The organism is Klebsiella sp. RC2 (assembly GCF_014192815.1).
GTDB lineage: Bacteria > Pseudomonadota > Gammaproteobacteria > Enterobacterales > Enterobacteriaceae > Klebsiella > Klebsiella variicola.
Genome location: NZ_JACHYL010000002.1, coordinates 918,361 through 973,632 on the forward strand (window position 1 = coordinate 918,361; position 55,272 = coordinate 973,632).

Sequence of the window (55,272 nt, forward strand, 5' to 3'; positions counted from 1 at the left end):
TTCATTATTGTTTTCCTCGGTCTGGATAAAAGAGTACCGACACCCGGTAAAAGGTTTCCCGTTTCGCCGGTATGGCTAACCACTTATCGCGACTATATCGACATTGTTTCGGTGATGGGTAAGAGGGAAACGCTGTTGCGAGATAGGTGATTTATATGACGGCGCCGGCGCCGGGAGATAAGCAAAAGTTATCCTCACAGAACAAAATTATCTTATCTGCCTGCCCCGAGCGCCCTCTACTGTTACGCCATGCGCGACACCCACGCCGCGTCCCTCCGCGACCGTTAACCAAAGGTAGTCACATGAATGCCCGACTTGGGATTTATCTAAAAATACTCTCCGCGCTATGCGCTACATTAATGCTGGCCTGCGTCAAAGGATTGCAGGGGGCGATTCCCACCGGCGAGGTGATCTTCTTTCGCTCTTTTATTGCTATGTTTCCCCTGCTTATCTGGTTAAAAATTCAGGGCAACGTGCTGGCCAGTATCAAGACCAAAAATATTTTCGGCCATCTGATTCGCGGCTTTTCCGGTACCGGTGGGATGTACTTCAACTATCTGGCGCTGGTATCGATTTCTCTCGCCGACGCCACCGCACTGAGCTACGCTGCTCCGCTCTTCACCGTCATCATGGCGGCCCTGCTGCTGAAAGAGCGGGTACGTTTTTCCCGTTGGCTGGGGGTTATCGTCGGTTTTTCCGGCATTCTGTTTATGCTCTCCGCCAGTTTAACCGCCAGCGGTTCTCTGTTCGCTGGCGGCCATCTGCAGTCCGGGATGGCTCTCGGCGTCGCGTTCGCCCTGCTTGCCGCTCTTTGCACCGCCACCTCCAACATTCAGATCCGTTTTCTCAACGGCATTGAAAAACCTGGCGCCATCGTCTTTTACTTCTCGCTGATGACCACCCTGATTGGTCTGGCAACCAGCCTGTTCGGCTGGGTACGTCCTACGCCGAGTCAGTTGCTGTTGCTGGTGGGCTGCGGCTTCTTCGGCGGCATGGCACAGATTCTGGTCACGCTGAGCCTGCGGTTTACCGACGCTTCGCTACTGGCGCCGTTTGACTACACCACGCTGGTCTGGTCGATGGTCATCGGTTATCTGTTCTTAAACAGCCTGCCCGGTTCTTCAACGCTGATCGGCGCAGGGATCGTAGCGCTGGCGGGGATATTCACCCTGTGGTGTGACCAGCGGCAACGGCGGGCGCATATCGCGCGCGCCTCTTCCTGACGCTTTCTGACTCTACCTATGGCCCCGCGCCGACAACGCAGGGCTTTTCATCGCCACGCCTCAGGAATACAGCCCGCGGTCTTTACTTGCCTGTAGGATCCGTTCGCAGGCTAGGGCCCAGGCGGCGGTACGCAGGGGGATTGCCAGCGCCTGCGCTTTTTGCCAGACGCTTTCGATAGCGTGGCGCATAATGGTATCCAGCCGAGCGTCGATCTCCTCTTCGCTCCAGAAAAGGCTGGAGAGATCCTGCACCCACTCGAAATAGCTGACCGTTACCCCGCCGGCGTTGGCAATAACGTCTGGAACCAGCACGATCCCCCGCTCAGCCAGCACGTCGTCAGCCTCCGGCAGCGTAGGACCATTGGCACCCTCCAGAATGAGGCGGCAGCGCAGCCCAGCCGCGAGTTCCGCGCTAATTTGCCCCTCCAGGGCTGCCGGAATCAGTATCTCGTACTCGAGACGCCAGAAAGCCTCTTCCGTCACGTTATCGGCACCGGGGAAACCAGCTATTGTGCCGTGCTCCTGTTGCCACGCCTGCAGTGCCGGGATATCGAGCCCGTTATGCTGATACAACGTCGCACGATGATCCTGTACAGCCACCACCCGCGCGCCAGCAGCATGAAACAGCCCGGCGCTAACGCTACCCACATTGCCAAAACCCTGCACCGCAACCCGGCTTTGCGCCACGGGGAGTCCCATTTTTTCCGCAATGTGACAGCCGGTGATAAACACGCCGCGCCCGGTCGCCTGTACCCGCCCCAGCGATCCGCCGAGGTGGACCGGTTTCCCCGTCACCACGCCGGTCGCGGCTGTTCCGGCGTTGCGTGACCAGGTATCCATCATCCAGGCCATGACCTGGGCGTTAGTGCCGACGTCCGGCGCCGGAATATCCTGCCGAGGGCCGATTACTCTGCTGATTTCACAAGTGTAGCGCCGGGTCAAACGCTCCAGCTCTCTGTCGGATAGCGTCGACGGGTCGACGCGCACACCGCCTTTCGCCCCGCCGAACGGCAGATTGAGCGCCGCGCATTTCACGGTCATCCACGCCGCCAGCGCCATCACCTCCTGCAGGCTGACGTCGGGGTGATAGCGCACGCCCCCTTTGCCGGGTCCGCGAGAGAGATTATGCTGAACCCGAAAGCCTTCAAAATGGCGAATCGTCCCGTCATCCATTTCCAGAGGAACATCGACAATCAGCGCCCTTTCCGGGTGGCGCAGAGTATTGGCCCAGCGATTGAGATCGCCGGGCAGCGGCAGAACGCGTTCCACCTGGGAGAGATATATAGCCCAGGCACAATGGCTCTCACCCGTCACATAAGAGAGTGCAGACACAACTTACCTCCGGTTTTCCTGTAGTGATATTGATAGCGATAAATGAAGAAAGCCGCCCGGAGGCGGCTTTGGGGCTAAGTTCAGCGATTGAGCTCAAGTTTCTTTTCCAGATAATGGATGTTGCAGCCGCCAGCGCGAAAATGGTCATCCGCCATGATCCGCCGCTGTAGTTCAGCGTTGGTTTTGATGCCATCGATCACCAGTTCGCTCAGGGCATGTTCCATTCTCGCAATGGCCTCATTCCGGCTGTCGCCGATGACGATCAATTTGCCAATCATTGAGTCGTAGTACGGTGGGACGCAGTAACCTGCGTAGATATGAGATTCCCAGCGTACGCCGAAGCCACCTGGCGCATGAAAACGGGTAATTTTGCCGGGGCTGGGCATGAAGGTATGTGGGTCTTCGGCGTTAATACGGCATTCAATTGCATGACCGCGTAGGCTCACCTGCTGCTGGCTGATGGAGAGAGGCAATCCGGAGGCAATCCTCAACTGCTCTTTAATCAGGTCAATGCCGGTGATCATTTCCGTCACCGGATGCTCCACCTGAATGCGGGTATTCATTTCGATAAAATAAAACTCACCCTGCTGATAGAGAAATTCAAAGGTACCGGCACCGCGATAGCCGATGTCCAGACAGGCTTTGGCACAGCGCTCGCCGATAGCCTGGCGGATTTCCGCGGTGATCCCCGGCGCAGGGGCCTCCTCCACCACCTTCTGGTGGCGACGCTGCATTGAGCAATCGCGTTCGGCAAGATATATCGCCTGCCCTTGCCCATCGGCCAGAATCTGGATTTCGATATGGCGTGGATTCTCCAGATACTTTTCCATGTAGACCATATCATTGTTGAACGCTGCCTTTGCCTCGGCGCGCGTCATGTCAATGGCCTGCGCCAGCTCTTTCTCTTCGCGAACAACCCGCATCCCGCGCCCACCGCCGCCTCCGGAGGCTTTGACGATAATCGGGTAACCGATCCCGGCTGCCAGCCGGCGATTCTTCTCATGGTTATCGTCCAGCGGGCCATCGGAACCCGGTACGCACGGTACTCCAGCTTGCTTCATTGCCTGAATAGCCGAGACCTTATCCCCCATCAGGCGAATGGTTTCCGCTTTCGGGCCGATAAACACAAATCCTGAGCGTTCCACCTGTTCGGCAAAATCCGCATTTTCTGCGAGAAAACCGTAACCGGGATGAATGGCCGCCGCGCCCGTCACTTCAGCTGCCGAAATTACCGCCGGAATATTGAGATAGCTTTTGGCGGATGACGGAGGACCAATACAGACGCTTTCATCGGCCAGCAGCACGTGTTTTAACTCGCGGTCGGCAGTAGAGTGAACGGCTACCGAGCGGATGTTAAGCTCCCGGCAGGCGCGCAGAATACGCAGCGCGATTTCGCCACGATTGGCAATCACGATTTTGTCCAGCATGAGATCCCCTATTCAATCACTATCAGCGGCTGGTCGAATTCAACCGGTTGACCATCAGTAGCCAGAATCGCTTTAACGATCCCGCTGTTCTCTGCCGAGATTTGATTCATCATCTTCATCGCTTCGACGATGCACAGGGTATCGCCAATATTAACCTGCTGACCCACAGCCACAAATGGCGCCGCACCGGGTCCCGGAGAGAGATAAAAGGTTCCTACCATCGGGGATGACGTGATGTGCTCCGTCGCAGGGTCAGATGCGATAGCCCTGGCCTGTGCGGCCTGAATCGGAATATCCAACTGCGGCTGGACGACGGCCGCGGATACGGCGGACGACCCAACCGCCGTGGGGCTGGAGATGGCGCGGCTGATACGCACGGAGCTTGCCCCTTCGGCAATTTCCAGTTCGCCAATGCCGGAGGCTTCAACCAGAGCGATCAATTTTTCAATGCTGGCAATATCCATAATTTTCGGGTTCCGCAGAAATAGGAAATGATGTACCCGATTGCGCAATCAGCGGTGATGCAGTTATAGCAGAGCTGGTGGGCGATATTTCATAGGAAGTTCAGGTGGTGGGATAAGAAAATATGAGGGTCAAACTGGTAATGAACGAATCCCTTGCTATCTAGGTTATCGCCTGAAGTAAAGGAATCAACTGTAAAACTGAAAATCTCATACGGTAAGGCTGTTTTGAGGGAGCAGTGAACGTCGTTATCACGAAATATGTTTTGAAGATCATAGGCTCAAAAACGCCGGGATTATCCGTGGCTCATAGCCCCGTTAAGAAAGTGGCTCGTCTTAATAATATTTTATATCCAGCCCTCCCTCTTCAAACCGTTAATCCAGTAATTTCATCTCCAGCGCCCGGCTCATCGCTTGAGTGCGGCTATTCACTTTAAGCTTCGCGTAGATGTTTTTGATGTGCCATTTGACCGTCTCGGCAGAAATAGCGAGGGAGCGAGCAATTTCTTTATTCATCTGACCTTCAGCGATCAGTTGTAATATCTGCAACTCTCGCTCGCTGAGTTCCCCATGAATATCGGGGCTTCCACTATTAAACGGTGTGCCGTCTGCAGGCGCGCGCTTGCCGGCCCAGGGTTCATGGACTATCCCTTCCTCTGTACAAGCCGAAGAGGTTTCATTCATACCGGCAAGCAAAGGTTGCAAGGTATCGCCAGCTTCAAGAAAGAGGCCTTTGAGATGCTGTTGTTCAGCCAGCTGCACGACTGGCTGAAATGTCGTGCGCGCAGCGGCAGTTTTGCCACTGTTCCACAAGGCCAATGACCAGAGCGTACGCAGACGCGCTGCGGTTAACCTGTCCCCCCGGTTTTCCTGATCAGGGACCATATCAGCCAGGAGAATACAGGCTTGCGGCGCCTGGCCTCTGGCGAGAAGAAGGCGACAGTGGCTAAGGGATGCAGACAGAGCGATAGCGCGTTGGCAGGGATGTTCGGCATCCATTCTGAAGCTGGCGGCCATTTGTTCAAGTTGTCGCTGCAGTTGCTCTGCGCCTGTGACATTGCCGCGCTGCAGCCGCACCCTCACCTGCTCGGCTAACATCATGGCCTGGAGCCGTTGCCAGCCGCGAGACACGGCAAGACGCTGCGCATGCTCCAGCAATCGCTCGGCCTCATACGGCATATCGCCATCCAGGGCCTGACGCGCGAGATAGGTATAGCAACGACTCAGCGCATCGGGTGGACTGAATCGGTCGATGAATTCGAGCCGGTCGGCTAACAGATGATCGGGCGAGTCGCCACTCTGACATTCATAGGCTATCTCCGCCAGCAGCGGCGCCAGCGTCGCGCCACTGGTCGACTGGGTACCGGTATAACATTCAGCCTGGCGCAACGTTTTCTCTGCGTACCACCCGGCTTTCCCCAGATCGCCCTGACAAAGATGGCACTGGGCAATGATAAAAGCGCGATAAACCGAGACAAACAGATTATCTAAAGGACTTTCCGGAGAGGGCATATGCTGTTGAACCTCCAGCGCATCGTGATAGCGCTGGTTAACAACATGGCAATAGCTGAGAATATTGCATATCAGACCATCAACCCAGGTGTCGCCGCAGGGCACTTCGGCCAGCAACGGCTGAACAATAGCCAGACTCTCCGGGATGTTTTCCGCAAAGGCTTCGCAAATTGCCCGCACAACCCGCAATTTACACCAGGTGCTGCGAGTTAAATCCTCACGATGATGAAGTACCATCTGATCGAGGTTATCAAGCAGCTGCCTCGACTCATCAAAGTGGAAATAATGCGCCAGTGCCCAGGCCAGATTAATTTGCAGGTCAATGCGCGAAGGATCGGTACTGGGCGGTAAATGATGCATCCATGAAATCAGGGTATCGATATCCCCTTCTTCCGCCAGTGACTGAGCGCTTGCGCCGTCCTGTACGGGGCTATGCACCGGCTTGCCTGCGCTGAGCGCATGGCGTACCGCTTCAGACCACAGCTTCTGTTCGACGAACCAATGACTGGCTAATTCATGTAGCTGTTTGCGATCAATATCGTTGTTCTGCTGCAGCATGGTCCGAAGATTTTCCTGCAACAGAGGATGGTAGCGGAACCAGTAGCCTTGTTCGTCAAGGGCTGACAAAAAAAGGTTGTGTCGCTCAATCCATGCCAGCATCGCTTTACTATCATCACGTCCAGTCACTGCATTGCATAATTCGGCATTTAACCGACTGAGGAAGGACGTTTTCACCAGAAAATCAAGAACCTCTTCCGGCAGCGGATCCAGTACCACCTCTTTCAGATAGCGGGCAATAGACCGTGTTCCTCCATGCATATTGCGCAACAGATGCTCGGGATCATGCTGTAATTCTGCGGACAATGAAGCGATCTTCATCCCTGCAATCCAGCCCTCAGTCACGGACTGTAGCCGCTGTGCATGGTGGTTGCTGAGGGGTAGCGCAACCGTGCGGCTAAAATAGTGTTTTGTTTCTTCGAGCGTGAATTGCAGGTCTCGATCATAGATTTCCACCAGTTGGTCCTGGGCCTGCAGCTGGCTCAGCGCAAGATTCGGGTGGAAACGGCTGCCAATGATCAGATGCAAGGCGGCAGGCGCATGCTTGATTAAATACCCCACGGCTTCATAGACCCCACGATCGTTAATCACGTGGAAGTCGTCGATGATCAGGTATACGTCATGCGGGCAATAGTGTAGCTGGTTAATGAGCCCGGCCAGCAGTTGCTCGGAGCTGGAGAGCTTCTGTTCTTCCATGTCACGCCAGAAATCGGCGTCCCAGTCAGCATAGAGTGGACGCAATGCTTGCAGCAGATAAGGAATAAACTGCCATACGTCATCATCATCCTCATCGAGGCTCAGCCAGGCGATACGTTCACCCTGGGCGACCATCTGCTGATGCCATTGCGCCAACAGCGTGGTTTTGCCAAATCCAGCGCCGGCGCAGACGACGCCCAGCCGGCACTGCTGAACGGGACTGAGAAGCTGAAGAAGCCGGGGGCGCTCCAGCAATTGTATTGAGGAGCGAGGCGGGACGAATTTGGTCAGGATTAACGGCAAGCCTCGCGTCAGCCGCAATGGCCCGGAGACCAGTGAGGGTGATTGGCGACCTTCTAAATCCAATGGCTTCATCCGTGGTGTCTACTCGTTTTGTTTTTTTTCAATTGTACGCCAGCCACCGGGATGACATGGGGCAGGCAAACTTTATGGCCACACAAAATTTAGAAAGTTTGACCTCAAGCATGAAAACCCCCACCTACCCCCCCATGAAGGTGGCTTCGCACTCTCTCTAACCGCTCGTAGATTCATTGCATGGGTGTGGCCAGGGTTATTCGCCCTGTCTGTTGGCCCCGCCTGGGTGACCTTTATTGAGGAGAATTAAACGATGCTCAGCAAACAGGCGTTATTGCAGGCTTACCGCAAGATGCGGGAGATCAGGACCTTTGAAGAGCGGTTGCATCAGGAAAATACCAGCGGTGATATTCCGGGCTTCATTCACCTTTATACCGGTGAGGAGGCCATCGCGGTGGGGGTCTGCGAAAATTTAACGAGCGCAGATTTCATTGGTTCAACACACCGTGGACATGGCCACTGTATTGCTAAAGGTTGTGACATTCACGGCATGATGGCCGAAATATTCGGTAAGGACAGCGGGTTATGTCGCGGTAAGGGTGGCTCGATGCACATTGCCGATCTGTCGAAAGGAATGCTGGGGGCGAACGCTATCGTTGGGGGGGCCCCTCCACTGGCCATCGGCGCCGCGCTAACGGCAAAAACGCTAAAAACCGGCAACGTCGGGGTCTCTTTTACGGGCGATGGGGGTTCTAATCAGGGCCTGGTCTTTGAAGCCATCAATATGGCCGTCGTGCTCCAGCTTCCAGCCGTCTTTATTTTCGAGAACAACGGTTACGGCGAAGGGACCGGCCATGACTACGCCGTGGGTGGGCGTGATATCGCCCGGCGCGCCGCTGGCTTCGGCCTGCCGGCAGTGACCGTCGATGGCACCGATTTCTTTGCCGTTTATGAGGCAACCTCAGAGGCGGTCAAGCGTGCGCGAGAAGGCGGTGGCCCAAGCGTCATTGAGGCCAAAGCCTTCCGCTGGCATGGTCATTTTGAGGGCGATCCCGCGCTATACCGCGCGGAAGGTGAAGTGCAACGCCTGCGTGAACAACATGATCCGCTGAAGATTTTCACCGCTAAGGTCAAGCAACATATCACCCAGGAAGAACTGGCGGCGATTGACGAGGAAGTAGAAGCCCTGGTCAACGATGCCGTATTGAAGGCCCGCGCCGCTGCCTACCCGGCTCCGGAAGACCTGCTGACAGACGTGTACGTCTCATACTGAGGGTGATAACCATGACAATAAAAACCTATCGTGAAGCGGTCAAGGAAGCCCTGGCTCAGGAAATGGAACGCGATGAACGCGTAGTGCTCATCGGTGAAGACTTGCGTGGCGGTCATGGCGGAAATGCGCCCGAAGAGGCGAAGATTGAAGCCTTTGGCGGTGTACTGGGTGTCACTAAAGGGCTGTGGACGCAGTTCGGCTCCGATCGGGTGATCGACACGCCCATTACCGAGTCGGCCATTATCGGTATGGCGGCCGGCGCCGCAGCAACGGGGCTGCGGCCAGTCGCGGAATTGATGTTCATGGATTTTTTTGGTGTGAGTCACGATGCACTGTATAACCAGGCGGCTAAGTTCCGCTACATGTTTGGTGGCAAAGCCAGAGCTCCGCTGGTAATGCGAGGGATGATCGGCGCAGGGTTTTCCGCCGCGGCCCAGCATTCACAGTCACCCTATAATATCTTTGCCACCACGCCTGGACTGAAAGTGGTGGTGCCCTCGACGCCTTATGACGTCAAGGGTCTGTTAATCCAGTCCATTCGCGACGACGACCCGGTGGTATTCTGCGAGCATAAAATGCTGTACGACCTCAAGGGCGAGGTACCGGACGAGATCTATACCATCCCGCTAGGTGTAGCCAACTACACGCGCGAAGGAGAGGATGTCACCATCATTGCGTTGTCGGCAATGGTACATAAAGCAAACCAGGTGGCGGACAAACTGGCCAGAGAGGGGATCTCGGTCGAGGTGGTCGACCCGCGAACCATTTCGCCGCTGGATGAGGAAGGTATTCTGGAATCGGTGGCTTCCACGGGGCGGGTAGTGATTGTCGACGAATCCGCTGCACGCTTCGGTTTTGCTCATGATGTCGCGGCGCTGATTGCGTCCCAGGCATTCCATTTCCTCAAAGCGCCCGTACTGCTGGTAACGCCGCCACACACGCCGGTCCCGTTCTCCCCTGCTCTCGAAAAACTCTGGATCCCTGGCGTTGAACGTATCGAAGCCGCCGTCCGTCAAGTGCTGGAGGATTAACCTATGAGCGAAATCAAGACGCTTGAAATGCCAAAGTGGGGGCTTTCCATGGAGGAAGGCTTGCTCGCTCGATGGGCAATCCAGGAGGGTGACGATTTCACCAGAGGGCAGGAAATCTGTGAGATTGAAACCAGTAAAATCGTCAATGTGCTGGAGGCACCTTTTGCCGGTACATTACGCCGGATAATCGCCCGGGAGGGTGAGACGCTTCAGGTTGGCGCCGTGCTGGCTCTGGTGGCTGACGCTTCAGTCAGCGATGCTGAACTGGACGAATTTGCTGCCAGTCTGGCGACGGTGAAACCCGCAGCCCCTGACCCGGAGGCTGCCGCGCCGGACGTAGCGGCACAGGCAGGCGCTAAGCCACCTTCCGTTGTTTCGCCGCCATCCAACAGTCCGGAGCCCCCTATTGGGCAGACCGTCATCCCCGTCAGTCTGCAAGGCGTGACCGATGTGACTCAGGTTAATGCCACGCCCCATGCGTTACGACTGTCTGCCCGCTGGGGTGTCGACCTGAAAAAGGTCCGCGGCAGCGGACGCGGGGATCGTATCTCTGTTTCTGATCTGGAAAGCGCGATCGTTGCCGCCGGCGGTCGCCTGGCCTCTCCGACGCCACCCGTTCATCGCAGCAAAGCGCCCCGCTCGCATGCCGATGATAGCCAGGTATCGGCCACCCCGCTGGCGCGCCGCCTGGCCGGCAAGCTGGGTATCAACTTGCATGACTGCCGAAGCAGCGGTTCACGCGGTCGGGTGAGTCGCGATGATGTGCTGGCTGCGGCGTTGTTGCTCGACGGGCACCCGCCGGTCAGCCCTGTGCAGGAGAGTGCCCCGACACCCTTTGAGAGCATCCCCATGTCCGGTATGCGGCGGGCTATCGCTTCTCGCTTGCAAACCTCTAAGCAACAGTCTCCCCATTTCCGTTTGAGTGTCGATCTCGATCTGGAACGACTGTTAGCGTTTCGTCAGGAAATTAACCGCGAAGTACCCGGCGTCAAGATTTCGGTTAACGACCTGCTGGTGAAAGCCTGTGCCCTGGCGCTGGTGGCCGTGCCAGACGTCAACATCCAGTTTGATGAAGCGACACAAAGTATCCGCCGCTTTGCGGATGCCGATATTTCAGTGGCTGTTGCGCTGCCTGACGGGCTAATTACCCCCATTGTTCGCTCGGCGAACCGGAAATCGATCAGCGACATATCGGCCGAAATTCACGCCCTGGTGACCAGGGCCAAAGCGGGCACGCTGAAGCCGGAAGAGTTCCAGGGGGGGACCTTTAGCGTGTCAAATCTGGGGATGCTCGGCGTACGGCAGTTTGACGCCATCATCAATCCACCGCAAAGCGCAATCCTCGCCATTGGCACCGGCGAGATGCGGGCGGTAGTACGCGACGGGCAAATCGTCGCGCGCCACCAACTGACGGTATCGCTATCCTGCGATCACCGGGTCATCGATGGGGCGGCAGGTGCAGCTTTTCTCCAGGAACTCAAGCGACTGACTGAAACCCCTACCCTGATGTTTATCCAGGAGACGAGCTATGCACGATAATTACGATGTGCTGATCATCGGCGGGGGTCCTGGGGGGTATGTGGCCGCCATCCGTGCCGGTCAGCTAGGTCTTCGTACCGCCTTAGTGGAAAAACAACATCTGGGCGGCATCTGCCTGAACTGGGGATGCATTCCAACCAAGGCGCTGTTGCATGGCGCTGAGGTCGCGCACAGTATCACCCATGCCAGTCAGCTGGGCATCAGCGTGGGTGAGGTGAATGTCGATCTGCAGAAACTGGTGCAGTTTAGCCGTGCCGTTTCGCAACAGCTCACCGGCGGGGTTGAGTATCTGTTGAAGAAAAATGGCGTGAGGGTGATTGATGGCACCGCGCGGCTGCGCGGTAAGGGACAAATAACGGTAGCGGATGCCCGGGGGGGAGCGCACGATTACCGGGCCGATCACGTGATCCTGGCCACGGGCGCCCGACCACGCGCATTACCAGGCATAGAGCCAGATGGCGAATATATCTGGACCTATTACGAGGCACTACAGCCTAAGCGATTGCCCAGGTCGCTATTAATCATCGGTTCAGGCGCGATTGGCGTCGAGTTCGCCAGCCTTTATAACGATCTGGGCTGTAAAGTGACGCTGGTCGAGCTAGCGTCGCAGATTTTGCCCGTGGAAGATGCCGAAGTGTCAGCGGCGGTGCGTAAGTCATTCGAAAAGCGCGGGATTCAGGTCCATACCCAGACCCAGGTAACGCAAGTACAGCTCACCGATACCGGGGTACGCTGTACAATGAAAAATACGAGCGCCGAATCTTTCCTGGTAGTCGAACGCGTGCTGCTGGCGGTTGGCGTACAGCCGAATATTGAAGATCTGGGGCTGGAAGCACTGGGCGTCGAGTTAGACCGCGGTTTTATCAAGACGGACACGGCTTGTCGCACTAACGTATTTGGGCTTTATGCCATCGGCGATGTAGCCGGCCCGCCTTGTCTGGCGCACAAGGCCAGCCACGAAGGCGTGATCTGCATTGAGACACTGGCTGGTGTCGAAGGCACCCATCCGCTTGATCGCGACTATGTGCCCGGTTGCACTTATTCCCGGCCTCAGGTTGCCAGTCTGGGCCTGACGGAATCGACGGCCCTGGCCAGGGGACGGCCCGTCAGGATCGGTAAGTTCTCTTATCAGAGCAATGGTAAGGCGCTGGCCAGCGGTGAGACGGAGGGTTTTGTGAAGACCATTTTCGATGCTGAAACGGGTGAATTGCTGGGCGCGCATATGGTTGGCGCACAGGTCACGGAACAGATCCAGGGGTTTGGCATCGCCCGTCACCTGGAGGCCACAGATGAAAGTCTCCTGTCGATGATCTTTGCGCATCCGACACTTTCCGAAGCGATGCATGAGTCAATCCTCGCGGCCTGCGACCAACCGTTGCATCAATAAAAAATAAGGGAGGCGATAGCGTCGTGATACGGAGTAAGTTGCCCGTTATCCCTCCTGTATTTTCCTTGAACGTTCGATAAGGTAACAGCCCGTCGTTAGGTAAGTATCCCGCATCATTGATCTCCAGCCACTGGCAGTCATCTCACTTTATTGAAAATGAGCAGGACTAACGCAAGGCAAATGGCGCTACCGACAAATGCGGTGATGAAGGAATTCACCAATGAGCTGCTGTAACGAAATAAAAGCGTCATTGCGGATTCATTCCGTCAAGACTTGCTTATTTGTTCGTTACGAACATTTTAATACCTGGGGAATTGCACATAGCCGCTAACCTGTCCTTATTATTGCCACGCAACCTCATCTCTGTTGCCCTTACTGACGTTGCACTCGTTGCACATGATTTGCAGATTGGCAATATCGAGGGCTAAATGCGGGTAAAGAGAACGCGGTTTTATATGATCAACGTGCATCACCATCCCGTCACTGGCGCCGCGCCCGCATACGCAACATTTATTGCCGTAGCGCTGGAACGCCTGGTAACGTAAACGCCGCCACTCCCTTGAGCGGTAGAACGTATCAGCCTCTTTAGCTGCTTGCTGCCGCAGCGCCTGCTCACGCCGGTACTGCTCGAATAAAACGACATGCCCTTCAGCTTTAGGGTAATTTCCCCAGGCATCCGTCGCTGGCGTTGTGTCGGGCTTCTCCTGTACCTTCACCGAGTCTGGAGGATAGAGTTTGCTCGTAACCTTTTGTACCAGTTTGAAAAGTACCCATACGACTACGGCCAGAATAACTAACGTTTCCACTCCCTCGCCTTATTCTCATTCAAAGATAATTGCTGCATTATTTTATACAAGCGCCATATTGATGGTCATTATACCTTTGTAGGGATGAAATTGCGTTATCGCAAGGCTAGCCAGCCCCCACAGCTCATCCACCCCCAGGCGACTCATCGCTATTGTGCCCCTACTCTCCTGGCCGTACGTTGTGATACCCCAGAACACGTCATGGTCAGCTACGACGAACTGAAGGTCTGAAGGTGGTCGGTAGCGCCTCCTGACGCTACCGACATACCGGTTAACGCGCCATCAGGACAAACACGCCCCAGCCGAGATATTCCCGGGTCCAGGTGACGTGGTGTAGCGGCGCAGTGGTCAACTGCTGGCGAACCTCCGGTGCGAAGTCATCGTGCGGATTGGCCTCCAGCCAGCGGCGCATTGTCAGCCATTTCGCCGCTTCATAACGATCCCAGCCCTCCTGGTCGGCCAGCACCATCTCCACCACGTCATAGCCCAGTTCACCAAAGTGGGCGACCAGCGCCGGCAGCGTCAGGAAGTCATCGGGAGTCTGCGCGCCGCAGGCAACCGCCTCTTCCGCCGTGGCCGGACGTTTACGCCACCATGGCTCGCCGATCAGCAGCATGCCGCCGGGCCGCAGGCTCTGCTTCAGCAGCGCAATCGTGCCGGCCACCCCGCCGCCGATCCACGTGGCCCCCACGCAGGCGGCAATATCGCACGGCTGGCTGGCGACGTATCCGCTGGCATCCTGATGCACAAAGGTTACCCGGTCGCTTACCCCGAGCGCTTCTGCACGGGCGGTCGCCTGCTGGCTGAACAGCAGGCTCATGTCCACGCCGGTGCCGACGATCTGATGATCGCGCGCCCAGCTACAGAGCATCTCGCCGGAGCCGCTGCCAAGGTCAAGAATAGCGGTGCCCGGCGCCATCCGCAGCGCCCGTCCCAGGGTGGCGTACTTTTCCGGGGTAAAAGGGTTATGAATACGGTGTTCGCTTTCACTGATAGTAAAAATGCGAGGGATATCGATCATGGATGTTTCTCCTTGAGAGCCATACGCCCGGGCAGCGACACTGCCCGGGTCGCTGTATCAGCGGTTGTCCGCCTGCGCGCGAACGTTATTCAAACCAGTGGTGTTGATCCGGTACGGCTGGCCGTTCACCGACTTAATCAGCTTTTTGGTTTTGAGCTTTTTGAAGACCGCGAGGGTGCAGTCGTTCAGCAACAGCCCTTCCCGGGTGTAGCATTCGACGGCGGTAATGCGGCCGGAGGTATCGCGGACGTGCGCAATACGGCCACCTTTGGCGAGAACGTGTAAGGTCCGTTGTTCCTGACGGGATAAATTCATACTGAAACCTGTTCATTATCATGTGCGAAAACATGCCTACACCCGCAGGTGTGTGCGTAAGGTTTAAGCGCAGCGATAATCAGTCCGGCCTGGGCAGGTCGGGGAACTGATTATCTGATAATGACATTCTCCAGCATCGAAGCCTCGGTAAGCATTGAAAGGTATTAACGCGCTGAATACTAACACCCTCAGTTCATAAGGGTATGGCGCAGATTAAAAACTGTGACCGGTATTACGATTTCCCCTCAGCCTTCCCCGCATTTTGCGCTTTCCGCCACCCGCTCTGTTCCTCAAGATTAACCACCACCTTATCTCCCTCCCGCATTGTTAAATAATTGTTGTCAGATCACAAAATAGAAACAAAAAGGCCATTTCGTACGCATTTTATAAAAATGTAGATATTTTTAATTTATGGCTACGAAATGAACATCACCCTGACCTTACAGCGAGGAACGATCCTGATGAACGCCCTGACCGCAGTAAAACCGACACCCGCGCCGTTAGCCCAGCCATATCCGGGCTTTTCCATTGCCCCTTCCGCACAGTCGCCGCGCCTGCTGGAGCTCACCTTTTCCGCCGAAACAACCACGCAGTTCCTGCAGCAGGTCGCGCAGTGGCCGGTGCAGGCGCTGGAATACAAATCTTTCTTACGCTTCCAGGTCGGCAAGATCCTCGACGATCTGTGCGGCAATCAGCTGCAGCCGTTGCTGATCAAAACATTGCTCGATCGTGCGGAAGGCGCGCTGCTGATCAACGGCGAAGGGATCGATAACGTCAGCCAGGCCGAGGAAATGGTCAAGCTGGCCACCGCCGTCGCCCATCTGATTGGCCGTTCCAACTTCGACGCCATGAGCGGTCAGTATTACGCTCGCTTTGTGGTGAAAAATGTCGATAACTCCGACAGCTACCTGCGCCAGCCGCACCGGGTGATGGAGCTGCACAACGACGGCACCTACGTCGAAGAGCAAACCGACTACGTGTTAATGATGAAGATCGACGAGCAGAACATGCAGGGCGGTAATTCCCTGCTGCTGCATCTCGACGACTGGGAGCATCTCGACGAATTTTTCCGCGACCCGCTGGCTCGCCGCCCAATGCGCTGGGCCGCGCCGCCGAGCAAAAACGTCAGCAAGGATGTTTTCCACCCGGTGTTCGACGTCGATTCGCTGGGCCGTCCGGTAATGCGCTATATCGACCAGTTCGTCCAGCCGAAAGATTTTGAAGAAGGCACCTGGCTGAGCCGCCTTTCCGACGCGCTGGAAACCAGCAAAAACATCCTTTCCATACCGGTGCCGGTGGGCAAATTCCTGCTGATTAACAACCTGTTCTGGCTGCACGGCCGTGACCGGTTTACGCCGCACCCGGACCTGCGCCGCGAACTGATGCGCCAGCGCGGCTACTTTGCGTATTCCACGAATCATTACCAGACTCATCAATAAGGGTTCTCAGGCGAAGGAATTGAGCGGATGTATGATTTCGTGATTATCGGCGGCGGCATCATCGGCATGTCGACCGCCATGCAGTTAATTGAGATTTACCCGGACGCCCGCATTGCGCTGCTGGAAAAAGAGACCGGTCCGGCCTGCCATCAGACTGGCCACAACAGCGGCGTGATCCACGCCGGGGTGTATTACACCCCCGGCAGCCTCAAGGCGCAGTTTTGCCTCGCCGGCAACCGCGCCACCAAGGCCTTTTGCGAGCAGAACGGCATCCGCTATGACGTCTGCGGCAAAATGCTGGTCGCCACCTCGCCGCTGGAGATGGAGCGGATGCGCGCCCTGTGGGATCGCACCGCCGCCAACGGCCTGCAGCGCGAGTGGCTAAGCGCCGGGGAGCTACGCGAGCGCGAACCGAACATTACCGGGCTCGGCGGGATCTTCGTCCCTTCCAGCGGCATCGTCAGCTACCGCGACGTGGCGGCGGCAATGGCGAAGATCTTCGAATCAAAAGGCGGAACGATCGTCTACGACGCCGAAGTCAGCGCCCTGAAAGAACATGCCAGCGGCGTGGTGATCCGCACCCGCCAGGGCGCCGAATATGAGGCCTCCACGCTGATCGCCTGTTCGGGCTTGATGGCCGATCGGCTGGTAAAAATGCTCGGCGTCGATCCCGGGTTTATCATCTGTCCGTTCCGCGGCGAGTATTTCCAGCTGGCGCCGCAGCACAACCAGATCGTCAACCATCTGATCTATCCGATCCCCGATCCGGCGATGCCGTTCCTCGGCGTCCACCTGACCCGCATGATCGACGGCAGCGTCACCGTCGGCCCCAACGCCGTGCTGGCTCTGAAGCGCGAAGGCTACCGCAAGCGCGATATCTCGCTGGCCGATACCCTGGAGATCCTCACCTCGCCCGGCATCCGCCGGGTACTGCAAAACAACCTGCGCTCCGGACTGGGCGAAATGAAGAATTCGCTGTGCAGAAGCGGCTATCTGCGGCTGGTGCAGAAATACTGCCCGAGCCTGACGCTGAGCGATTTACGCCCGTGGCCCGCCGGCGTGCGGGCGCAGGCGGTATCGCAGCAGGGCAAACTGATCGACGATTTTCTCTTCGTCACCACCGCGCGTTCGATACATACCTGCAATGCGCCATCGCCGGCGGCCACCTCCGCTATCCCGATCGGCGCGCACATCGTCAGCAAGGTGCAGACCCTGCTGGAAAGCCAGAGCAATCCCGGACGCACGCTGCGTGCGGCACGTAGCGTGGAGACACTACACGCCGCTTTTATCCGTTAACCCCCTTAAGACAGGAAGCGATTATGCAACTCAACGATATGACACTGTTTCGCCAGCAGGCGCTGATCGATGGTCAGTGGCGCGATGCGCCCAACGGCGATGTGATTGCGGTGACCAACCCGGCCAACGGCGAGCAGCTCGGCAGTGTGCCGAAAATGGGCGCCGACGAAACCCGCGAAGCAATTGAAGCCGCCAATCGCGCCCTTCCCGCCTGGCGTGCCCTGACCGCCAAAGAGCGGGCGAATATTCTGCGCCGCTGGTTCGATCTTATGATGGAGAATCAGGACGATCTCGCCCGCCTGATGACCCTCGAACAGGGAAAACCGCTGGCGGAAGCCAAAGGCGAAATCAGCTACGCCGCCTCCTTTATTGAGTGGTTCGCCGAAGAAGGTAAGCGCATTTACGGCGATACCATTCCCGGCCATCAGGCCGACAAGCGCCTGCTGGTGATTAAGCAGCCCATCGGCGTTACCGCCGCCATCACCCCGTGGAACTTCCCGGCGGCGATGATCACCCGCAAAGCGGGCCCGGCGCTGGCCGCCGGCTGCACAATGGTCCTGAAACCGGCCAGCCAGACGCCGTTTTCAGCGCTGGCGCTGGCCGAACTGGCCAATCGCGCCGGGATCCCCGCCGGGGTGTTCAACGTGGTCACCGGTTCCGCCGGGGCCGTCGGCGGCGAACTGACCAGCAACCCGCTGGTGCGCAAGCTCTCCTTTACCGGCTCGACCGAGATTGGCCGCCAGCTGATGGAGCAGTGCGCGAAAGACATCAAAAAAGTCTCCCTGGAGCTGGGCGGCAACGCGCCGTTTATCGTCTTTGATGATGCCGACCTTGATAAAGCCGTCGAAGGGGCGCTGGCGTCGAAGTTCCGCAACGCCGGGCAGACCTGCGTCTGCGCCAACCGACTGTACGTCCAGGACGGGGTGTATGACCGTTTCGCTGAAAAACTGCAGCAGGCGGTGGAAAAACTGCGCATCGGCGACGGCCTGCAGGATGGCGTCACCACCGGCCCGCTGATCGACGAGAAAGCCGTCACCAAAGTTGAAGAACATATTGCCGACGCCATCGCCAAAGGCGCGAAAGTCGTCACCGGCGGCAAACCGCACGCCCTGGGCGGCAACTTCTTCCAGCCGACCATCCTGGTCAACGTTCCCGACAGCGCCAAAGTGGCGAAAGAGGAGACCTTCGGCCCGCTGGCGCCGCTGTTCCGCTTTAAGGATGAAGCCGACGTCATTGCCCAGGCCAACGATACCGAGTTCGGCCTCGCCGCCTATTTCTACGCCCGCGATCTGAGCCGCGTCTTCCGCGTCGGCGAAGCGCTGGAGTACGGCATCATCGGCATCAACACCGGCATTATCTCCACCGAAGTCGCCCCGTTCGGCGGCGTCAAGGCCTCAGGCCTCGGCCGCGAAGGGTCGAAGTACGGTATCGAAGACTACTTAGAAATCAAATACATGTGTATTGGCCTTTAACAGGAGCGATGGATGAACAGCAATAAAGCAATGATGGCGCGTCGCAGCGATGCGGTCCCGCGCGGCGTCGGCCAGATCCACCCTATCTTCGCCGAACGCGCGGAGAACTGCCGGGTGTGGGACGTCGAAGGCCGGGAATATCTCGATTTTGCCGGCGGTATCGCGGTGCTCAATACCGGCCATCTGCATCCGCAGGTTGTCGCCGCCGTCGAAGACCAGCTGAAAAAGCTATCTCATACCTGCTTCCAGGTACTGGCCTACGAGCCCTATCTGGCGCTGTGCGAAAAGATGAACCAGAAGGTGCCCGGTGATTTCGCCAAGAAAACCCTGCTGGTCACCACCGGGTCGGAAGCGGTGGAGAACGCGGTGAAAATCGCCCGCGCGGCAACCGGGCGCAGCGGCGCCATCGCCTTCACCGGCGCCTATCACGGCCGTACCCATTACACCCTGTCGCTAACCGGGAAAGTGAACCCGTACTCCGCCGGTATGGGGTTAATGCCGGGCCACGTCTATCGCGCCCTCTACCCGTGCGCGCTGCACGGCGTCAGTGATGACGAGGCGATCGCCAGCATCCATCGCATCTTCAAAAATGACGCCGCACCGGAAGATATCGCCGCCATCATTATCGAGCCGGTGCAGGGTGAAGGCGGATTCTATGCCGCCTCCCCGGCCTTTATGCAGCGCCTGCGCGCCCTGTGCGACGAGCACGGCATTATGCTCATCGCCGATGAGGTCCAAAGCGGCGCGGGCCGTACCGGCACGCTGTTCGCCATGGAGCAGATGGGCGTGGCGGCGGATATCACCACCTTCGCCAAATCCATCGCCGGCGGTTTCCCGCTGGCGGGCGTCACCGGGCGGGCGGAGGTGATGGATGCCATCGCCCCCGGCGGACTCGGCGGCACCTACGCTGGCAACCCCATCGCCTGCGCCGCCGCCCTGGCGGTATTACAGATTTTCGAGCAGGAGAACCTGCTGGAAAAAGCCAACCAGCTTGGCGACACCCTGCGCCAGGGCCTGCTGGCGATTGCAGAAGATCATCCGGAGATCGGTGACGTTCGCGGCCTGGGGGCGATGATCGCCATTGAGCTGTTTGAAGAGGGCGACCGCAGCAAGCCTAACGCCAGGCTGACGGCGGATATCGTCGCCCGCGCCCGCGACAAAGGCCTGATCCTGCTCTCCTGCGGGCCGTACTACAACGTGCTGCGCATCCTGGTGCCGCTGACCATTGAAGAGGCGCAGATCGAGCAGGGTCTCAAGATCATCGCCGACTGCTTTACCGAGGCGAAACAGGCATAGAACAGAACACATGCGGAAGCGAAGTACGTTCGTAAGGGAATGAAGACGAGACCTGCAAAACAACAATAATACGCGTGCCCCGGCGCGGGAATGTCGGGGCGCTCTCCCAGGTGACACACTTCGAGAGGGTAAATGATGGGGCAACTGTCGCAATCACAGGATTTAGGGGCGGGACTGAAGTCGCGCCACGTCACGATGTTATCTATCGCCGGGGTGATCGGCGCGAGTTTATTTGTCGGTTCCAGCGTCGCCATTGCCGAAGCGGGCCCGGCGGTGCTGCTGGCCTATCTGTTTGCCGGGCTGCTGGTGGTGATGATTATGCGTATGCTGGCCGAAATGGCCGTCGCCACGCCGGATACTGGCTCCTTTTCCACCTACGCCGACAAAGCCATCGGCCGCTGGGCGGGGTATACCATCGGCTGGCTGTACTGGTGGTTCTGGGTACTGGTTATTCCGCTGGAAGCCAATATCGCGGCGATTATTCTGCATTCGTGGGTGCCGGGCGTCCCGGTGTGGTTGTTCTCCCTGGTCATCACTCTCGCCCTCACCGGCAGTAACCTGCTGAGCGTCAAGAACTACGGTGAATTCGAGTTCTGGCTGGCGCTGTGCAAAGTGATCGCTATTCTGGCGTTTATCGTACTGGGCGCGGTCGCCATTACCGGTTTTTATCCCTATGCCGAGGTCAGCGGCATTTCGCGGCTGTGGGACCACGGCGGCTTTATGCCGAACGGCTTCGGCGCGGTGCTGAGCGCGATGCTGATCACCATGTTCTCCTTTATGGGCGCGGAGATCGTCACCATTGCCGCCGCCGAATCGGACACGCCGGATAAACACATCGTCCGCGCCACCAACTCGGTGATCTGGCGTATCTCTATTTTTTATCTGTGCTCGATCTTTATCGTCGTCGCCCTCATCCCATGGAATATGCCGGGGCTGAAGAGCATCGGTTCCTACCGCTCGGTGCTCGAGCTGCTGCATATTCCCTACGCGAAGCTGATTATGGACGGCGTGATCCTCCTGTCGGTCACCAGCTGTCTGAACTCGGCGCTGTATACCGCCTCGCGGATGCTCTACTCCCTGAGCCGTCGCGGCGATGCGCCGGCCATCATGGGCCGGACCAACCGCAGCAAAACTCCGTACGTGGCGGTGCTGCTCTCCACCGGCGCGGCGTTCCTCACCGTGGTGGTGAACTACTATGCGCCCGCGAAAGTGTTTAAATTCCTCATCGACAGCTCTGGCGCCATCGCCCTGCTGGTCTATCTGGTGATCGCCGTTTCACAACTGCGGATGCGCAAAATCCTTCAGGCGCAAGGCGGCGAGATCCGTCTGAGAATGTGGCTCTATCCGTACCTGACCTGGCTGGTAATCGCCTTTATCACCTTCGTGCTGGTGGTGATGCTGTTCCGTCCGGCGCAGCAACTGGAGGTGATCTCTACCGGCCTGTTAGCATTGGGAATTATTTGTACAGTACCGATTATGTCGCGCTGGAAAAAGCTGGTATTGTGGCAAAAACTGCCGCTGCAAAATACGCGTTAACCCTGTTCCCGGCGCCCGCCGGGAAGAGTATTCAGGAGTAAGAACATGACCGCCATTCCCCAGGCGACGGCCATTGACGGGTACCGTTGGCTGAAAAACGACATCATCCGCGGGGTCTACCAACCCGATGAGAAGCTGCGGATGAGCCTGCTGACGTCGCGCTATGAGCTCGGTGTCGGGCCGCTGCGGGAGGCGCTCTCGCAGCTGGTGGCGGAAAGGCTGGTGACGGTGGTTAATCAGAAAGGCTATCGGGTGGCGCCCATGTCGGAGCAGGAGCTTCTCGATATCTTCGACGCGCGCGCCAACATGGAAGCCATGCTGGTGCGCCTCGCCATCGAACGCGGCGGCGACGAGTGGGAAGCCGAGCTGCTGGCCCGCGCCCATCTGCTCAACAAGCTGGAGTCCTGTGACGCCAGTGAGCGCTTACTCGATGAATGGGACCAGCGCCATCAGGCGTTTCACACCGCCATCGTCGCCGGCTGCGGCTCCCAGTATCTGCTGCAGATGCGCGAAAGGCTGTTCGATCTGGCGGCGCGCTACCGTTTCATCTGGCTGCGCACCACCGTGCTGTCGGTGGAGATGCTGGAAGACAAACATGTTCAACACCAGACCCTGCTGGACGCCATTCTGGCGCGCGATGCCAAACGAGCCAGCGCGCTGATGCGCGAGCACTTACTGACCCCTATCCCGATTATTCAACAGGCGATGGCTGGCAAGCTGTCGCCGCAGGCAGGGTGAGTCAGATGGTGGGGTTGAAATTACGGGTATGGCGGCACGCTCCTCCACGCCGCACGGGCGTGGAGAAATCGTATCCGTAGATCAATCAGGCCCGCAGGCGAACCGGTTCGCTGAAATCGTCGGCCGGTTCCAGCTTCAGATTAAAGGTGGTCAGCAGTGCTGCCGCGCGCTCGTGGAACTCGCGTAGCGTTTTTTCCAGTCTCTCGCTCACTTCCGGGTCGTCAATGTCGACCGCCTGCCATGAACCTTCTTTATTGAACAGGCCAAACTGGTAGCTATAGGTGAAACGTGACTCTTGTGCTTCCATTTCCATCCACCAGCCCCAGAATTCACGCTTCTCCGGTGCGGGCTTAACATTGACGCAAACTGCCAGGCAATCGAAAAAGAAACGGTTGTCATGGCACTGCTCTTCGCGAATGTAAGGCCCTAGCGCCGTGAATTTCTTGATCAACTTACTTTTCAGGTGTCCACTCGGTAACGTCATTGCGATCTCCTTTAGTGATGCAACTGTTTTACCAAACCAATAGAATTTAGCAATAAATTAACCAAATCTATGATTGATCCAGCGGGCGATCTGTCGCAATGCGTGATCAAAATTGCGATACACCGGGTTAAACGGGATCTCCAGCAGTTTGCCATCGGCAGATGACGAAGTGATTAACCGCGACTCCTCTTCGGGGCTGAACGGATCGTCCTTCCAGAAGCCGGAAAGCATCGGCGTCGGGCAACGGCGCCCCAGCAGTCCCTGGGTTTTTAACGAGTAGCGGTTGAGCTCCACGCGCAGCGCTTCATCGGACGCGTCATGCATACCCAGCCGCGAGGCCAGCACGTCAAGATACATCTCCGGCACGCGCCCCTGATGCAGGGGATCCACCAGCAGACCATGAACGACCGGGCCCAGACACGCCACAGCCTTCAGCCGCTGCGGCTCCAGGTAACCCAGACGGACCGCGATATTGGCGCCAAAGCGGAAGCCAAAGGCCGCGACCCGGGTATGATCGACCCACGGTACATTTTCCAGATGGCGCAGCGCGTGCTGGTGCAGCAGGCTGGTGTCCTGATTCAGCGTCCATTTTGACGAGAAGCCGATGGAAGGCATATCGATCGTCAGCATGGCAATACCGAGCGGTGAAAAGTAGTTCTCATACAGGTTGTAATAATCCGTCTGCAGCGAGTCCAGGCCCCCACACATCAGCACCGTCGGAAACGGCCCATCGCCTTTTGGCATATGCAAAAAGCCGGTTATCGGCGAACCGCCAGGGATGGTGAACTCCAGCTCGCGCAGCGAGCCCGGCAGCCGCTGGGCGGCTTCTTCATACGCCCGGTTGGCTAAAGCCTGCGCCTGTTCGGCCAGCTCATCGCCTTTAATATGCGGATAAGCGGCAATGCTATACAGGTTCGATGCATGCAACCAGTGGCGGCCGCTCAGCAAAGGATCGGCTTCCTGCCCGGCCTTTTGCTGCCACTGCATGGCCTCTTTCGCCCACTCGAAGATCCAGTTGCCGCCGCGATAGCCGATAACGGTATCGAACAGCTCTGGATCCGTTCGTTCGGCCTCGCTCATCACAATGCGCGCTTGCACATCGAGGATCTCCTGCGGGGTCACGCCGCGCCAGATCCACATCAAACGGTTGATCAGACGGTACCAGTGATCGACGTGATTGCCGCTCAGCGCCGACTGCATCGCCTGCGGTTTTCCGGCGGAAAACCGACGTACCAGCGTAGAGGTTTCGGGATGTTTGAAGCGGGGTTTAAACAGCGTTTCGCTGAGGTTAGCCTGTGACATGTGCAGCCTCCGTCGTAGTGCCACTCCTGTTATTGTAACCTGCTAAAGGATAAAAAAAACCACGCCCGGCAAGCCGGGCGTGGTAAATAGCACTGTCCTGAAGAATTAACGACCTGCGATAGGCGGTACAAACACCACGCCCATATCCCACGGCTGTTCAATCCAGGTGTCCTGCGGAATATCCACAACGTAATCGTCCACCAGCGGGCGGCCTGCCGGCTTGGCGAAAATGGTGACAAAGTGTGCTTTTGGATACATTTCGCGGATCGCCACGGCGGTACCGCCGGTATCCACCAGATCGTCGATAACGATAAAGCCTTCGCCATCGCCTTCCGCGCGTTTCAGCACTTTCAGCTCGCGCTGGTTATCATGGTCGTAGCTGGAGATGCATACGGTATCAACATGACGAATGCCCAGTTCACGCGCCAGTAAGGCTCCCGGTACCAGTCCACCGCGGCTGACGGCAATAATGCCTTTCCATTGCTCAACCGGCAGCAGACGGCTGGCCAGTTTGCGGGCGTGAATCTGCAACATGTCCCAGGTGACGACGTATTTTTCGCTCATGTGAAGTGTCCCAGCCTGTGTAATACGGCTTAAATAATGTTCGAGGGGGAAAATGGTTGCGCGAGATTATAGAGATCTGACGCACTAAAAACCAGTGTTAAGCGGTTTGCGCAACGCTTTTTGCGTTGTTTACACTACCTGCGGCGGTGGAAAGTGGTATTCTCAACCCCATCGCGCAAGCCCGGGCTTGTTGTGTATTTTAACGCTAACCCTCGTCCTGCAACCGCTGTATGCAGGAGTCTGTAAGGAGACTTACCGTGTCTGAACTGTCTCAACTATCCCCGCAGCCGCTTTGGGATATTTTTGCCAAGATTTGCTCCATCCCGCACCCGTCTTATCACGAAGAACAGCTCGCCGAGCACATTATGGGTTGGGCAAAAGAAAAAGGCTTACACGCGGAACGTGACCAGGTTGGCAACATTCTGATTCGTAAAGGCGCGACTGCCGGTATGGAAAACCGCAAGCCGGTAGCGCTGCAGGCGCACCTCGATATGGTGCCGCAGAAAAACAACGATACCGTCCACGACTTCGCCAAAGATCCGATCCAGCCGTACATTGACGGCGAATGGGTGAAAGCGCGCGGCACCACGCTGGGCGCGGATAACGGCATCGGGATGGCGTCTGCACTGGCGGTGCTGGCCGACGACAGCGTCGCTCACGGTCCGCTGGAAGTGCTGCTGACCATGACCGAAGAGGCCGGTATGGACGGCGCGTTCGGTCTGCAGGCCAACTGGCTGCAGGCGGATATCCTGATCAATACCGACTCCGAAGAAGAAGGCGAAATCTACATGGGTTGCGCCGGCGGGATCGATTTCACCTCTAACCTGGCGCTGACCCGAGAAGCGATTCCGGCCGGGTTCCAGAGCTTTAAAGTAACCTTAAAAGGGCTGAAAGGCGGCCACTCCGGCGGTGACATTCACCTGGGTCTGGGTAACGCCAACAAGCTGCTGTCTCGCTTCCTCGCCGGCCACGCCGATGAGCTGGATTTGCGTCTGGTCGATTTCAACGGCGGTACGTTGCGCAACGCCATCCCGCGCGAAGCATACGCGACCGTCGCCGTCGCCGCGGATAAAGCCGATGCGCTGAAAGCGCTGGTGAATACTTACCAGGCGCTGCTGAAAAACGAGCTGGAGGCCAAAGAGAAGAACCTGGTAGTGCTCCTGGAAGCGGTTGATAACGACAAAGCAGCCCTGACGCAGGCTTCCCGCGACGGTTTCATCCGCCTGCTGAACGCCACGCCGAACGGGGTTATCCGCAACTCTGACGTGGCGAAAGGCGTAGTGGAAACTTCGCTGAACGTCGGCGTCGTCACCATGACCGATGACAACGTGCAGATCCACTGCCTGATCCGCTCGCTGATCGACAGCGGCAAAGACTACGTGGTCAGCATGCTGGATTCTCTGGGTAAACTGGCGGGGGCGAAAACCGAAGCCAAAGGCGCTTACCCTGGCTGGCAGCCGGACGCCAACTCGCCGGTAATGCACCTGGTGCGCGAGACTTACCAGCGTTTGTTCAACAAGACGCCGAACATCCAGATCATCCACGCCGGTCTGGAATGCGGTCTGTTCAAAAAACCGTATCCAGAGATGGACATGGTCTCCATCGGGCCAACCATTACCGGTCCGCACTCCCCGGATGAGCAGGTACATATCGAGAGCGTCGGCCAGTACTGGACGCTGCTGACCGAGCTGCTGAAAGCCATTCCGGCTAAATAAGCCCCACCACCGGCGGCAGTCTGCCGCCGGTTTTCCCCCGCATCACCTTAGCGCCACGCGTTTTTCCATCCGGTAGTTAATAAACCACTCCCCACGGGCCGCCACCCGCTGCTCCGCCACCACTTTAAATCCATGGGCCGTAAAACAGGGCTTTGCGGTAATGCTGGCGTCCACCGTCAGGATTTGCGCAGGATACTGAGCGCAGAGCGCCTCGATAAGCGCGCCGCCGATACCCTGCCGGGCGAGATCCGGCGAGACAAAGAGCAAATCGATATGCGTCCCAATGGCGGTGATAAAGCCAACCGGTTGATTGTTAACCACGGCTACCCGCCCGACTGAGTCAGCCAGCTTTTGTCGCCAGCGCATCTCATCCACCTGCGCCCAGGCCGCAATCTGCGCCGGGGTATAGTCCCGGCTCGCCGTTTCCTGCACCGCGCGCAGAAAGATCTGGCAGAGCAATGGCAAATCGCTGTCGCGGTAAGCACGAATATGCATGGTTAAATCCCTAATAAAAGCTGCCTTTCCAGCTGCGGATCGAGCAGCGTCACATGGAGCCCAACCAGACGCACGCCACGTCCGCCGCGCCGCTCATCCCAGGCTTTGTGGGCGGTGGCAATCAGATCCTCTTTGTTCAGCCGCGGCCAGACGTGCTCCTGAGTGGTCAGCTGGAAGTCATTAAATTTCAGTTTAATCCCCTGGCGGGCGATCAACAGGTCCGGTTTGACCTTCGCCAGCCGCCGCTCCAGTTCGGGATAGAGATTTTCGATAATCGCTTCGCACGCTGACCATTCGTGGATATCTTCCGCTAACGTCCGCTCCACACCCACCGATTTACGTTGCCGATCGTTATGGATTTCCCGCTCATCAATCCCGTGGCTGCGCTCCCACAGAATACGGCCGAATTTACCGAAGCGCTTGAGCAGCATGGCCAGATCGCTGTTCTGCACATCGCCACAGGTACGCAGGCCCATATTTTCCAGCTTCGCCGCCGACACCTTTCCGACACCGGGTATTTTCGCCAGCGGCAGCGCCCGCACAAACTCTGCCACCTGATGGGGAGCGATAACGAACTGGCCGTTGGGTTTATTCATATCTGAAGCGATTTTAGCGAGAAACTTCACCGGCGCCACGCCCGCCGAGGCGGTGAGGTGCAGCTCCCGTTCGATGGTCTGGCGGATCTCCTGAGCTATCAGAGTGGCCGACCCGTGACAATGCACGCTGTCGCTGACGTCAAGGTAGGCTTCATCCAGCGACAGCGGCTCAATGCGCGAGGTATAGCGGGAGAAAATTTCGCGGATATGATTCGAGGCTTCTTTGTAGGCATCGAAGCGGCCGGGAAGCAGCGTGAGATGCGGGCACAGCTTGAGCGCTGTCGCCGTCGGCATGGCGCTGCGCACACCAAACTTACGCGCAGGATAGTTCGCGGTACTAATCACGCCACGCTGTACCCGACTGCCGCCTATCGCGAGGGGGATATCACGCAACGCCGGGTTGTCGCGCATCTCCACCGCTGCAAAGAAACAGTCCATATCGACATGGATAATTTTACGCATCGTCAGACTCAACACTGTATACCCATACAGCATAGCAAAAACTGCGCGCCAGTTTGATGCTTTTTTTACTGCGGTGGTCAAAAAAACGCTGACAACATAAAAGTGCAATAAATCATGTTTATTTTCATAACGTTAATCAACTAATCTGAAAGATACAATCATGAAGAAACGACTCACCGCCCTTTGCCTGCTGGCCACCAGCAGCGCTTTAGCTAACCCACAGCTGATTGCCCACCGCGGCGGTACCGGCGATGCCCCGGAAAATACCCTGCCGGCCATTAAACTGGCGCTGGAGAACCACGCTGAGGCCATCTGGGTCACGGTGCAGTTAAGCCGCGACGGCGTACCGGTACTCTACCGTTCAAGCGATCTCTCCGCCCTGACCAACGCCGAGGGTAAGATCTCCAGCTTAACCGCCGCCGAGCTGGCGAAAGTCGACGCCGGCTGGAAATGGGGGGATGACAGCCACCCGTGGCGCGGTAAGCAGGCCACGATCCCGACCCTGCAAAGCGTGCTGCAACAGTGGCCGCACACTTTTTTCTATATCGATATCAAATCTCCAGATGCCGAACCGGCGGTGATGGGCGAACGCCTGCTGGCGGTGTTAAAAGCCACCGACAGCCTCGATCGCGTGCGGGTCTATTCCACCGATGACCGCTATATCGCCGCCCTGCCATCGGCTATTCCCCGCTTCGTCACCCGCAGCGAGACTCGCACTAAACTTGCGACTATTTCACTCAGCCACCAGTGTCAACTGAGCAGCCAGCACGAGGGCGAGCAGTGGTATGGGCTGGAGCTGAAGCGCAAGGTCGAGGTGGTGGAGAAGTTTACCCTTGGCGAAGGGATCTCCCCGGCAACGCTCACCTGGGATAAAGAGGCGATGGATTGCTTCCGCTCACAGGGCAAAGCGCACATTATTTTCTTCGGCATCAACAGTGCGGAAGACTACCGCACGGCGAAGGAGCTGGGCGCCGACGGGGTGATGGTGGATTCTCCGGCACAGGCGAAAAGCTGGCAGTAAGGGAGTCAACGGCTAAAAAGGCCACGAAAGCGGCCTCACATTGCTGGCATGTTGTTGCCGGGTGGCGGCTGGCGCCTTACCCGGCCTACAAAACCGAAGCAGCAGACCCGGCAAGCGCAGCGCCACCGGGCACGGAGCCGCTTTATGCCGGGTGGCGGCTGCGCCTGACCCGGCCTACAAAACTGAAGCAGCAGGTCCGGCATGCGCAGCGCCGCCGGGCATTACAAAATACGCCGCTGCTGACGCTGCGCCTCGCGAGCGAGACGTTTCTTACGCGCGTCACACGGTTCCGGACAGTCGCAGACTTTCTCCAGCCCCAGCGACGAGATCCCGCCGCAGCTGCCCTGAATGCTCTTGCGCTTCACCAGGTAGCCCAGCGACATACCGAGGATCACCAGCGCAAAAATCACAAAGGTCGCGACAAATACCGTCAGCATCGTCAGCCTCCAAAGTCGTCGAGCATGATGTTCTCATCTTCGACGCCCAGGTCTTTGAGCATTTTTATCACCGCGGCGTTCATCACCGGCGGCCCGCACATATAGAATTCGCAGTCTTCCGGCGCCGGGTGGTCGCGCAGATAGTTTTCATACAGAACATTATGGATAAAGCCCGTATGCCCGGTCCAGTTATCTTCCGGCAGCGGATCGGAGAGCGCGACGTGGAAGGTAAAGTTAGGGTTGTCGCGCGCCAGCTGCTCGAACTCATCATCGTAGAACATCTCGCGCAGCGAACGGGCGCCGTACCAGAAGCTGATTTTGCGCGTGCTGTGCAGCCGCTTAAGCTGATCAAAGATATGCGAGCGCATCGGCGCCATGCCGGCGCCGCCGCCGATAAACACCATCTCAGCGTCGGTCTCTTTAGCAAAGAACTCGCCGAACGGCCCGGAAATCGTCACCTTATCGCCAGGCTTCAGCGACCAGATATAGGACGACATGATCCCCGGCGGCGCATCCGGTACTTTCGGCGGCGGCGTCGCGATGCGCACGTTGAGCATAATGATGCCCTTCTCTTCCGGATAGTTAGCCATCGAGTAGGCGCGCAAGGTCGGTTCTTTCACCTCAGAGACATAGCGGAACAGATTGAATTTGTCCCAGTCTGAACGATATTCATCAGGAATATCAAAGTCGGCATAGGCCACTTTATGCGACGGGCATTCGATCTGAATATAGCCGCCGGCGCGGAACGGCACCGCTTCACCATCAGGCACCCGTAATTTGAGCTCTTTAATGAAGGTGGCTTTGTTATCGTTAGAGATAACCTCGCACTCCCATTTTTTCACGCCGAAAATCTCTTCCGGCAGCTCAATTTTCATATTCTGCTTCACCGCCACCTGGCAGGCCAGGCGGCACCCTTCTTTGGCTTCGCGTTTGGTGATATGCGAAAGCTCGGTCGGCAGAATATCTCCGCCGCCTTCTTTGATGGTCACCCGACACTGGCCGCAGGAGCCGCCGCCGCCGCAGGCGGAAGAGACGAAGATACCGTTGCTGGACAGTGTGTTCAGCAGTTTGTCACCCGCCGGGGTGCGGATCTGTTTATCCGCTTCGTTATTGATCTCAATAACCACGTCGCCCGCGTTCACCAGCTTTGAGCGCGCAGCCAGGATAAGCCCCGACAGCACCAGCACAATCAGCGTGAACATCACGACGCCAAGAATAATTTCCATACTTATTCGCCCTTATAGCTGCACGCCGGAGAAGGACATAAAGCCCAGCGCCATCAACCCGGTGGTGATAAAGGTGATCCCTAACCCGCGCAAGCCGGCGGGCACATTGGCGTACTTCATTTTTTCGCGGATCCCCGCCATCGCCACGATCGCCAGCATCCAGCCGATGCCGGAGCCGAAGCCGTAGACGATGGATTCCGGGAAGTTGTAATCACGCTGCACCATGAACGACACGCCGCCGAAAATGGCGCAGTTAACGGCGATAAGCGGCAGGAAGATCCCTAACGCGTTATAGAGTGCCGGGAAGTACTTATCGAGGATCATCTCGAGGATCTGCACCAGCGCCGCAATCACCCCGATAAAGGTGATGAAGTTCAGGAAGCTGAGATCTACGCCTTCCACCAGCGCGCCGTCGCGCAGCACCAGGTTATAGACCAGGTTGTTGATTGGCACAGCAAGACCCAGCACCACCGTCACTGCGACGCCGAGGCCGAAGGCGGTGGAGACCTTTTTCGACACCGCGAGGAAGGTACACATCCCGAGGAAGAAGGCCAGCGCCATGTTCTCAACGAACACCGCGCGGACAAACAGGCTAATGTAATGAGCCATCATCGATTACTCCTTTTCCTGCTGCTCAGGCTTCCAGCTACGCAGGGCCCAGATCAGCAAACCGATAATGAAGAAGGCGCTCGGCGCCAGCAGGAACAGGCCGTTCGGCTGATACCAGCCGCCGTTCTGCACCGTCTCCAGCACCGTGATACCGAACAGCTTGCCGCTGCCGATAAGCTCGCGCAGGAAGCCGACGATTATCAGGATCGCGCCATAGCCGAGACCGTTGCCAATACCGTCCATAAAGCTGGCCAGCGGCGGCGATTTCATGGCATAAGCTTCGGCACGCCCCATCACGATACAGTTGGTGATGATAAGCCCGACGAACACCGACAGCTGCTTAGAGGTCTCATAGGCGAAAGCCCGCAGCAGCTGATCCACCACGATAACCAACGAGGCGATGATCGCCATCTGCACGATGATGCGCACGCTATTGGGAATATGGTGGCGAATCATCGAGATAAACATGCTGGAAAACGCCGTCACCAGCGTCACCGCAATGGTCATCACGAAGGCGGTTTCCAGTTTGGTGGTCACCGCCAGCGCGGAGCAGACGCCGAGCACCTGCAGGGCGATGGGGTTATTGGCGATAAGCGGCCCCACCAGCACGCGCTTCACCTCTTTCATATCGCTCTGTTCAGCCATTATTCAGCCCTCCCTCACGCACCTTTTTCAGGAACGGACCAAAGCCCAGTTCGCCCATCCAGAAATCAAAGCTATGCTGCACGCCGTTAGACGTTAGCGTGGCGCCGGATAAACCGTCTACTGCATGCAGGTCACCGGCGCGCGCGCCGCCTTTCACCACCCGGAGTGCCGGCATGCCGTTGTCATCCAGCACCTGCTTGCCAATAAACTGCTGGCGCCAGTTCGGGTTCTCCACTTCGCCGCCCAGCCCCGGGGTTTCCCCCTGATCGTAATAAGTAATGCCTTTCACCGTGCGGCCATCAACGTCCAGCGCCACAAAGGCGTACATCATCGACCACAGGCCATTGCCGTAGATCGGCAGCACCATCTGCTCAATCTGTTGCTGCGCGTCGCGCACCAGATAAATTTCCGCCAGGTTGCTACGCCGCTTAATGCCGGCCGGATCCTGGCTGGCGTCCAGCGCGATGCTCTGCTGCGGATCCTTCAGCGCCTGGGCCTGATTAAATTTTGCCGGGTCTTTCTCCAGCAGCTCGCCGGTCGCCAGATTCACCAGTCGCGGCGAAATGCGCGCCGCGAAGGTTTCCGCTACCGCATCAGCATCCATCCCGGGCTGTATCAGGCCGGCGACGGCCAGGATATTGCGCTGTTTATCCAGCGCCCGCTGCGCCTGCTGGCGGGATTTCAGCCCCACGGCCGAGCCCGCTACCACGATGGAGCAGACCAGACAAAGCACCAGCACCACCAGCAGCGTTTTGCCGATGCTATCGTTACTTTTCTTCTCAGCCACGCGACTTCCTCCGCTTAATATTGGCCTGCACCACCAGGTAATCGAACAGCGGTGCGAAGAGGTTGGCGAAGAGGATCGCCAGCATCATCCCTTCCGGATAGGCCGGGTTCACCACGCGGATCAGCACGCACATCACGCCGATCAGCACGCCGTAACTCCATTTCCCTTTATCGGTAAACGAGGCGGATACCGGGTCCGTCGCCATAAACATCATGCCGAAGGCAAAGCCGCCGAGCACCAGATGCCAGTACCACGGCATCGAGAACATCGGGTTGGTATCGGAGCCGATAACGTTAAACAGGGTGGCGGTGGCGATCATGCCGATCATCACCCCGGCGACGATGCGCCAGGACGCGACGCGGCCAAAGAGAATGATCGCGCCGCCGATCAGGATCATCAGCGTGGAGACTTCGCCAATTGAGCCGGGAATGTTGCCGAGGAAGGCGTCCATCCAGCTCACCGGGATGCCGGTCGCGACGTTAACCAGCGCTTCACCGCCGCCGCTGGCCCACTGGGAGAGCGGCGTGGCGCCGGAGAAACCGTCCGCCGCCGTCCACACGAGATCGCCGGAAATCTGCGCCGGGTAGGCGAAGAACAGGAACGCGCGCCCCGCCAGCGCCGGGTTGAGGAAGTTGCGCCCGGTACCGCCGAAAATCTCTTTGGCGATCACCACCCCAAAGGAGATCCCCAGCGCCGCCTGCCATAGCGGCAGCGTAGGCGGCACAATCAGCGCGAAGAGAATTGAGGTAACGAAAAAGCCTTCGTTGATCTCATGTTTGCGCACAATCGCGAACAGCACTTCCCAGAAGCCGCCGACGATAAAGACGGTGAGGTAAATAGGCAGGAAGAAGACCGCGCCCAGGGTCATCATGCTTAGCCAGCCGGCGTCAGCGCTGAAGCTGACCCCTAACCACTGGGCGACGCTGTAATGCCAGTTGTTGGCGATCACCTGCTGCAGCTGTTCGGCGCCGTACAGTTTGTGCAGCGCCGGAATGGTCTGCAGCCCAACGTTGTACATGCCCCAGAACATCGCCGGGAATACGGCAAACCACACGAGGATCATCATCCGCTTGAGGTCGATGGCGTCGCGCACGTGCGCCGCGCCGCGGGTCACCTGCCCCGGCGTGTAGAAGATGGTCGCCGCCGCTTCATACAGCGGGTAATACTTTTCCAGCTTGCCGCCATGCGTGAAATGCGGCTCAAGTTTCTCAATCAGGTGCTTTAAGCCCATCTCTTATCCTTCCTGCTCAATCTGGGTTAACACGCTGCGCAGCGCCGGACCGTATTCATATTTGCCCGGACAAACGTAGGTGCAGAGCGCCAGATCTTCTTCATCCAGCTCCAGACAGCCCAGCGCCTGGGCGCTATCGCTATCGCCGGCCAGCAGATCGCGCAGCAATATGGTTGGCAGAATATCCAGCGGCATCACCCGCTCATAGTTGCCGATCGGCACCATCGCCCGCTCGCCGCCGTTAGTATCCGTGGAGAAATGAAAGCGCTTGCGCTTGAAGAAATGGCCTAGCGTAGTGCGGGTAATCGAGAACTTCTCTTTGCCCGGCATCACCCAGCCAAACAGCTCTTTTTCCCGACCTTCTCGAACCACGCTCACCTGCAGATGGAAACGCCCGAGGAAAGCGTGGGGGCCGTGGGCGCGGGTACCGCTAAGTACCGAGCCGGAAATGACGCGGTTTTCCCCCTCCTCCAGCTCGCCCGCCAGCAGATCGTCCAGGCTGGCGCCCAGCGTCGTTTTGACCAGCCGCGGCGACTTCACCTGCGGGCCGCCGAGCGCAATTACCCGTTCGCAGTTCAGCTCACCTTCAAGGAAAAGCTGACCGATAGCGATCGCATCCTGATAATTGAGGTGCCAGACCTGTTTATTCAGGCTCACCGGCTCCAGAAAGTGAATATGGGTTCCCGGCAGCCCCGCCGGGTGCGGCCCGGAGAACTGATTAAAACAGACCTGGCCGGCAGGATGGCCGCCCAGCTTGCCGCCGCTGGGCTGGCAGACGTGCACTTTCCCGTCGGTCAGACGCGTGAGCACGGTAAGACCGGCATCAAAGGCGGCACGCTCGGCCAGAATAATCGGCTGCGGCTCCGCCGCCAGCGGATTGGTATCCATGGCGTTGACAAAAATAGCGGCGGGCACGCTGCCCGGGCGCGGCGTTTTACTGAATGGCCGGGTGCGTAGCGCCGTCCACAGGCCCGAGGCCAGCAGCTGCTGCTGTACGGTGTCGCGCGGCAGCTCAGCCAGTGCGTCCGCGGCGTAGCGGGTAAAGGCCACCGCGTCATTGCCCTCGATATCAATCACCACTGACTGTAAAACGCGCCGTTCACCGCGGTGGATCGCGCTGACAACCCCGCTCGCCGGGGCGGTAAAGTAGACGCCGGGGGTCTTTTTATCTTCGAACAGGATCTGACCTTTTTTGACCCGATCGCCCTCTTTGACCGCCATAGCGGGACGCATCCCGACGTACTCTTCGCCGAGTAGCGCGACGCGCTTCACCGCTGGCGCAGGAGAGATCTGCTGTAATGGCATGCCAGCTATGGGCAAATCCAGCCCTTTCGTGATTTTAATCATATCGTTAGCAGGTATCCGTAACCTCAACCCCGACGCAGGCCGGGGCCAGCTTATTGACAGAATGGCAGAGAAGAAAGGGCGAAACGGCGCCAGTGGCGCTCATGACGGAAGAGAAGCCTCCTTTCTTACTCTGGTGATGAACCGGCGCAAGTGTAACATTTCGTGAGCGGCGGCTGTAGCGCGAGGGGCAATAAGTGCTTCTAAAATGCGAGCTATTGCGCAAAGTTCTGACTGTGTTTTCGCCGTAAGCGGGTTATAAAGTGAGGCTGAATTGTAAACGCCGCCACGTCGCCCTTGCGAAAAAATGCCGTGATGCTAATGTGAGCGCTCTAAATCCAGAAAACTCTGATTTCGGGTCTCTCTTGCCGTCCTGGCAATGTGGCTATTTTGTTTTATCAAGGAACAAGCAGTATGCGCAAAATCGCATTATTTATTGCGATGCTTCTGTTGCCGTGCGTGTCATTTGCCGGGCTGCTCAGCAGCAATAGCCCGACGACGCCGGTTAGCAAAGAATACAAGCAGCAATTAATGGGTTCACCGGTTTACATTGAGATCTTTAAAGAAGAGCGCATGCTCGACCTTTACGTCAAAATGGGTGAAACCTACCAGCTCCTCGACAGCTATCGGATCTGCAACTATTCCGGTGGCCTGGGTCCGAAACAGCGCCAGGGTGATTTCAAGAGTCCGGAAGGGTTCTATAGTGTCACCCGCAGCCAGCTCAAACCCGACAGCCGCTTCTATAAAGCCATTAACATCGGCTTCCCGAACGCCTACGATCGCGCCCATGGTTATGAAGGGAAATACCTGATGATCCATGGCGACTGCGTCTCAGTCGGCTGCTACGCCATGACCGACAGCGGGATCGATGAGATCTTCCAGTTTGTGACCGGCGCCTTAGTCTTCGGCCAGCCAAGCGTGCAGGTGAGTATCTATCCGTTCCGCATGACCAACGCCAATATGGAACGCCACAAATACTCCTACTACGCGGATTTCTGGAAACAGCTTAAGCCTGGCTATGACTATTTCCAGCAGACCCACAAACCGCCGATTGTGTCAGTGACCGACGGCCGCTATGTGGTAAGCAAGCCGCTCAGCCACGAGGTTGTTCAGCCGCAGCTGGCCTCAAACTACACGCTCCCCGAGACAAAATAACGCCCACTCGCCTGGCATGATCTTGTGCCAGGTTTCATTGGCCGTCAGCGGCTGCGTGGCGATAACCGTGACCACATCGTTGGGTGTGGTCTCGCGTTGAAAGTCGATCTCCACATCCTGGTCCAGCAGTTTTGCCACGCCAAACGGCGCCCTCCGGGTGATCCAGTGCAGATTGGTCGAGCAGAACGCCATCACGTAGCGCCCGTCCGACAGCAGCATGTTGAACACCCCTTTCTCACGCAGTTCACCCGCCAGGGTGGCGATATACTTGAAAACGCCCAGCATATTGCCCGGCGTGCGCGGATAGCGCTCGGTTAAACGGTGCAGCAGCCAGCAAAACGCTTTTTCACTGTCGGTTTCACCTACCGGATGGAAATTACCGGTTTTCAGCGATTTATAGCCTTTGAGCTGCCCATTGTGCGCATAGGTCCAGTTGCGCCCCCACAGTTCGCGGGTGAAGGGATGGGTGTTCTCCAGGGCCACCATCCCGCGATTGGCCTGACGGATATGGGCGACGACGGAACAGGACTTAATCGGGTAATCCTGGACCAGTTTCGCGATCGGCGACTGAAAGCTCGGCTGCGGATCTTTGAATGTGCGACAGCCTTTGCCTTCATAGAAGGTAATGCCCCAGCCGTCTTTATGCGGCCCCGTCCCGCCCCCGCGCTGCACCAGCCCGGTAAAGCTAAAACAGATATCTGTTGGCACATTGGCGCTCATCCCGAGCAGTTCGCACATAGATCACCTCACCCTCACAAATCACGACGGCGCCAAAGCGAGGCCGCCGTCAACAGTACACACTCGCCTGCCTGTTAGCCTTTCACCATCTCTTTTTCGATCAGCATAATCAGGATATGGATCACTTTGATGTGGATCTCCTGGATGCGGTCGGCATAGCCAAAGTGTGGCACGCGTATTTCAACGTCGGCGGAACCCGCCATTTTGCCGCCGTCTTTACCGGTCAGGGTGATCACTTTCATCCCCTGCGCCCGCGCGGCTTCAATGGCCTTGATCACGTTGCCGGAGTTACCTGACGTGGAGATGCCGAGCAGCACATCGCCCGCACGGCCGACGGATTCAACATAGCGGGAGAACACATACTCATAGCCAAAATCATTGCTCACGCAGGAGAGATGGCTGACGTCGGAGATCGCGATGGCCGGGTAACCCGGGCGGTTTTCGCGATAACGACCGGTCAGCTCCTCCGCAAAATGCATCGCATCGCAATGGGAACCGCCGTTACCACAGGACAGCACTTTCCCACCCGCCTTAAAGCTATCCGCCAACAGAACAGCGGCACGCTGGATAGCATGGATATTGGCTTCGTCCTGCAGAAAGTTAGCCAGCGTTTCCGCGGCTTCGTTCAGTTCGTTACGAATAAGATCCTGGTACATGAGGATAATCCTTCAGTATGAGTGGAATAACCCTGGCAGTGTACCGGATAGCCGCCGAAGCGAGAAGCAGCAGGCAGCGTTATCCCCCGCCCTTTTGATTTTATGTGCCGCTTTTACATACAACAATGTGAGCGAGGTTGTAATTATTTTGTAAACACATTGCTAAATAAAAACGCATGCACTACAACCAATACATCACAAGTGGTCAGACCTCCTACAAGCTCAGGGAGCATTTCTCTATGATGATTTTGAGTATTGTTGCAACCGTCGTTTTACTCGGTGCGCTCTTCTATCACCGGGTCAGCCTGCTGCTCAGCAGTGTGATTTTGCTCGCCTGGACCGCGGCGCTCGGCGCGGCCGGAGTGTGGAATATCTGGCTGCTGCTGCCGCTGGCCATTATTCTGTTGCCGTTCAACTTTGCCCCCATGCGTAAATCGATGATTTCCGCACCGGCATTTCGCGCTTTCCGCAAGGTGATGCCGCCGATGTCGCGTACGGAAAAAGAAGCCATCGACGCCGGCACCACCTGGTGGGAAGGCGATCTGTTCCGCGGCAACCCGGACTGGCACAAGCTGCATAACTATCCGCAGCCGCGCCTGACCGCCGAAGAGCAAGCTTTCCTCGACGGCCCGGTGGAAGAGGCCTGCCGGATGGCTAACGACTTCGCCATCACCCACGAAATGGCCGATCTGCCGCCCGAGCTGTGGGCCTATCTGAAAGAGCACCGCTTCTTCGCGATGATTATCAAGAAAGAGTATGGCGGGCTTGAGTTCTCCGCTTACGCTCAGGCACGAGTGCTACAGAAACTCTCTGGCGTCTCCGGCATCCTGGCGATCACCGTCGGCGTCCCGAACTCGCTGGGCCCGGGCGAACTGCTGCAGCATTACGGTACCGAAGAACAGAAGAATCATTATCTGCCGCGTCTGGCGCGCGGCCTGGAAATCCCCTGCTTCGCACTGACCAGTCCGGAAGCGGGCTCTGACGCCGGCGCTATTCCGGATACCGGCGTGGTGTGCATGGGCGACTGGCAGGGTCAACAGGTGCTGGGGATGCGCCTGACCTGGAACAAACGCTATATCACGCTGGCGCCAATCGCCACCGTGCTGGGGCTGGCCTTCAAACTCTCTGACCCGGACCGTTTGCTGGGCGGCGAGGAAGAGCTGGGCATCACCTGCGCGCTGATCCCCACCTCAACGCCGGGCGTGGAAATTGGCCGTCGCCACTTCCCGCTGAACGTCCCGTTCCAGAACGGCCCAACCCGCGGCAAGGATATCTTCGTGCCGATCGATTACATCATCGGCGGCCCGAGCATGGCCGGTCAGGGCTGGCGCATGCTGGTTGAATGTCTGTCCGTGGGCCGCGGCATTACCCTGCCTTCCAACGCCACCGGCGGCCTGAAATCCGTCGCCATGGCGACCGGCGCCTACGCCCACATTCGCCGTCAGTTCAAAATCTCGATCGGCAAAATGGAAGGGATTGAAGAGGCGCTGGCGCGCATCGCGGGTAACGCCTATGTGATGGACGCCGCGGCGTCGCTGATCACCTACGGCATTATGCTCGGCGAGAAACCGGCAGTGCTGTCCGCGATTGTGAAATATCACTGTACCCACCGCGGCCAGCGCTCCATTATCGACGCGATGGATATTACCGGCGGGAAAGGCATTATGCTGGGCGAAGGTAACTTCCTCGCCCGGGCTTACCAGGGCGCGCCGATCGCCATCACCGTTGAAGGCGCAAACATCCTGACCCGCAGCATGATGATCTTCGGTCAGGGGGCTATTCGCTGCCACCCTTACGTGCTGGAAGAGATGGCCGCCGCGCAGAATAACGACCTGAACGCCTACGATAAGCTGCTGTTCAAACACATCGGCCATGTCGGCAGTAACAAAGTCCGGAGTTTCTGGCTGGGCCTGACCGGCGGACGCACCAGCAGCGCGCCGACCCGTGACGCCACCCGTCGCTACTATCAGCAAATGAACCGTCTGAGTGCCAACCTCGCGCTGCTGTCAGACGTGTCGATGGCGGTACTGGGCGGCAGCCTCAAGCGTCGCGAACGTATCTCCGCGCGTCTGGGGGATGTGTTAAGCCAGCTGTATCTGGCCTCCGCGGTGCTGAAACGCTATGACGATGAAGGACGCAATGAAGCCGATCTGCCGCTGGTTCACTGGGGAGTGCAGGATGCGCTGCACCAGGCTGAACAGGCCATCGACGATCTGCTGAAAAACTTCCCCAACCGTCTGGTGGCAGGTGCGATGCGTGTGGCCATCTTCCCGACCGGGCGTCATCATCATGCGCCGTCGGATAAGCTGGACCATAAAGTCGCTAAAATTCTGCAGGTGCCCAGCGCCACTCGCTCCCGCATCGGTCGCGGTCAGTACCTGACGCCGAGCGAGCATAACCCGGTTGGTCTGCTGGAAGAGGCGCTGCTGGAAGTGATGGCGGCCGATCCTATCCACCAGCGGATCTGCAAAGAGTTGGGTAAAAACCTGCCGTTCACCCGTCTGGATGAGCTGGCACACAACGCGCTGGCCAAAGGATTAATAAATCAGGAAGAAGCCGCTATTCTGACCCGCGCAGAGCACAGTCGCCTGCGCAGCATCAACGTCGACGACTTTGCGCCAGAGGAGCTGGCGACAAAGCCGGTAAAGCTGCCGGAAAAAGTTCGCAAAGTTGAAGCCGCATAATAAAACAATCACCACATCACACGCCGGGCGGGGAATTTTCCCCGCCTTTTTTTCGTCCCCCCTCCTCCGTGGCTTCTGTGAGTAGCATTTTTTTAACAAAATATTCCGCTGACCGCCGCGAGGCTGATATGGTGTTACAGTTAACCTAACCCCCTCATGAGAATGGAGTTGACCATTGTGCCTGGCCTGAAAATTACGCTGTTGCAACAACCGCTGGTCTGGATGGACGGCCCTGCCAACCTGCGCCATTTTGATCGCCAACTGGAAGGGATTATTGGGCGCGATGTCATTGTTTTACCGGAGATGTTCACCACCGGCTTTGCCATGGAAGCGGCAAAACAGTCTTTACCCGAAGCCGACGTGGTGGAGTGGATGCATGCCCGGGCCGCGCAAACCCAGGCGCTGATTGCCGGCAGCGCAGCGCTGCAAACCGAACACGGCGCTGTTAACCGCTTCCTGCTGGTCGAGCCCGACGGTACGGTGCACCATTATGATAAACGGCACCTGTTCCGTATGGCCGATGAACACCATCATTATGAGGCTGGTGACCGACGCGTGGTCTTTGAATGGCGCGGATGGCGTATCCTGCCGCTGGTCTGTTACGACCTGCGCTTTCCGGTATGGTCGCGTAATCTGAACGACTATGATTTGGCGCTGTATGTTGCCAACTGGCCGGCGCCGCGCTCCCTACACTGGCAGTCGCTGCTGGTCGCCCGCGCTATCGAGAACCAGGCCTATGTCGCCGGCTGTAACCGGGTCGGTACTGACGGTAACGGCCATCATTACCGCGGCGATAGCCGGATTATCAGTCCCCAGGGGGAGATTGTCGCCACTGCCGATCCGCATCAGGCCACCCGTCTTGATGCCGAATTGTCGCTGGCTGCCCTCCAGGAATATCGCGAAAAATTTCCCGCCTGGCGCGATGCCGATCCTTTTACCCTCGGTTAATCTCCCTCCGCTTTCTTCCTCATTCAGCAGGTAAAGAAAGCGGGATTTCGCCCGCCAGCGCACCGCAGAATATTTGCCGGGCGCCATTCATTTCTGTTCTACACTCATTAAAAGACCCCACAACCAAATGGGCGGAGATCACCTTCAACTCACTTCTGCGTTGTAAATCATGAATTTTCTGTTGCTGGCGTGTTCTGTTAAACAACGCTGAGCGTTGGCGTAAGAATATTATGTGAGCGTAAAAGAAAATGGATAATAATAATCTGCTGTTGATTGAAAAACGGCTGGTCACCCGCTTTCTCGATATGTTTATTCGGTTTGGGCTTATTCTGGCGCTGGCCTCATTCTGTTTTACCGTCTTTTCTCCCTTTATCAATATGATGCTCTGGGCGCTGATCCTCGCCGTGGCGCTCTATCCCTTACATCAATATTTTGCCGGATTGTTAGCGGGCAAACAGGGACTGGCGTCAGTGGTGCTGGTGTTGTTAGGTATTTTACTGATCGTCATCCCCACGGTGCTGATGATCACCTCGCTGGCGGAAAGCGCCAGCGCCATGATAGACAAGATGGGCAGCCAGAGCTTTACCATTCCCCCGCCCTCCTCGCGCATTGCCGCGTTACCGATCATTGGCGAACGGCTTAGCACCCTGTGGATGAGAGCTTCCGTCGATCTCCCGGGACTGCTCAGTAATTACCGCTCGCAAATCGGCGACATTGCCAAACAGTTTCTCAGTATTTTGGCCAGCATGGGCGGCGGGCTGATTGGCTTTATTATTTCGTTTATCGTCTCGGGAATTATGATGGCCTGGGGCGCAGCGGGCGCCATCAGCGCCCAGCGTATTGCCATCCGTATTACCGATGAAAATAAAGGCGTGACCCTCACCCGCCTGTGCACCAGCACCATCCGCGCGGTCGCCCAGGGCGTCATCGGGGTGGCATTGATCCAGGCGCTGCTGGTCGGCGTGATCATGCTGATGGCCAGCATTCCCGCCGTCGGGATCTTCTTTATTCTGGCCCTGCTCCTCGGCATTGCCCAGGTGCCGGTGATCCTGGTGACGGCCCCGGCCATTGCGCTAATGTGGAGTCTCGGCACCCACAGTACCGGCATGGATATCTTCTACACCATCCTGCTGATCGTCGCCGGCATGGCCGATAACGTCCTCAAACCTCTGCTGCTGGGGCGCGGAGTCGACGCACCAATGCCGGTAGTGCTGCTGGGCGCCCTCGGCGGAATGGCCTCTAACGGCATTCTCGGTATGTTTCTCGGCGCCACCCTGCTGGCCATCGGTTATCGGATCTTCATGACCTGGGTAAATGAAGGGCAACCCGCCCTGCCGCAGGATAAATAACCTCAAGGGAGCGTTACGCTCCCTTAATTCATTCCATAAACATTCGTACCGCGCACCAGACCAGCAGCAGCGCCAGCAGCAGATTTAACCCTCTTCCATGGCGTTCGAACACCGGCTGAAACAGATGACCGGCCAGCGCCCAGCAAAGATTGCCGGCAACGCCTATTACTGATAGCAACAGGCTTATCATCACCAGCCAGAATGGCTCGCGAGTCACTGGCAGAACAAAGGTCGACAGGGCCGTGATGCCGTACAGGATAATTTTTACATTCACAAACTGCAGCCCCAGGCTGGCCCAGAAGCTGACAGGCCGCTCCTCCTGCCCACCGCTGGCCGGGTCGCTGCGGGCAATGTGCCAGGCCAGCCACAGGATATACCCTGCGCCGACCCAGCGTAGCAGGGAGGTTATCCCCTCATCCAGGGTAACGAGAGTGAACGTCAGCCCGGCACAAATCAGCATGATGATCACAAACCCCAGGCTCATGCCGGCCAGAACCCGCATGCTCCGTCGAAAGCCGTGCGCGGTGACGCTGCTCAGCGCCAGAATATTATTCGGCCCGGGCGTCAGGGCGGTGATCAGGGTGTAAGTTAAAAAGGCGCTAATCAGGGTAGGTGTCACGTGTTTTCTCCTCTTGACTGGCAGACAGTACCCGAAGCTGATAATTTAAAAAAATGAATGTTTTTTCATTCTGAATTCGAGAATGTCGATATAAAGAGGAAATATGGATCTGCGACGCTTTATCACCTTCAAAACGGTTGTCGAAGAAGGATCCTTTCTGCGCGCCTCGCAGAAACTGTGCTGCACCCAGTCCACCGTAACCTTTCATATCCAGCAGCTTGAGCAGGAGCTTGCTATCCCGCTTTTTGAGAAAATTGGCCGACGGATGTGTCTCACCGCCGCCGGTAAAAATGTCCTGCCGCACGTCTACGATCTGACCAAAGTGATGGCGTCGATTCGCCAGGCGGCGCGCCAGGACGATGAACCCGGCGGCGAACTTCGCGTCGCCACTGGTGAAACCCTGCTGGCGTACAAAATGCCGCCGGTGCTGCAGCGTTTTAAGCAACGCGCCCCGAAGGTCCGCCTGTCACTACAGTCGCTCAATTGCTACAGCATCCGTGATGCGCTGCTCGCTGACGAAGTCGACCTGGGGGTGTTTTACCGGGTTGGCAACGATGATGCGCTCACCATGATGGAACTTGGCCCGCAGCCGCTGGCGCTGGTCGCGTCAGTCGATCAGGCGCCGGTCGACTTCCTGCGCCCGCGGCAGCATATCCCATTGAGTTTTATCATCAACGAACCCCAGTGCGTGTTCCGGCAGATTTTTGAAAGTACCCTGCGCCAGCGCGGCATTACCATGGAGAACACCATCGAACTGTGGAGTATTGAAAGCATCAAGCAGTGCGTGGCGGGCAATCTGGGGGTGAGCTTCCTGCCGCGCTTTGCGGTAGAGGAGGAACTCAAACGCGGGACGCTGGTCGAGCTGCCGTTCAGCGAGACGCCGCTGACGATCCATGCGCTCTGCGCCCATCACGCCGGGAAAGCAATCAGTCCGGCGATGCGGGTATTCATGCAGTGTATGCAGGAGGAACAAGAGGCGCGCTGAAATTCGGCGACGAAAACGACGAAAGCCTGAATCATTGCTGATTCAGGCTTTCTGAATAGTGGCGGAACGGACGGGACTCGAACCCGCGACCCCCTGCGTGACAGGCAGGTATTCTAACCGACTGAACTACCGCTCCGCGTTGTTGTTCCGTTGGGAACGAGGCGAATATTACGGATTCCCCTCTACCCCGTCAACGCTTTTTCTACCGTTTTGAATCGTTTGCTGCAAAAATCGCCCAACCGCCTACTTTTAATCCATTTTAGTGGTTATCAGGCACGCCACAGGCAGCTTCCGCCTTTCTTTTGTACCAGATCGAGGCGGGATTCATGGTTCACCAGTTCTTCATCAGAGGCATAAACTACCCGTAACTGGCTGGCGGCGCGGACGACGCGCTGAATGCCCATCTCTCCCGCCTGCTGCTGGCTTTCGCCTTCCATAGAGAACGCCATCGAAGTCTGGCCGCCGGTCATCATCAAATAGACATCGGCAAGGATCTGGGCATCGAGTAATGCCCCGTGCAGCGTACGCTTGCTGTTATCTATTTCGTAGCGCGAACATAACGCATCCAGACTGTTGCGCTTGCCGGGGAACATTTTCCGCGCCAGCGCCAGGCTGTCGGTGATTTTACAAAAGGTCTCGGTTTTTCCAATGCCGCGGTTCAGCTTACCGAACTCATAATCCATAAAGCCGATATCGAACGAGGCGTTATGGATCACCAGCTCCGCGCCGCGGATGTAATCCATAAACTCATCAGCCACGTCGGCAAAGGTGGGTTTGTCCAGCAGGAACTCATCGGCGATCCCGTGCACGCCGAATGCTTCAGGATCCACCAGCCGATCGGGCTTCAGATAGACATGGAAATTGTTACCGGTCAGGCGGCGGTTGATCACCTCCACGGCGCCGATCTCGATAATCTTGTGTCCTTCGTAGTGCGCCCCGATCTGGTTCATACCGGTGGTTTCGGTATCGAGAACAATCTGGCGCGTAATTGCAGTGCTCATAGCGGTCATTTATGTCAGACTTATCGTTTACAAATCGATTTCAATTACAGGAAGTCTACCAGAGATGCTCAAACAGGTAGAAATTTTCACCGACGGCTCTTGCCTGGGAAATCCAGGACCCGGCGGTTACGGCGCCATCATGCGCTACCGCCAGCACGAAAAAACCTTTAGCGCCGGCTACCGTCTGACCACCAATAACCGCATGGAACTGATGGCGGCAATCGTCGCTCTCGAGGCGTTAAAAGAGCATTGTGAGGTGGTGCTCAGCACCGACAGCCAGTATGTCCGCCAGGGGATCACCCAGTGGATCCACAACTGGAAAAAGCGCGGCTGGAAAACGGCAGAGAAAAAACCGGTAAAGAATGTCGACCTCTGGCAGCGGCTGGATGCTGCGCTTGGCCAGCATAAGATCAAATGGGAGTGGGTGAAGGGCCACGCCGGCCATCCAGAAAACGAACGCTGCGACGAGCTGGCCCGCGCGGCGGCCTCCCATCCCACTCAGGACGACATCGGCTACCAGCCGGAGAGCTAATTCTGCCCCTTGCGCCACTGCCGGGTGGCGCCGACTGCCGGCCGCAGCTGGGTTTTCGCTTTACCGGATTTCATCGGATTGAGCGTCAGCGGAATGGTCCGTTTGCGGGCGACAATCAATTGCAAACAGCCCAGCGCTGGCAGATGTGTGCTCAGCAGTTTGCCGCCGTGGCGCGACCAGGGTAAAACCTGATAACGCCCATAGTGCAGCACTTCAAAGTTGAGTAGCGACAGCCAGTCCAGCTGGCGCATCAGCGTAAACATACGGCTATTATAAGGCGTACCGTTGCGCAGGAGCGGCACCAGCTTACGCAACCCCATCAGGCTGACCGGATTAAACCCGGTCAGGATCATCCAGCCATCATCGATCAGTACACGATCGGCTTCCCGCAGCAGACGATGCGGATCGCTACACCACGGCAGGGTGTGCGCCAGCAGGCAGGCGTCGACGGACTTTTCGGCAAAGGGTAAATGCAGCGGATCGGCCCGAACCTGCATCGGATTTCCTGCCAGCGAGACATTGACCTGGTGCGAGATGGCGCAAGCTTCAGTATTGATTTCCGCGCTCAGATTGCCAATCTTAAGCAGATGAAAGCCATATAATTTAGCCAGCCACGGTTTCATCTGCTGCTCCAGCGTTTCGCGATAGTATTCGCCCCACGGCATACTGGACCAATGCTCAGGCGCTGTCACTGTGTGAGGTATCCTTGCCGGCTTCATTGCCACCTTCCGCTACGCTTTAGAGGTAATTTATGAATCTTATCAGTATTCCCGCGTTTCAGGACAACTACATCTGGGTTCTCAGTGAGAATAACGGCCGCTGCATCATCGTTGACCCAGGAGAAGCCGCGCCGGTTCTGGCGGCCATTGAGGAAAACCAATGGCAGCCCGAAGCCATTTTACTAACCCATCACCATCAGGATCACGTCGGCGGCGTAAAACAATTACGTGAAAAATTCCCTTCTATAGTGGTTTACGGGCCGGCGGAAACCCAGGATAAGGGAGTCACTCAGGTGGTAGGCGATGGCGATCGGCTGTCAATTCTCGGGCACGATTTTTCCATTTTCTCTACGCCAGGTCACACATTAGGACATATCTGTTACTACAGCGAACCTTATCTGTTCTGTGGCGACACAATGTTCTCCGGCGGCTGCGGAAGGCTCTTCGAAGGTACTGCAGAGCAGATGTATCAATCATTTATGAAAATTAACGCCCTTCCTGAAGAAACCCTCATATGTTGCGCACATGAATATACGTTAGCGAATATGAAGTTTGCATTGAGTATCCTGCCAGATGATAGGGACATAAACGATTACTATCATAAAGTTAATGAGTTACGTGCAAAAAAACAAAAAACACTACCCGTAACTCTGAAAAATGAGCGTCGTATAAATTTATTTTTACGCGTAAATGATATTGATTTAATTGATAAAATTAACCAAGAAACAAATTTGCAACACTCTGTGGCGCGATTTGCATGGTTAAGGTCAAAGAAAGACGACTTCTGATATTTAATTCTTGTCATCGGCCAACTTCGCCGTTATCCTTGGTCGTCTTTTAAGCAACTATTGACACACACATGAAGGCACGAGCGATATTACTCGCCTCTGTCCTGCTGGTGGGGTGCCAGGCGTCTAAGCACGATGGCACCGTCGAACAGCGAGCACAGAGCCTTTCTGCGGCTGGTCAAGGGGAAGCAGGTAAGTTCACAAGTCAAGCGCGCTGGTTAGATGATGGAACCTTCTACGCGCAAGACCAGGATCTGTGGACTTCCATAGGCGACGAGCTAAAGATGGGAATACCGGATAATCCCCGGATTCGCGAACAGAAACAGAAGTACTTAAGAAATAAGAGCTATCTCCACGATGTAACTTTACGGGCAGAGCCGTATATGTACTGGATAGCCGGGCAGGTTAAGAAACGTAACATGCCAATGGAACTGGTATTACTACCCATAGTGGAGAGCGCTTTTGACCCACACGCGACGTCTGGCGCCAATGCCGCAGGCATTTGGCAGATCATTCCGAGCACAGGGCGCAATTATGGTTTAAAACAGACCCGCAGTTACGATGCGCGTCGTGACGTCGTCGCATCTACTACCGCGGCGCTGGACATGATGCAACGTCTGAACAAAATGTTCGACGGCGACTGGTTATTAACGGTCGCAGCCTATAACAGCGGCGAAGGTCGGGTCATGAAAGCAGTAAAAGCGAACCGTTCGCGTGGTAAACCCACCGATTTCTGGTCGCTGTCTCTGCCGCATGAAACGAAAATCTACGTACCGAAAATGCTGGCGTTGAGCGACATTCTCAAAAACAGCAAGCGTTACGGCGTAAAGCTGCCTACGGCCGATGAAAGCCGTGCGCTGGCGCGCGTTCGCCTCGACAGCCCGGTTGATATTTCTCAGCTCGCGGACATGGCAGGAATGCCGGTCAGCAAACTGAAAACCTTCAACGCTGGCGTAAAGGGGTCAACGCTGGGCGCGAGTGGGCCAAAGTACGTCATGGTGCCGCAGAAGCACGCCGCTCAGCTGCGTGAATCGCTGGCCTCTGGCGACATTGCCGCCGTGCAGCCAACGCAGCTCGCGGACAATACGCCGCTGACCAGCCGTAGCTATAAGGTACGCTCTGGCGACACGATTTCCGGGATTGCTTCGCGTCTCGGCGTCACGACCCGGGATTTGCAGCAGTGGAACAATCTGCGCGGTTCAGGGTTAAAAGTCGGGCAGAGTCTGGTTGTCGGCGCAGGTAGCAGCGCACAGCGCCTGGCGAACAACAGCGATAGCATCACCTATCGTGTTCGCAAAGGTGATTCGCTGTCGAGCATCGCCAAGCGTCACGGTGTTAATATTCGCGACGTGATGCGCTGGAACAGCGATACCGACAATCTGCGGCCTGGCGATCAGCTAACGCTGTTTGTGAAAAACAGCGATCGACCAGAGTCCTGATACGTCAGGGTTCGATAAAAAGGCACCGACTTCCCCCGGTGCCTTTTTTGTTGCCCGTATTAAACCGCTTTATGCGCTTCGAACAGGATGGTATCGCTGGTAAACGACCCGTCCTGCTGTAATTCGAAGTAGGCTTTGACCTCCGCCGAAGCGCTCTGCTGATATAAGCGAATCGCTTCTACCAGCGCCTCTGGGGTGCGCATCCGCGCCACCCATGAGCTGAACTCCAGCGGCAGGCGATCTGTCGATAAATGATTAATCACCAGGCCTGCGTCATTGGCCAGCGCCAGCCACTCGCCGCTGGAATAATTACGCACGTGCGAGGTATCGCGCAGCGCTTCCACGGTCTGCAACCAGACATCACGTACCGGATGACCCGGCGTCATCACGTCCATTATGATCATCACCCCGCCCGGCTTGAGAACACGTTTCACCTCACGCAGCGCCTGGCCGACATCATGCCAGTGGTGCGCGGAGTAGCGGCTAATCACCACATCAAAGCTGGCATCAGCGAACGGCAGCGTTTCAGCGTACCCCTGCTGGGTCACGATATTGCTAAAGCCTTTCTCTTTTGCCGCCGCGGTAACCACTTCCAGCATCTGGCTTGATAAATCATAGGCGGTCACCTCGGCAACCTGTCCCGCCGCGGTAAAGCTGGCGTGCCCTGCCCCGCAGCCCATATCCAGCACTTTCGCCTGAGCGAAATCGGCCAGCCGTTCAGCCAGCCGCTGCAGATCGCGCCCGGAGGCGTGCACGGCGCTGGTCAAATAGGCGCTGGCCTGGGAGCCGAACTGCTTTTCGACGTTGTCATGGTGAGAGCGTGTTGTCATTGTGTTGTCCTTCGGTTGTGTGAGTAATTTAGGGCAGCATCGTGCTGAACGCAGACCTGCCCGATGGCAGGCCTGACATACCTTAAATTAATCAGGCTTGCCGGGACTGAATTCGACTAGTAGCGGGTTGTGATCGGAGGCGCGGGTCACCAGCACGGAAGCATCGTGCACGCTTAACCCACGATAGAACACAAAATCGAGCGGACGACCAAACGCACGGCGGCGCTGATCGTCAGAGAAACGAACTTCGCGTAACGACATCTCACGCGCAAAGCGGTACAGCGCGTTCATTCGCGGCCGGCTCCAGGCATTGAAGTCCCCGGCCATAATCACCGGCCCGCTGTGATGGGCGATCTGATCGCCGATCGGCAGCAACTGCTTGCTGTAGACATCGACGCCAAGGCTAAAGTTGACCGCATGGATGTTGACCACCATCAGCAGCCGCGCATCGGGCAGCGGATAAACGGTCACTAACGCCGATTTCGGCAATCGCAAAATAGGCTCGCGCTCGCGCAGCGGACAGCAATAGATGGGGTGAGCGGAGGCCAGCGTCATCACGCCGGAAGGATGCTGCGGCAATACCAGCGCCGGCACCTGATCGGCGGCCAGATAGTTTGAAGTCGCGAACCTGACCAGTTCTGGGGTGGTTTGCGCCTCCTGCAACAGGACCAAATGCGCATCTTTGCCGAAATTTTTGAGGACCGACTGCCACTCTGCGCGCTGCTGCTTGAAGATATTCCATACCAGCACGCGGATCTTTTCATCGCTGCTTAACGGCGTGCCGGCAGGATAAACCGGACTGACGCCCGCAAACGCCCCCGGAGGCAATATCCTCTCCGCAGGTTGTCCGGCGACGTAGCGCATGGCATAGGTATTCTTTCGCAATTTGGGCATCAATCCTCAATAACAGAAACCAGCCCAACAACGACTGGTTCTTCTGTTATAGGGATTTTCCCATCCACTTTCAATGCAATTTGCGATAAACCCTAGCCTTCGAGAGAAACCGCTGTCGAACGGCGCGGCGATTTATCTAAACGACCGCTCAGCATCACCAACAGCAGGGCGACCAGCACAATCACCGCACCAATCCACGGCGTCTGCGCCAGACCATACCGTTCAACCGTCTGCCCGCCGACGATGGACCCCAGCGCAATACCAATATTGAAGGCGGCAATATTCAGGCCGGAAGCGACGTCGACGGCGCCAGGCGTATACTGTTCGGCTTTTTGCACCACGTATACCTGCAGACCCGGCACGTTGCCGAAGGCGAAAATACCCATTACCAGCACCGTTGCCAGCGCAGCATAGTGGATGCTGGCGGTCAACTGGAAGACCAGCAGCAGCACAACCAGCGCGGCGAAGATAAACTTCAGCGCGGAGACGGCGCCATGCTTATCGGCCAGTTTGCCTCCCCACACATTGCCAATAGCGACCGAGACACCGTAGCCCAACAGGATCCAGCTAACCGCAGACGGACTGAAACCGGCCAGCTCCTGCATCATCGGAGCAAGAAAAGTAAAGGCGGTAAATACGCCGCCATAGCCCAGCGCGGTAATGGCGTAGATCATCAGCAGGCGAGGATGAGTTAAGACTTTCATCTGATCGCGCAGGCTGGCGCTGGCGCGGCCCGGAATATTATTCGGCACCAGAAGCAGACTGCTGATAAGCGCAATCACGCCCAGAATCGATACCGCGAGGAACGTTTCCCGCCAGCCAAAATGCTGACCGATGAAAGTCCCGAACGGCACCCCGGTGACGAGCGCGACCGTCAGGCCGCCGAACATAATAGCGATAGCTGAGGCGGCTTTCTCTTTTGCCACCAGGCTGGTGGCGATTGTCGAGCCAATAGAGAAGAACACGCCGTGTGCCAGACCGGTCAGCAATCGCGCCAGGATCAGCGTTTCATAGCCCGGGGCCTGCCAGGCCAGCACATTACCCGCCGTAAACAGGACCATCAACGCCAGCAGCAGCTGTTTACGCGGCATACGCCCCGTTAACGCCGTTAGCACCGGAGCGCCAATCGCCACGCCCAGCGCGTAGATAGAGACCAGCAGTCCCGCCGAAGGCAGAGAGATAGAGAGTTGTTGCGCGATAGTCGGGACCAGGCCGACAATCACAAATTCAGTGGTGCCAATTGCGAAGGCACCGATAGTTAAGGCAAATAGCGCCAGTGGCATAATTTACTCCGTAGCATCAGGATTAAGATGACACGTAGTATGAAGGGTTGTATAAATAACAAAAACTATCAAAGTATCAATAGAATTTTGCTACAGGTGCAATAATGAGAGCCACATCAGAGGAGATCGCCATCTTTGTGGCGGTGGTGGAAAGCGGAAGTTTCAGCCGGGCGGCCGAGCAGCTCGGACAGGCCAACTCTGCCGTCAGCCGGGCGGTCAAGAAGCTGGAATCAAAGCTAGGCGTAAGCCTGCTCAATCGGACCACCCGCCAGCTCAGTCTGACGGAGGAAGGCGAGCGCTATTTTCGCCGGATGCAGGTGGTCTTGCAGGAAATGGCGGCAGCAGAGAATGACCTGCTGGAAACGCGCACAACGCCGCGGGGCCTGCTGCGGGTGGATGCCGCGACGCCGGTGATGCTGCATTTTCTCATGCCGCTGGTGAAGCCATTTCGCGAGCGCTACCCGGAAATGACGCTGTCGCTCGTCTCTTCAGAGACGTTTATTAACCTGATTGAACGAAAAGTGGATGTGGCCATTCGGGCCGGGACCTTAACGGATTCCAGCCTGCGCGCCCGACCGCTATTTACCAGCTATCGTAAGATCGTCGCCTCACCAGACTATGTCGCGCGCTACGGTATGCCGCAGCATCCGTCCGATCTGAAACAGCATCACTGCCTCGGGTTCACCGAGCCGGTATCGCTGAATACCTGGCCGGTCTCCTGTTGCGATGGTCAGCTGTTAGAGATCGAATCGGCGGTGTCCTCCAATAGCGGTGAAACGCTCAAGCAACTGTGTCTGACCGGTAACGGTATTGCCTGTTTGTCGGATTATATGGTGGATAAAGAGATTGGCCGTGGGGAGTTTGTCGAACTACTGGCCGATAAGCGCTTACCGGTGGAGATGCCCTTCAGTGCGGTGTACTACAGCGACCGGGCGGTCAGCACGCGCATCAGGGCATTTATTGACTTTCTAAGTGAGCACGTCAAACAGCTCCCGAAGGAGCTGTCGTAATATGGTCTCAGACGGCAGGGTGAACGGCATGCCGAAAGCGGGAGATTAATCCCACTGTGGAGCCAGACCTTCCGGACTCACCAGACGATCGTTGCAGTCGAGTGCGGCGATCGCTTTACGATCTTCATCATCCAGCTGCAGATCCTGCGCTTTCAGGTTGCTGGCCAGATTGTCACGTTTGGTGGACGATGGGATAACCGCATAGCCTTCGCCCATTGCCCATGCCAGAATAACCTGCGCTGGGGTCGCACCATGTTTCGCCGCGATGCGGGCAATCACTTCATCTTTCAGCGCCTTACCGTAGGCCAGCGTCATGTAAGAGGTGATATGGATGCCGTGCTCACGCGCCCAATCGACCACTTTACGGTTTTGCAGATACGGCGAGAGCTCAATCTGGTTAGTCGCGATATTCTCAGCGCCAACGGCGGCAATCGCGCGCTCCATCAGTGGAATAGTGAAGTTGGAGATACCGATCTGACGGGTCAGCCCCAGCTTCTTCGCTTCCATCAGGGCTGCCATAAACTCTTCAACAGCTACCGCATCGTTCGGTGACGGCCAGTGGATCAGCGTGAGATCAACATAGTCAGTGCGAAGCTTCTGCAGGCTCTCTTTCAGGCTGGCGATGAGTTTGTCTTTGCTCAGGTTTTCGATCCAGATTTTGGTCGTGATGAACAGCTCATCACGCGGCACGCCGCTTTCGGCGATGGCCTGACCCACCGCGGCTTCGTTGTCATAGATTTGCGCGGTGTCGATAGCACGATAGCCCAGCTCCAGCGCGGTTTTTACGGATGCGATAACAACATCATCTTTCAGACGGAAGGTGCCAAGACCAAATGCAGGGATTACCATGATTTTCCTCGTTATTTCTTCATTTCGGTTAACGGATGAAATTATGGCTGATGGTGTGGAGGAGAAAAAGAGCGATTAATGCAGAGGATTTTTGCTGAATTAGCAATAATAGAGAACAGATCAAACAAAAAAGCCCTGAGCAAATGCTCAGGGCTCTTAATAAGTGGCGGAACGGACGGGACTCGAACCCGCGACCCCCTGCGTGACAGGCAGGTATTCTAACCGACTGAACTACCGCTCCACCGAATTTCTTCGCTTTATTACCACCGGTTGTCACCCCGGCTTACTGCAATTTGATGCCTGGCAGTTCCCTACTCTCACATGGGGAGACCCCACACTACCATCGGCGCTACGGCGTTTCACTTCTGAGTTCGGCATGGGGTCAGGTGGGACCACCGCGCTATCGCCGCCAGGCAAATTCTGTTTTCAACACGTCTCACGGACGCATCGAGTAATCTGTATCAGAGCTGAAAATCTTCTCTCAAATCCGCCAAAACAGCTTCGGCGTTGTAAGGTTAAGCCTCACGGTTCATTAGTACCGGTTAGCTCAACGCATCGCTGCGCTTACACACCCGGCCTATCAACGTCGTCGTCTTCAACGTTCCTTCAGGAGACTTAAAGTCTCAGGGAGAACTCATCTCGGGGCAAGTTTCGTGCTTAGATGCTTTCAGCACTTATCTCTTCCGCATTTAGCTACCGGGCAGTGCCATTGGCATGACAACCCGAACACCAGTGATGCGTCCACTCCGGTCCTCTCGTACTAGGAGCAGCCCCCCTCAATTCTCCAGCGCCCACGGCAGATAGGGACCGAACTGTCTCACGACGTTCTAAACCCAGCTCGCGTACCACTTTAAATGGCGAACAGCCATACCCTTGGGACCTACTTCAGCCCCAGGATGTGATGAGCCGACATCGAGGTGCCAAACACCGCCGTCGATATGAACTCTTGGGCGGTATCAGCCTGTTATCCCCGGAGTACCTTTTATCCGTTGAGCGATGGCCCTTCCATTCAGAACCACCGGATCACTATGACCTGCTTTCGCACCTGCTCGCGCCGTCACGCTCGCAGTCAAGCTAGCTTATGCCATTGCACTAACCTCCTGATGTCCGACCAGGATTAGCTAACCTTCGTGCTCCTCCGTTACTCTTTGGGAGGAGACCGCCCCAGTCAAACTACCCACCAGACACTGTCCGCAACCCCG

General features: G+C 57.1%; 51 protein-coding genes, 2 tRNA genes and 2 rRNA genes (1 of these 55 only partly in view). 22 read left to right on the forward strand and 33 right to left on the reverse strand.

The features are described from left to right. On the reverse strand, positions 1–5 hold the start of the coding sequence (locus FHW76_RS09295) for an ABC transporter substrate-binding protein (RefSeq protein ID WP_155011511.1). Its footprint begins 835 nt before the window's first position; 5 of the gene's 840 nt are visible here — the first part of the coding sequence; it begins with the start codon at positions 3–5; its stop codon lies off the left edge, out of view. 297 nt (positions 6–302) lie between these two features. Between FHW76_RS09295 and FHW76_RS09300 the strand changes: the two genes are divergently transcribed. Further along, positions 303–1,223: a DMT family transporter gene (locus FHW76_RS09300; protein ID WP_012968872.1), complete on the forward strand. Its 921-nt coding sequence runs from the start codon at positions 303–305 to the stop codon at positions 1,221–1,223. A 60-nt stretch (positions 1,224–1,283) separates the two neighbouring features. Here FHW76_RS09300 and FHW76_RS09305 read toward each other — a convergent pair whose 3' ends face one another. The 4 genes from FHW76_RS09305 to FHW76_RS09320 all read right to left on the reverse strand — a co-directional run bounded on the left by FHW76_RS09305 (position 1,284) and on the right by FHW76_RS09320 (position 7,584). Next, complete coding sequence (locus FHW76_RS09305; protein WP_004222831.1) at positions 1,284–2,555, reverse strand: Glu/Leu/Phe/Val dehydrogenase; 1,272 nt, start codon at positions 2,553–2,555, stop codon at positions 1,284–1,286. A gap of 80 nt (positions 2,556–2,635) precedes the next feature. Further along, entirely contained in the window at positions 2,636–3,982 is a 1,347-nt protein-coding gene (gene accC, locus FHW76_RS09310; RefSeq protein WP_004222829.1) for an acetyl-CoA carboxylase biotin carboxylase subunit, read from the reverse strand. Between the two features lie 8 nt (positions 3,983–3,990). Continuing rightward, positions 3,991–4,446: an acetyl-CoA carboxylase biotin carboxyl carrier protein gene (accB, locus tag FHW76_RS09315; RefSeq protein WP_009485120.1), complete on the reverse strand. Its 456-nt coding sequence runs from the start codon at positions 4,444–4,446 to the stop codon at positions 3,991–3,993. Positions 4,447–4,818: 372 nt separating this feature from the next. Then, positions 4,819–7,584, reverse strand: a complete 2,766-nt coding sequence (locus FHW76_RS09320) for a LuxR C-terminal-related transcriptional regulator (RefSeq protein WP_155011510.1) — start codon at positions 7,582–7,584, stop codon at positions 4,819–4,821. 253 nt (positions 7,585–7,837) lie between these two features. On the opposite strand from FHW76_RS09320, the gene FHW76_RS09325 reads away from it, so the two are divergent. The 4 genes from FHW76_RS09325 to lpdA are packed head-to-tail and all read left to right on the forward strand — an operon-like array spanning position 7,838 to position 12,754. Then, positions 7,838–8,797 carry a thiamine pyrophosphate-dependent dehydrogenase E1 component subunit alpha gene (locus FHW76_RS09325; protein WP_002889884.1) on the forward strand — a complete coding sequence of 320 codons (960 nt, stop codon included), beginning with the start codon at positions 7,838–7,840 and terminating at the stop codon, positions 8,795–8,797. An 11-nt stretch (positions 8,798–8,808) separates the two neighbouring features. Then, a complete protein-coding gene (locus FHW76_RS09330; protein WP_002889881.1) occupies positions 8,809–9,828 on the forward strand; it encodes an alpha-ketoacid dehydrogenase subunit beta in 1,020 nt (339 codons plus the stop codon). 3 nt (positions 9,829–9,831) lie between these two features. Continuing rightward, positions 9,832–11,367: a 2-oxo acid dehydrogenase subunit E2 gene (locus tag FHW76_RS09335; RefSeq protein WP_016160349.1), complete on the forward strand. Its 1,536-nt coding sequence runs from the start codon at positions 9,832–9,834 to the stop codon at positions 11,365–11,367. Then, positions 11,357–12,754: a dihydrolipoyl dehydrogenase gene (gene lpdA, locus FHW76_RS09340; protein WP_064166036.1), complete on the forward strand. Its 1,398-nt coding sequence runs from the start codon at positions 11,357–11,359 to the stop codon at positions 12,752–12,754. Before FHW76_RS09335 ends, lpdA begins: the two co-directional genes overlap by 11 nt. A gap of 341 nt (positions 12,755–13,095) precedes the next feature. Here lpdA and FHW76_RS09345 read toward each other — a convergent pair whose 3' ends face one another. The 3 genes from FHW76_RS09345 to FHW76_RS09355 all read right to left on the reverse strand — a co-directional run bounded on the left by FHW76_RS09345 (position 13,096) and on the right by FHW76_RS09355 (position 14,896). Beyond that, entirely contained in the window at positions 13,096–13,560 is a 465-nt protein-coding gene (locus FHW76_RS09345; RefSeq protein ID WP_023279831.1) for an HNH endonuclease, read from the reverse strand. Between the two features lie 271 nt (positions 13,561–13,831). Then, positions 13,832–14,581, reverse strand: a complete 750-nt coding sequence (locus FHW76_RS09350; protein WP_022065067.1) for a cyclopropane-fatty-acyl-phospholipid synthase family protein — start codon at positions 14,579–14,581, stop codon at positions 13,832–13,834. A 57-nt stretch (positions 14,582–14,638) separates the two neighbouring features. Further along, positions 14,639–14,896 (reverse strand): YjhX family toxin, encoded by a 258-nt coding sequence (locus FHW76_RS09355; RefSeq protein WP_008805277.1) that lies wholly within the window; start codon positions 14,894–14,896, stop codon positions 14,639–14,641. A gap of 461 nt (positions 14,897–15,357) precedes the next feature. Between FHW76_RS09355 and glaH the strand changes: the two genes are divergently transcribed. The 6 genes from glaH to csiR all read left to right on the forward strand — a co-directional run bounded on the left by glaH (position 15,358) and on the right by csiR (position 22,673). Further along, positions 15,358–16,335, forward strand: coding sequence for a glutarate dioxygenase GlaH (gene glaH, locus FHW76_RS09360; protein ID WP_012542782.1), 978 nt, complete (start codon positions 15,358–15,360; stop codon positions 16,333–16,335). 27 nt (positions 16,336–16,362) lie between these two features. Then, on the forward strand, positions 16,363–17,631 hold the full coding sequence (lhgO, locus tag FHW76_RS09365; RefSeq protein WP_032753663.1) for an L-2-hydroxyglutarate oxidase: 1,269 nt from the start codon (positions 16,363–16,365) through the stop codon (positions 17,629–17,631). Positions 17,632–17,654: 23 nt separating this feature from the next. Beyond that, the gene (gabD, locus tag FHW76_RS09370; RefSeq protein WP_048267472.1) at positions 17,655–19,103 is read left to right on the forward strand and encodes an NADP-dependent succinate-semialdehyde dehydrogenase; all 1,449 of its coding nucleotides are present in this window, start codon (positions 17,655–17,657) and stop codon (positions 19,101–19,103) included. A 12-nt stretch (positions 19,104–19,115) separates the two neighbouring features. After that, positions 19,116–20,399: a 4-aminobutyrate--2-oxoglutarate transaminase gene (gene gabT, locus FHW76_RS09375; RefSeq protein WP_008805274.1), complete on the forward strand. Its 1,284-nt coding sequence runs from the start codon at positions 19,116–19,118 to the stop codon at positions 20,397–20,399. Between the two features lie 135 nt (positions 20,400–20,534). Further along, positions 20,535–21,935 (forward strand): GABA permease, encoded by a 1,401-nt coding sequence (gene gabP / locus FHW76_RS09380; RefSeq protein WP_002889795.1) that lies wholly within the window; start codon positions 20,535–20,537, stop codon positions 21,933–21,935. Positions 21,936–21,980: 45 nt separating this feature from the next. Further along, positions 21,981–22,673 carry a DNA-binding transcriptional regulator CsiR gene (csiR, locus tag FHW76_RS09385; RefSeq protein WP_117106343.1) on the forward strand — a complete coding sequence of 231 codons (693 nt, stop codon included), beginning with the start codon at positions 21,981–21,983 and terminating at the stop codon, positions 22,671–22,673. An 85-nt stretch (positions 22,674–22,758) separates the two neighbouring features. Here csiR and crl read toward each other — a convergent pair whose 3' ends face one another. From crl to gpt, 3 genes are all read right to left on the reverse strand, one after another. Continuing rightward, on the reverse strand, positions 22,759–23,157 hold the full coding sequence (gene crl / locus FHW76_RS09390) for a sigma factor-binding protein Crl (protein WP_004178681.1): 399 nt from the start codon (positions 23,155–23,157) through the stop codon (positions 22,759–22,761). 57 nt (positions 23,158–23,214) lie between these two features. Continuing rightward, complete coding sequence (frsA, locus tag FHW76_RS09395; protein ID WP_012542786.1) at positions 23,215–24,459, reverse strand: esterase FrsA; 1,245 nt, start codon at positions 24,457–24,459, stop codon at positions 23,215–23,217. Positions 24,460–24,564: 105 nt separating this feature from the next. Continuing rightward, complete coding sequence (gpt, locus tag FHW76_RS09400) at positions 24,565–25,023, reverse strand: xanthine phosphoribosyltransferase (protein WP_002889733.1); 459 nt, start codon at positions 25,021–25,023, stop codon at positions 24,565–24,567. 257 nt (positions 25,024–25,280) lie between these two features. On the opposite strand from gpt, the gene pepD reads away from it, so the two are divergent. Further along, a complete protein-coding gene (pepD, locus tag FHW76_RS09405) occupies positions 25,281–26,738 on the forward strand; it encodes a cytosol nonspecific dipeptidase (protein WP_012968882.1) in 1,458 nt (485 codons plus the stop codon). Positions 26,739–26,780: 42 nt separating this feature from the next. Here the strand turns inward: pepD and FHW76_RS09410 are convergent, their stop codons facing one another. Together FHW76_RS09410 and dinB are read right to left on the reverse strand one after the other, a co-directional pair. Continuing rightward, the gene (locus FHW76_RS09410; RefSeq protein WP_183476563.1) at positions 26,781–27,233 is read right to left on the reverse strand and encodes a GNAT family N-acetyltransferase; all 453 of its coding nucleotides are present in this window, start codon (positions 27,231–27,233) and stop codon (positions 26,781–26,783) included. A 2-nt stretch (positions 27,234–27,235) separates the two neighbouring features. Continuing rightward, complete coding sequence (dinB, locus tag FHW76_RS09415) at positions 27,236–28,291, reverse strand: DNA polymerase IV (protein ID WP_008805269.1); 1,056 nt, start codon at positions 28,289–28,291, stop codon at positions 27,236–27,238. 160 nt (positions 28,292–28,451) lie between these two features. Between dinB and FHW76_RS09420 the strand changes: the two genes are divergently transcribed. Next, positions 28,452–29,312 carry a glycerophosphodiester phosphodiesterase family protein gene (locus FHW76_RS09420; RefSeq protein WP_183476564.1) on the forward strand — a complete coding sequence of 287 codons (861 nt, stop codon included), beginning with the start codon at positions 28,452–28,454 and terminating at the stop codon, positions 29,310–29,312. Between the two features lie 221 nt (positions 29,313–29,533). Here the strand turns inward: FHW76_RS09420 and nqrM are convergent, their stop codons facing one another. From nqrM to FHW76_RS09455, 7 genes are read right to left on the reverse strand one after another with little or no spacing between them, the layout of a single operon-like run. Further along, positions 29,534–29,749: a (Na+)-NQR maturation NqrM gene (gene nqrM, locus FHW76_RS09425; protein WP_004204638.1), complete on the reverse strand. Its 216-nt coding sequence runs from the start codon at positions 29,747–29,749 to the stop codon at positions 29,534–29,536. A 2-nt stretch (positions 29,750–29,751) separates the two neighbouring features. Further along, complete coding sequence (gene nqrF, locus FHW76_RS09430) at positions 29,752–30,975, reverse strand: NADH:ubiquinone reductase (Na(+)-transporting) subunit F (protein ID WP_008805267.1); 1,224 nt, start codon at positions 30,973–30,975, stop codon at positions 29,752–29,754. A 12-nt stretch (positions 30,976–30,987) separates the two neighbouring features. Next, complete coding sequence (gene nqrE, locus FHW76_RS09435; RefSeq protein WP_004177335.1) at positions 30,988–31,584, reverse strand: NADH:ubiquinone reductase (Na(+)-transporting) subunit E; 597 nt, start codon at positions 31,582–31,584, stop codon at positions 30,988–30,990. Positions 31,585–31,590: 6 nt separating this feature from the next. Next, the gene (locus tag FHW76_RS09440; RefSeq protein ID WP_002889716.1) at positions 31,591–32,229 is read right to left on the reverse strand and encodes an NADH:ubiquinone reductase (Na(+)-transporting) subunit D; all 639 of its coding nucleotides are present in this window, start codon (positions 32,227–32,229) and stop codon (positions 31,591–31,593) included. Beyond that, complete coding sequence (locus tag FHW76_RS09445) at positions 32,222–33,016, reverse strand: Na(+)-translocating NADH-quinone reductase subunit C (protein WP_008805266.1); 795 nt, start codon at positions 33,014–33,016, stop codon at positions 32,222–32,224. The genes FHW76_RS09440 and FHW76_RS09445 overlap by 8 nt, the downstream gene beginning before the upstream one ends. Next, the gene (locus FHW76_RS09450) at positions 33,009–34,247 is read right to left on the reverse strand and encodes an NADH:ubiquinone reductase (Na(+)-transporting) subunit B (RefSeq protein ID WP_049009823.1); all 1,239 of its coding nucleotides are present in this window, start codon (positions 34,245–34,247) and stop codon (positions 33,009–33,011) included. Before FHW76_RS09450 ends, FHW76_RS09445 begins: the two co-directional genes overlap by 8 nt. Before the next feature lie 3 nt (positions 34,248–34,250). Continuing rightward, the gene (locus FHW76_RS09455) at positions 34,251–35,594 is read right to left on the reverse strand and encodes a Na(+)-translocating NADH-quinone reductase subunit A (protein ID WP_012968886.1); all 1,344 of its coding nucleotides are present in this window, start codon (positions 35,592–35,594) and stop codon (positions 34,251–34,253) included. Between the two features lie 411 nt (positions 35,595–36,005). Between FHW76_RS09455 and dpaA the strand changes: the two genes are divergently transcribed. Then, positions 36,006–36,746: a peptidoglycan meso-diaminopimelic acid protein amidase gene (gene dpaA, locus FHW76_RS09460; RefSeq protein WP_008805263.1), complete on the forward strand. Its 741-nt coding sequence runs from the start codon at positions 36,006–36,008 to the stop codon at positions 36,744–36,746. On the opposite strand, the gene FHW76_RS09465 is transcribed toward dpaA, so the two are convergent. Together FHW76_RS09465 and lpcA are read right to left on the reverse strand one after the other, a co-directional pair. Continuing rightward, positions 36,717–37,484, reverse strand: coding sequence for a class II glutamine amidotransferase (locus FHW76_RS09465; RefSeq protein ID WP_008805262.1), 768 nt, complete (start codon positions 37,482–37,484; stop codon positions 36,717–36,719). The genes dpaA and FHW76_RS09465 overlap by 30 nt on opposite strands. Before the next feature lie 74 nt (positions 37,485–37,558). Next, the gene (gene lpcA / locus FHW76_RS09470) at positions 37,559–38,140 is read right to left on the reverse strand and encodes a D-sedoheptulose 7-phosphate isomerase (RefSeq protein ID WP_008805261.1); all 582 of its coding nucleotides are present in this window, start codon (positions 38,138–38,140) and stop codon (positions 37,559–37,561) included. 239 nt (positions 38,141–38,379) lie between these two features. Between lpcA and fadE the strand changes: the two genes are divergently transcribed. The 3 genes from fadE to FHW76_RS09485 all read left to right on the forward strand — a co-directional run bounded on the left by fadE (position 38,380) and on the right by FHW76_RS09485 (position 43,121). Then, positions 38,380–40,824 (forward strand): acyl-CoA dehydrogenase FadE, encoded by a 2,445-nt coding sequence (fadE, locus tag FHW76_RS09475; protein WP_008805260.1) that lies wholly within the window; start codon positions 38,380–38,382, stop codon positions 40,822–40,824. 177 nt (positions 40,825–41,001) lie between these two features. Continuing rightward, entirely contained in the window at positions 41,002–41,772 is a 771-nt protein-coding gene (locus FHW76_RS09480; RefSeq protein ID WP_016160335.1) for an amidohydrolase, read from the forward strand. A gap of 248 nt (positions 41,773–42,020) precedes the next feature. Further along, entirely contained in the window at positions 42,021–43,121 is a 1,101-nt protein-coding gene (locus FHW76_RS09485; protein ID WP_183476566.1) for an AI-2E family transporter, read from the forward strand. 28 nt (positions 43,122–43,149) lie between these two features. On the opposite strand, the gene eamB is transcribed toward FHW76_RS09485, so the two are convergent. Continuing rightward, a complete protein-coding gene (eamB, locus tag FHW76_RS09490) occupies positions 43,150–43,740 on the reverse strand; it encodes a cysteine/O-acetylserine transporter (RefSeq protein ID WP_004204623.1) in 591 nt (196 codons plus the stop codon). 103 nt (positions 43,741–43,843) lie between these two features. Here eamB and FHW76_RS09495 point away from each other — a divergent pair, with 103 nt between their 5' ends. Continuing rightward, entirely contained in the window at positions 43,844–44,725 is an 882-nt protein-coding gene (locus FHW76_RS09495; RefSeq protein WP_012968890.1) for a LysR family transcriptional regulator, read from the forward strand. Positions 44,726–44,784: 59 nt separating this feature from the next. Here FHW76_RS09495 and FHW76_RS09500 read toward each other — a convergent pair. Together FHW76_RS09500 and dnaQ are read right to left on the reverse strand one after the other, a co-directional pair. After that, a tRNA-Asp gene (locus FHW76_RS09500) sits at positions 44,785–44,861 on the reverse strand. Between the two features lie 133 nt (positions 44,862–44,994). Beyond that, positions 44,995–45,726, reverse strand: a complete 732-nt coding sequence (gene dnaQ / locus FHW76_RS09505) for a DNA polymerase III subunit epsilon (RefSeq protein ID WP_004204621.1) — start codon at positions 45,724–45,726, stop codon at positions 44,995–44,997. A gap of 64 nt (positions 45,727–45,790) precedes the next feature. Here dnaQ and rnhA point away from each other — a divergent pair, with 64 nt between their 5' ends. Beyond that, positions 45,791–46,258 carry a ribonuclease HI gene (gene rnhA, locus FHW76_RS09510; RefSeq protein WP_004204620.1) on the forward strand — a complete coding sequence of 156 codons (468 nt, stop codon included), beginning with the start codon at positions 45,791–45,793 and terminating at the stop codon, positions 46,256–46,258. Here the strand turns inward: rnhA and FHW76_RS09515 are convergent. Further along, positions 46,255–46,977 (reverse strand): class I SAM-dependent methyltransferase, encoded by a 723-nt coding sequence (locus tag FHW76_RS09515; protein ID WP_012968892.1) that lies wholly within the window; start codon positions 46,975–46,977, stop codon positions 46,255–46,257. The genes rnhA and FHW76_RS09515 overlap by 4 nt on opposite strands. 32 nt (positions 46,978–47,009) lie before the next feature. Here FHW76_RS09515 and gloB point away from each other — a divergent pair, with 32 nt between their 5' ends. Next, on the forward strand, positions 47,010–47,765 hold the full coding sequence (gloB, locus tag FHW76_RS09520; RefSeq protein ID WP_008805253.1) for a hydroxyacylglutathione hydrolase: 756 nt from the start codon (positions 47,010–47,012) through the stop codon (positions 47,763–47,765). A gap of 71 nt (positions 47,766–47,836) precedes the next feature. After that, positions 47,837–49,204 (forward strand): murein transglycosylase D, encoded by a 1,368-nt coding sequence (mltD, locus tag FHW76_RS09525; protein WP_008805252.1) that lies wholly within the window; start codon positions 47,837–47,839, stop codon positions 49,202–49,204. A 59-nt stretch (positions 49,205–49,263) separates the two neighbouring features. Here mltD and FHW76_RS09530 read toward each other — a convergent pair whose 3' ends face one another. From FHW76_RS09530 to FHW76_RS09540, 3 genes are all read right to left on the reverse strand, one after another. Continuing rightward, complete coding sequence (locus FHW76_RS09530; RefSeq protein WP_183476568.1) at positions 49,264–50,034, reverse strand: class I SAM-dependent methyltransferase; 771 nt, start codon at positions 50,032–50,034, stop codon at positions 49,264–49,266. Positions 50,035–50,121: 87 nt separating this feature from the next. After that, the gene (locus FHW76_RS09535) at positions 50,122–50,919 is read right to left on the reverse strand and encodes an endonuclease/exonuclease/phosphatase family protein (protein ID WP_002889629.1); all 798 of its coding nucleotides are present in this window, start codon (positions 50,917–50,919) and stop codon (positions 50,122–50,124) included. A 101-nt stretch (positions 50,920–51,020) separates the two neighbouring features. Next, complete coding sequence (locus FHW76_RS09540; protein WP_008805250.1) at positions 51,021–52,211, reverse strand: MFS transporter; 1,191 nt, start codon at positions 52,209–52,211, stop codon at positions 51,021–51,023. A 104-nt stretch (positions 52,212–52,315) separates the two neighbouring features. Here FHW76_RS09540 and yafC point away from each other — a divergent pair, with 104 nt between their 5' ends. Then, positions 52,316–53,221 carry a DNA-binding transcriptional regulator YafC gene (gene yafC / locus FHW76_RS09545; RefSeq protein ID WP_012968896.1) on the forward strand — a complete coding sequence of 302 codons (906 nt, stop codon included), beginning with the start codon at positions 52,316–52,318 and terminating at the stop codon, positions 53,219–53,221. 45 nt (positions 53,222–53,266) lie between these two features. On the opposite strand, the gene dkgB is transcribed toward yafC, so the two are convergent. The 4 genes from dkgB to FHW76_RS09565 all read right to left on the reverse strand — a co-directional run. Then, positions 53,267–54,070 carry a 2,5-didehydrogluconate reductase DkgB gene (dkgB, locus tag FHW76_RS09550; RefSeq protein WP_047665881.1) on the reverse strand — a complete coding sequence of 268 codons (804 nt, stop codon included), beginning with the start codon at positions 54,068–54,070 and terminating at the stop codon, positions 53,267–53,269. A gap of 164 nt (positions 54,071–54,234) precedes the next feature. Further along, positions 54,235–54,311 (reverse strand) — tRNA-Asp (locus FHW76_RS09555). A 57-nt stretch (positions 54,312–54,368) separates the two neighbouring features. Next, positions 54,369–54,484 (reverse strand): 5S ribosomal RNA (gene rrf, locus FHW76_RS09560). Positions 54,485–54,581: 97 nt separating this feature from the next. Then, positions 54,582–55,272, reverse strand: a 23S ribosomal RNA gene (locus FHW76_RS09565); the annotation flags it as partial.

What these genes read in the sequence shown, in the direction of transcription:
- FHW76_RS09495 (WP_012968890.1), top strand. Translation starts at nt 43,844, where the DNA reads ATGGATCTGCGACGCTTTATCACCTTCAAAACGGTTGTCGAAGAAGGA.
- crl (WP_004178681.1), bottom strand. Translation starts at nt 23,157, where the DNA reads ATGACGTTACCGAGTGGACACCTGAAAAGTAAGTTGATCAAGAAATTC.
- FHW76_RS09515 (WP_012968892.1), bottom strand. Translation starts at nt 46,977, where the DNA reads ATGAAGCCGGCAAGGATACCTCACACAGTGACAGCGCCTGAGCATTGG.
- csiR (WP_117106343.1), top strand. Translation starts at nt 21,981, where the DNA reads ATGACCGCCATTCCCCAGGCGACGGCCATTGACGGGTACCGTTGGCTG.
- lpcA (WP_008805261.1), bottom strand. Translation starts at nt 38,140, where the DNA reads ATGTACCAGGATCTTATTCGTAACGAACTGAACGAAGCCGCGGAAACG.
- FHW76_RS09325 (WP_002889884.1), top strand. Translation starts at nt 7,838, where the DNA reads ATGCTCAGCAAACAGGCGTTATTGCAGGCTTACCGCAAGATGCGGGAG.
- lhgO (WP_032753663.1), top strand. Translation starts at nt 16,363, where the DNA reads ATGTATGATTTCGTGATTATCGGCGGCGGCATCATCGGCATGTCGACC.
- FHW76_RS09420 (WP_183476564.1), top strand. Translation starts at nt 28,452, where the DNA reads ATGAAGAAACGACTCACCGCCCTTTGCCTGCTGGCCACCAGCAGCGCT.
- mltD (WP_008805252.1), top strand. Translation starts at nt 47,837, where the DNA reads ATGAAGGCACGAGCGATATTACTCGCCTCTGTCCTGCTGGTGGGGTGC.
- accB (WP_009485120.1), bottom strand. Translation starts at nt 4,446, where the DNA reads ATGGATATTGCCAGCATTGAAAAATTGATCGCTCTGGTTGAAGCCTCC.
- lpdA (WP_064166036.1), top strand. Translation starts at nt 11,357, where the DNA reads ATGCACGATAATTACGATGTGCTGATCATCGGCGGGGGTCCTGGGGGG.
- FHW76_RS09330 (WP_002889881.1), top strand. Translation starts at nt 8,809, where the DNA reads ATGACAATAAAAACCTATCGTGAAGCGGTCAAGGAAGCCCTGGCTCAG.
- nqrE (WP_004177335.1), bottom strand. Translation starts at nt 31,584, where the DNA reads ATGGCTCATTACATTAGCCTGTTTGTCCGCGCGGTGTTCGTTGAGAAC.
- FHW76_RS09300 (WP_012968872.1), top strand. Translation starts at nt 303, where the DNA reads ATGAATGCCCGACTTGGGATTTATCTAAAAATACTCTCCGCGCTATGC.
- accC (WP_004222829.1), bottom strand. Translation starts at nt 3,982, where the DNA reads ATGCTGGACAAAATCGTGATTGCCAATCGTGGCGAAATCGCGCTGCGT.
- dinB (WP_008805269.1), bottom strand. Translation starts at nt 28,291, where the DNA reads ATGCGTAAAATTATCCATGTCGATATGGACTGTTTCTTTGCAGCGGTG.
- gabT (WP_008805274.1), top strand. Translation starts at nt 19,116, where the DNA reads ATGAACAGCAATAAAGCAATGATGGCGCGTCGCAGCGATGCGGTCCCG.
- dpaA (WP_008805263.1), top strand. Translation starts at nt 36,006, where the DNA reads ATGCGCAAAATCGCATTATTTATTGCGATGCTTCTGTTGCCGTGCGTG.
- dkgB (WP_047665881.1), bottom strand. Translation starts at nt 54,070, where the DNA reads ATGGTAATCCCTGCATTTGGTCTTGGCACCTTCCGTCTGAAAGATGAT.
- FHW76_RS09540 (WP_008805250.1), bottom strand. Translation starts at nt 52,211, where the DNA reads ATGCCACTGGCGCTATTTGCCTTAACTATCGGTGCCTTCGCAATTGGC.
- gabD (WP_048267472.1), top strand. Translation starts at nt 17,655, where the DNA reads ATGCAACTCAACGATATGACACTGTTTCGCCAGCAGGCGCTGATCGAT.
- FHW76_RS09335 (WP_016160349.1), top strand. Translation starts at nt 9,832, where the DNA reads ATGAGCGAAATCAAGACGCTTGAAATGCCAAAGTGGGGGCTTTCCATG.
- FHW76_RS09530 (WP_183476568.1), bottom strand. Translation starts at nt 50,034, where the DNA reads ATGACAACACGCTCTCACCATGACAACGTCGAAAAGCAGTTCGGCTCC.
- frsA (WP_012542786.1), bottom strand. Translation starts at nt 24,459, where the DNA reads ATGTCACAGGCTAACCTCAGCGAAACGCTGTTTAAACCCCGCTTCAAA.
- gpt (WP_002889733.1), bottom strand. Translation starts at nt 25,023, where the DNA reads ATGAGCGAAAAATACGTCGTCACCTGGGACATGTTGCAGATTCACGCC.
- FHW76_RS09355 (WP_008805277.1), bottom strand. Translation starts at nt 14,896, where the DNA reads ATGAATTTATCCCGTCAGGAACAACGGACCTTACACGTTCTCGCCAAA.
- gloB (WP_008805253.1), top strand. Translation starts at nt 47,010, where the DNA reads ATGAATCTTATCAGTATTCCCGCGTTTCAGGACAACTACATCTGGGTT.
- FHW76_RS09450 (WP_049009823.1), bottom strand. Translation starts at nt 34,247, where the DNA reads ATGGGCTTAAAGCACCTGATTGAGAAACTTGAGCCGCATTTCACGCAT.
- FHW76_RS09455 (WP_012968886.1), bottom strand. Translation starts at nt 35,594, where the DNA reads ATGATTAAAATCACGAAAGGGCTGGATTTGCCCATAGCTGGCATGCCA.
- FHW76_RS09440 (WP_002889716.1), bottom strand. Translation starts at nt 32,229, where the DNA reads ATGGCTGAACAGAGCGATATGAAAGAGGTGAAGCGCGTGCTGGTGGGG.
- dnaQ (WP_004204621.1), bottom strand. Translation starts at nt 45,726, where the DNA reads ATGAGCACTGCAATTACGCGCCAGATTGTTCTCGATACCGAAACCACC.
- glaH (WP_012542782.1), top strand. Translation starts at nt 15,358, where the DNA reads ATGAACGCCCTGACCGCAGTAAAACCGACACCCGCGCCGTTAGCCCAG.
- FHW76_RS09410 (WP_183476563.1), bottom strand. Translation starts at nt 27,233, where the DNA reads ATGCATATTCGTGCTTACCGCGACAGCGATTTGCCATTGCTCTGCCAG.
- FHW76_RS09350 (WP_022065067.1), bottom strand. Translation starts at nt 14,581, where the DNA reads ATGATCGATATCCCTCGCATTTTTACTATCAGTGAAAGCGAACACCGT.
- nqrM (WP_004204638.1), bottom strand. Translation starts at nt 29,749, where the DNA reads ATGCTGACGGTATTTGTCGCGACCTTTGTGATTTTTGCGCTGGTGATC.
- rnhA (WP_004204620.1), top strand. Translation starts at nt 45,791, where the DNA reads ATGCTCAAACAGGTAGAAATTTTCACCGACGGCTCTTGCCTGGGAAAT.
- yafC (WP_012968896.1), top strand. Translation starts at nt 52,316, where the DNA reads ATGAGAGCCACATCAGAGGAGATCGCCATCTTTGTGGCGGTGGTGGAA.
- FHW76_RS09485 (WP_183476566.1), top strand. Translation starts at nt 42,021, where the DNA reads ATGGATAATAATAATCTGCTGTTGATTGAAAAACGGCTGGTCACCCGC.
- FHW76_RS09320 (WP_155011510.1), bottom strand. Translation starts at nt 7,584, where the DNA reads ATGAAGCCATTGGATTTAGAAGGTCGCCAATCACCCTCACTGGTCTCC.
- nqrF (WP_008805267.1), bottom strand. Translation starts at nt 30,975, where the DNA reads ATGGAAATTATTCTTGGCGTCGTGATGTTCACGCTGATTGTGCTGGTG.
- fadE (WP_008805260.1), top strand. Translation starts at nt 38,380, where the DNA reads ATGATGATTTTGAGTATTGTTGCAACCGTCGTTTTACTCGGTGCGCTC.
- FHW76_RS09465 (WP_008805262.1), bottom strand. Translation starts at nt 37,484, where the DNA reads ATGTGCGAACTGCTCGGGATGAGCGCCAATGTGCCAACAGATATCTGT.
- gabP (WP_002889795.1), top strand. Translation starts at nt 20,535, where the DNA reads ATGGGGCAACTGTCGCAATCACAGGATTTAGGGGCGGGACTGAAGTCG.